Source organism: Peribacillus sp. NPDC056705 (genome assembly GCF_043656335.1).
The window spans coordinates 1-45,316 of sequence record NZ_JBHTYI010000035.1; the positions used below are offsets into that span (position 1 = coordinate 1).

General features: G+C 38.6%; 30 protein-coding genes and 4 pseudogenes. 28 read left to right on the forward strand and 6 right to left on the reverse strand.

Annotated elements, in window-relative coordinates:
• Positions 1 to 152: 152 nt before the first annotated feature.
• From ACFRAK_RS24040 to ACFRAK_RS24080, 9 genes are all read left to right on the forward strand, one after another.
• Complete coding sequence (locus ACFRAK_RS24040) at positions 153 to 839, forward strand: FadR/GntR family transcriptional regulator (RefSeq protein ID WP_387594957.1); 687 nt, start codon at positions 153 to 155, stop codon at positions 837 to 839.
• 73 nt (positions 840 to 912) lie between these two features.
• A complete protein-coding gene (locus ACFRAK_RS24045; protein ID WP_387594960.1) occupies positions 913 to 2,241 on the forward strand; it encodes an FAD-binding oxidoreductase in 1,329 nt (442 codons plus the stop codon).
• A gap of 2 nt (positions 2,242 to 2,243) precedes the next feature.
• Positions 2,244 to 3,602 (forward strand): (Fe-S)-binding protein, encoded by a 1,359-nt coding sequence (locus ACFRAK_RS24050; RefSeq protein WP_387594963.1) that lies wholly within the window; start codon positions 2,244 to 2,246, stop codon positions 3,600 to 3,602.
• Positions 3,603 to 5,069 (forward strand): FAD-linked oxidase C-terminal domain-containing protein, encoded by a 1,467-nt coding sequence (locus ACFRAK_RS24055; RefSeq protein ID WP_387594966.1) that lies wholly within the window; start codon positions 3,603 to 3,605, stop codon positions 5,067 to 5,069.
• A 290-nt stretch (positions 5,070 to 5,359) separates the two neighbouring features.
• The gene (locus tag ACFRAK_RS24060) at positions 5,360 to 7,540 is read left to right on the forward strand and encodes a malate synthase G (RefSeq protein ID WP_387594969.1); all 2,181 of its coding nucleotides are present in this window, start codon (positions 5,360 to 5,362) and stop codon (positions 7,538 to 7,540) included.
• A gap of 186 nt (positions 7,541 to 7,726) precedes the next feature.
• Positions 7,727 to 8,923, forward strand: a complete 1,197-nt coding sequence (locus ACFRAK_RS24065; protein ID WP_387594971.1) for an NAD(P)-dependent malic enzyme — start codon at positions 7,727 to 7,729, stop codon at positions 8,921 to 8,923.
• A 16-nt stretch (positions 8,924 to 8,939) separates the two neighbouring features.
• Positions 8,940 to 9,719, forward strand: coding sequence for a fumarylacetoacetate hydrolase family protein (locus tag ACFRAK_RS24070; protein WP_387594974.1), 780 nt, complete (start codon positions 8,940 to 8,942; stop codon positions 9,717 to 9,719).
• 72 nt (positions 9,720 to 9,791) lie between these two features.
• Entirely contained in the window at positions 9,792 to 10,568 is a 777-nt protein-coding gene (locus tag ACFRAK_RS24075) for an IclR family transcriptional regulator (RefSeq protein ID WP_387594977.1), read from the forward strand.
• A 595-nt stretch (positions 10,569 to 11,163) separates the two neighbouring features.
• A complete protein-coding gene (locus ACFRAK_RS24080) occupies positions 11,164 to 12,855 on the forward strand; it encodes an L-lactate permease (protein ID WP_387594980.1) in 1,692 nt (563 codons plus the stop codon).
• A gap of 930 nt (positions 12,856 to 13,785) precedes the next feature.
• On the opposite strand, the gene ACFRAK_RS24085 is transcribed toward ACFRAK_RS24080, so the two are convergent.
• The 3 genes from ACFRAK_RS24085 to ACFRAK_RS24095 form a co-directional block, all read right to left on the reverse strand.
• Positions 13,786 to 15,102 carry an MFS transporter gene (locus ACFRAK_RS24085; RefSeq protein WP_387594983.1) on the reverse strand — a complete coding sequence of 439 codons (1,317 nt, stop codon included), beginning with the start codon at positions 15,100 to 15,102 and terminating at the stop codon, positions 13,786 to 13,788.
• A 129-nt stretch (positions 15,103 to 15,231) separates the two neighbouring features.
• A complete protein-coding gene (locus tag ACFRAK_RS24090; RefSeq protein ID WP_387594986.1) occupies positions 15,232 to 16,536 on the reverse strand; it encodes an ArgE/DapE family deacylase in 1,305 nt (434 codons plus the stop codon).
• Between the two features lie 14 nt (positions 16,537 to 16,550).
• Complete coding sequence (locus ACFRAK_RS24095) at positions 16,551 to 17,846, reverse strand: M20 family metallo-hydrolase (RefSeq protein WP_387594989.1); 1,296 nt, start codon at positions 17,844 to 17,846, stop codon at positions 16,551 to 16,553.
• Between the two features lie 234 nt (positions 17,847 to 18,080).
• On the opposite strand from ACFRAK_RS24095, the gene ACFRAK_RS24100 reads away from it, so the two are divergent.
• Positions 18,081 to 19,523: a sigma-54 interaction domain-containing protein gene (locus tag ACFRAK_RS24100; protein WP_387594992.1), complete on the forward strand. Its 1,443-nt coding sequence runs from the start codon at positions 18,081 to 18,083 to the stop codon at positions 19,521 to 19,523.
• Positions 19,524 to 19,739: 216 nt separating this feature from the next.
• Here the strand turns inward: ACFRAK_RS24100 and ACFRAK_RS24105 are convergent, their stop codons facing one another.
• On the reverse strand, positions 19,740 to 20,639 hold the full coding sequence (locus tag ACFRAK_RS24105; protein ID WP_387594994.1) for a LysR family transcriptional regulator: 900 nt from the start codon (positions 20,637 to 20,639) through the stop codon (positions 19,740 to 19,742).
• A 652-nt stretch (positions 20,640 to 21,291) separates the two neighbouring features.
• On the opposite strand from ACFRAK_RS24105, the gene ACFRAK_RS24110 reads away from it, so the two are divergent.
• The 14 genes and pseudogenes from ACFRAK_RS24110 (at position 21,292) to ftsZ (ending at position 38,314) form a co-directional block, all read left to right on the forward strand.
• Positions 21,292 to 22,332, forward strand: coding sequence for a phosphotriesterase family protein (locus tag ACFRAK_RS24110; RefSeq protein ID WP_387594997.1), 1,041 nt, complete (start codon positions 21,292 to 21,294; stop codon positions 22,330 to 22,332).
• Positions 22,333 to 22,352: 20 nt separating this feature from the next.
• On the forward strand, positions 22,353 to 23,348 hold the full coding sequence (locus ACFRAK_RS24115) for a phosphotriesterase family protein (protein ID WP_387595000.1): 996 nt from the start codon (positions 22,353 to 22,355) through the stop codon (positions 23,346 to 23,348).
• Positions 23,349 to 23,475: 127 nt separating this feature from the next.
• Positions 23,476 to 24,639 carry a thiolase domain-containing protein gene (locus ACFRAK_RS24120; protein WP_387595002.1) on the forward strand — a complete coding sequence of 388 codons (1,164 nt, stop codon included), beginning with the start codon at positions 23,476 to 23,478 and terminating at the stop codon, positions 24,637 to 24,639.
• Positions 24,640 to 24,643: 4 nt separating this feature from the next.
• The gene (locus ACFRAK_RS24125) at positions 24,644 to 25,060 is read left to right on the forward strand and encodes a Zn-ribbon domain-containing OB-fold protein (RefSeq protein ID WP_387595005.1); all 417 of its coding nucleotides are present in this window, start codon (positions 24,644 to 24,646) and stop codon (positions 25,058 to 25,060) included.
• 130 nt (positions 25,061 to 25,190) lie between these two features.
• The gene (locus tag ACFRAK_RS24130; protein ID WP_394572667.1) at positions 25,191 to 26,897 is read left to right on the forward strand and encodes a CocE/NonD family hydrolase; all 1,707 of its coding nucleotides are present in this window, start codon (positions 25,191 to 25,193) and stop codon (positions 26,895 to 26,897) included.
• Between the two features lie 103 nt (positions 26,898 to 27,000).
• Positions 27,001 to 27,951 carry an MBL fold metallo-hydrolase gene (locus ACFRAK_RS24135; protein WP_387595010.1) on the forward strand — a complete coding sequence of 317 codons (951 nt, stop codon included), beginning with the start codon at positions 27,001 to 27,003 and terminating at the stop codon, positions 27,949 to 27,951.
• Positions 27,952 to 27,967: 16 nt separating this feature from the next.
• Positions 27,968 to 28,663, forward strand: coding sequence for a 3-oxoacid CoA-transferase subunit A (locus tag ACFRAK_RS24140; RefSeq protein WP_387595013.1), 696 nt, complete (start codon positions 27,968 to 27,970; stop codon positions 28,661 to 28,663).
• Positions 28,656 to 29,354 carry a 3-oxoacid CoA-transferase subunit B gene (locus ACFRAK_RS24145; protein ID WP_387595016.1) on the forward strand — a complete coding sequence of 233 codons (699 nt, stop codon included), beginning with the start codon at positions 28,656 to 28,658 and terminating at the stop codon, positions 29,352 to 29,354. Before ACFRAK_RS24140 ends, ACFRAK_RS24145 begins: the two co-directional genes overlap by 8 nt.
• Positions 29,355 to 29,550: 196 nt before the next feature.
• Positions 29,551 to 30,888 (forward strand): MFS transporter, encoded by a 1,338-nt coding sequence (locus ACFRAK_RS24150; RefSeq protein ID WP_387595017.1) that lies wholly within the window; start codon positions 29,551 to 29,553, stop codon positions 30,886 to 30,888.
• Between the two features lie 13 nt (positions 30,889 to 30,901).
• Positions 30,902 to 32,011: an FAD-dependent oxidoreductase gene (locus ACFRAK_RS24155; protein ID WP_387595020.1), complete on the forward strand. Its 1,110-nt coding sequence runs from the start codon at positions 30,902 to 30,904 to the stop codon at positions 32,009 to 32,011.
• Positions 32,012 to 32,190: 179 nt separating this feature from the next.
• Positions 32,191 to 33,120, forward strand: a complete 930-nt coding sequence (locus ACFRAK_RS24160) for an alpha/beta hydrolase (RefSeq protein WP_387595023.1) — start codon at positions 32,191 to 32,193, stop codon at positions 33,118 to 33,120.
• 671 nt (positions 33,121 to 33,791) lie between these two features.
• Positions 33,792 to 35,054 (forward strand): MFS transporter, encoded by a 1,263-nt coding sequence (locus ACFRAK_RS24165; protein WP_387595026.1) that lies wholly within the window; start codon positions 33,792 to 33,794, stop codon positions 35,052 to 35,054.
• Between the two features lie 94 nt (positions 35,055 to 35,148).
• Complete coding sequence (locus tag ACFRAK_RS24170) at positions 35,149 to 36,114, forward strand: MBL fold metallo-hydrolase (RefSeq protein ID WP_387595029.1); 966 nt, start codon at positions 35,149 to 35,151, stop codon at positions 36,112 to 36,114.
• A 1,181-nt stretch (positions 36,115 to 37,295) separates the two neighbouring features.
• Positions 37,296 to 38,314 (forward strand): annotated as a pseudogene (gene ftsZ / locus ACFRAK_RS24175) (cell division protein FtsZ).
• Positions 38,315 to 38,526: 212 nt separating this feature from the next.
• Here the strand turns inward: ftsZ and ACFRAK_RS24180 are convergent.
• Both ACFRAK_RS24180 and ACFRAK_RS24185 read right to left on the reverse strand, forming a co-directional pair.
• Positions 38,527 to 38,769: pseudogene (locus ACFRAK_RS24180) on the reverse strand (integrase core domain-containing protein); the annotation flags it as partial.
• A gap of 89 nt (positions 38,770 to 38,858) precedes the next feature.
• Positions 38,859 to 39,023 (reverse strand): annotated as a pseudogene (locus tag ACFRAK_RS24185) (DsbA family protein); the annotation flags it as partial.
• Between ACFRAK_RS24185 and ACFRAK_RS24190 the strand changes: the two are divergent.
• From ACFRAK_RS24190 to ACFRAK_RS24205, 4 genes and pseudogenes are all read left to right on the forward strand, one after another.
• Positions 38,973 to 39,341, forward strand: a pseudogene (locus ACFRAK_RS24190) (Tn3 family transposase); the annotation flags it as partial. The pseudogenes ACFRAK_RS24185 and ACFRAK_RS24190 overlap by 51 nt on opposite strands.
• Before the next feature lie 237 nt (positions 39,342 to 39,578).
• Positions 39,579 to 40,907: an FAD-containing oxidoreductase gene (locus tag ACFRAK_RS24195; RefSeq protein WP_394572668.1), complete on the forward strand. Its 1,329-nt coding sequence runs from the start codon at positions 39,579 to 39,581 to the stop codon at positions 40,905 to 40,907.
• Between the two features lie 219 nt (positions 40,908 to 41,126).
• On the forward strand, positions 41,127 to 42,044 hold the full coding sequence (locus ACFRAK_RS24200) for a DUF7916 family protein (RefSeq protein ID WP_387595035.1): 918 nt from the start codon (positions 41,127 to 41,129) through the stop codon (positions 42,042 to 42,044).
• A 1,155-nt stretch (positions 42,045 to 43,199) separates the two neighbouring features.
• A complete protein-coding gene (locus ACFRAK_RS24205) occupies positions 43,200 to 45,047 on the forward strand; it encodes a sigma-54-dependent Fis family transcriptional regulator (protein ID WP_394572669.1) in 1,848 nt (615 codons plus the stop codon).
• The last annotated feature ends 269 nt before the right edge of the window (positions 45,048 to 45,316 follow it).

Below are 45,316 nucleotides of genomic sequence, written 5' to 3' on the forward strand. Positions count from 1 at the left end.
GTCTACAATAATCTATAATAAATAATTTTTTGATTATTTATTAAATTCTAAATTATTCGTTGAAATATATATTGGAAAGTGTTTTAATATATGTAAGAATATAACTTGTCAGATATGTGATGTCTGAAAGGGTAGAGGGTGGGTGTGTAAATGTGGGGAAAATATTCACCAAGAAAGTGTCGGAAACAGTCGAAGAAGAAATAGAGAAGATGATTGAGTCTGGAAAATTCCAGTCAGGTGAAAAGCTACCTTCCGTTAGGGAATTATGTGATTTATTCGGTGTTGGACGTTCCGCTGTCCGAGATGCAATCACTACACTTAAAGGAAGAGGTACTGTTTACGTAAAACAAGGGGAAGGTACATACATTTGCGAATTTGATTCCACAAAATTGTTTACCAACCATATGTTAATCCCCAGCTGTGAAGATATAAGTGAATTGTTTCAAGTCAGGAAAATATTGGAGACCGGTATTGCGGAAATGGCTGCTTCCAATCGGTCGGTACAAGATTTGGTACGTATGGAAGAAATCCTTTCAAACCTTTGCATCAATGGCTGGGAAGCGGACTACCACTTTCATATGGCGATTGCTAATGCGACAGGAAACAAAAGCCTGATTCAATTAGTGCAAACCATTTCAACCACTATGAAGAAGGCAATGATTGATTTTCACAGGTATATTCAAGAGAATGAGAGCATCTTAAAAACGATTGATGAACAACATGATAAAATCTATGAATCAATAAAGATGGGGCACCCTATAAAAGCTAATCAGTCGATGATTAACCACTTACAGTATGTGGAAGAACTTTTGCAAAACAATATTTTACAAAAGGTATGAAGTTTAAAATGTTTTTTTTGCAACAATATAGAAACGATGTTTGTTATTACGAAACAAAAAGGAGGCGTGGGTATTGATTGTAACAGATCTTCTATCAGATTTAAAGTCATTTTTACCTGAAATGCAAATAGTTGATGGGGAAAACCAAAGCCATCCACTTGGGAATGGTGGTCAGGTATCGGTTTATCCGAAAACAGAGGGAGAAATAGCAAGTATTTTAAAGTATGCAAACGAAAAAGGGAAAAAAATAACGGTGGTAGGAGGCGGAACCAAGAGAGGTTTTGGAGGATTGATTGAAACAGCTGATATCTTACTCTCATTATCGAAATATAAAGGAATTGTCAAACATACTGTAGGAGATATGACATTAACGGTTAAAGCAGGTACTTCATTTAAAGAATTGCAAGAATATTTGGCACAACATAATCAGAAGGTTTCATTGGACCCTGTATGGCCTGAAGATGCGACAATTGGCGGAATCATCGCTTCAAATGAAAGCGGTCCCAAAAGATTGGGTTATGGTTCTTCCAGAGATGCGGTAATAGGACTTCGCTTGGTTTACCCGGATGGCAGTATCATAAGAGCTGGGGGAAATGTAGTAAAGAATGTGGCTGGGTACGATATGAACAAACTTTTTATAGGATCGATGGGTACACTTGGTATTTTATCTGAAGTGACTTTGAAGCTTAGACCAATGCCAAAGTACGAAAGCCTTGGACTGTTAGTGTTTCCCGATGGAAATCTCGAAGAAGTTCGGTCACTAGTAGTTAAGTTGTTGGATTCAGTGATGGAACCAGTCGCGTTGGAATTGCTAAATCCAGCTTTATCGGAAAGGTTAACGGGTCAAAACGTTTATACCTTAGCAATTTCATTTGAAGATGTGGAGAGCTCTGTTCATTACCAGGAGGATTTTGTAAAGAACATCCAACCTTCCAACGCAAAAATGACAGTGCTTTCACAAAATGAGGCACAAGCTTTTTGGGACAAATTTTATTCGATTTCTCCAAATGGAGCAACACTTGCTAGAGGAAATCAGATAGAAGCGGCATTGAAAATAGGCGTTGTTAACCTGGATGTTTTGAAGGTCATTAAAGAAAGCCACATTTTACATCACTCTAGTACTCTTACAGTAGAAGCACATGGTGGACTAGGTCATGGAATATGCCAGGTTAATTTAAAGGGAACTGACGACGAAGACCTAACACAGGTAATATTAAAGCTCAGAAAATCCGTCGAAGCATTGGGTGGTTATGTGATTGTGAAACATCTGCCTTTAACGCTTCGTCAGCAAATTGATGTATGGGGTGAAAAACCATCACATTTCTTCTTGTTAGAAGGTATTAAAACAAAGATCGATCCGAATAGAGTACTTAATAATAAAAGATTCGTGGGGGGGATTTAATAGTGAGTCTGAAAGAAGTGGATATAAAGCAAGATCCATCTTGTACATCTAATAGCTTAAGCAACTATCTATGGAGCGATAAGCCTGATGAAAACAAATGGGCAGATTGCGTACATTGTGGTATGTGTTTGGAATCGTGCCCAACATATGAGCTGACAGGCCAGGAACAGCATTCTCCCCGTGGGCGTGTTCATCTTATCAAATCAGTAGCAGAAGGAAAGCTTGAGGTGAACGAGCAATTCATGGATCCTGTTTTTGCTTGTCTTGACTGTCGTGCATGTACCACTGCTTGTCCGGCGAATGTAGATGTCGGAGGATTAATTGAAGAGGCTCGCGGACAAATTCGACAGGCGATTCCATTGACAGGAGTGAAAGGGAAAGTAAGTAGAATAGTACTTGAAGGAATGTTCCCACATCAAAACCGAATGAATACAGTGGGGAGTTTATTAAAGTTCTATCAAAAGAGCGGATTGCAGAAAGTGGTGCGCAAAACAGGGTTAATGAATATCATGCCACAGCATTTAATTGAGATGGAAGCAATTATGCCTGAAATTAAAGAGCCTGTACGCAAAAAATACAAAAATCAAAAAGTGATCAAAGCAATAGGAGAAACGAAAGCAGAAGTGGCGTTTATGACAGGTTGCGTGATGGACGTCATGTTCAGTGATATTAACCAGTCCACGATTAATGTTTTAACACGAAACGGAAATGATGTGACAATTCCGCAAAACCAAACTTGCTGTGGAGCCTTACATGTTCATGCCGGTGACCGTGAAACTGGAAGAAAGCTGGCGAAACAGAATATCGAAGCGTTTAAGGATGCTGATAAAGTCATCGTTAACGCAGCAGGATGCGGCTGTATGCTTCAGGAATATGCAGAATTGTTTCGTGAAGAGCCTGAATGGCATGATAAAGCTGAAGAATTTTCCGCGAAGGTCGAGGACATCTCTAAATACATTCATGAAACAGGCTATGAAATACCAAAAGCTGAATTGAACACTCGTATCACATATCATGACGCATGCCATTTAGCACATGGTCAAGGAATTCGCCAGGAACCGAGAGACCTCCTTGTCAGTATTCCAGGAGTTGAAATGGTACATATGCCAAACGCAGATCGCTGCTGTGGGAGTGCAGGTATATATAACATCACTAATCCAGAAATGGCCGGTGCCGTGCTAGAAAGCAAAATGCAGAATGTGCCAGGCGATGTTGAGATGATTTCAATGGGTAACCCAGGATGTATGCTTCAGATGGCAATGGGGGTACAGAAGTATGGTAGAAATCAAAAAGTCGTCCATACAATTCAGCTTCTGGATTGGGCTTATCAAAAAGAGGATGATCTAAAGGGGGGACAGTAAATGGCAAGGAAAAAAATAAAATCGAATGATCGGCATATAAAGAATTTAGAGGCTATTGTTGGCGATGCCAATTCAATTCTATTTCACAAAGAGGATCTGCTTGCCTATGATAGCGATGGATTTACGCTTCATAGACACTTACCTAAAGCGGTTGTGTTTCCAAAAGATACTCAGGAAGTAGCCAAACTAGTTAAATACTGTTCCGAAAATAAACTGCCGTTCCTAGCCCGTGGCGCTGGAACCGGATTAAGCGGCGGTGCTATACCTTTAAATGAAGAAGTCATTATTAGTCTGGTCAGGATGAAGAAGCTATTAAGCCTTGATCTCGAAAATAGGCGTGCTGTTGTACAGCCTGGTTTTATCAACCTTAAACTCACGAACTCTATCTCTGATAAAGGGTATTACTATGCTCCGGATCCTTCTAGCCAATATTGTTGTACAATTGGCGGAAATGTCGCAGAGAATGCTGGAGGGGCTCACTGTCTTAAATATGGGGTAACCACGAATCACATTCTAGGGCTGGAAGTAGTACTGCCTAACGGCGAAATTATAGAAATCGGTGAAAATGGAATTCCTGATTCTCCTGGATATGATTTGCTCGGTCTGTTGACAGGTTCTGAAGGAACATTAGGCATTGTAACGAAAATCACTGTTCGTATATTGAAAAACCCCGAAGCGAAACAAACTGTTCTTGCTTACTTTGATAAAGTGGAGGACGGAAGTCAGGCCGTGTCTGATATAATTTCAGCAGGAATCGTACCGGCAGCCCTTGAAATGATGGATAAAACAGCGATTGAGGGAGTGGAGGCGGCTGCTTTTCCAGTAGGTCATCCAAGTGATATTGAGGCTGTCCTACTCATTGAAGTGGATGGAATCTCAGCAGGTATTGAAGAGCAAATTAATCACATTTTGGAAGTGTGTAAGTACAGAAATGTACTTGAAGTGAAGGTAGCACAGGATGAACTCGAAAGAGGTAGATGGTGGGCCAATCGTAAAACAGGATTTGGTGCCATGGGAGCCATTTCACCGGACTATTTAGTACAGGACGGTGTCATTCCACGAAGCAAATTGCCCGAGGTATTAAACAAAATCAATCGAATCAGCGAAGAATTTGGTTTGCGAATCGCTAATATTTTCCATGCGGGTGATGGGAATTTACATCCACTTGTTCTTTTCGATGCCAGAATCCCAGGGGAAAGCGAAAAGGCCCTGGCAGCTGGTAGTGCCTGCTTAAAAGCATGTGCTGATGTTGGGGGGACAATTACAGGTGAACACGGAGTGGGGATTGAAAAAATAGAGGAAATGCGTTTCGTCTTTTCTGATGAAGAGATTATTGCACAAACAGATATTCGAGAAGTATTCAATCCTCATAATCTTTTAAACGCAGGGAAATTATTCCCAATGCCGGGACGCTGTGTTGAGATAAAAAGAGATTTAAAAGAAAAAGAAGCAGCTGCTATATCTTAAATATGTTTGTCCGGTAAGGCGCAGTCCATACAACGGATGAAGCCAATTCATTTCGTGGTGTAGTCCTTTTGCTAAAGTTTAGAAGCAAATATAAATTGTTAAAATATTATGAAAATAATTGAATCAACATCAGGTATCGTGCTATCATTTTTTACACAGATAAAGAAACAACGTTTTGTAATAGCGAACAAAAAAGAGTGATTAAGAAAATTACATCCTAGAGAGAACAAATTACTTTTTTCCAGAGAATTATCTAAAATAAAATGTTGATTTTCAAGGAGGAACTCATAATGACAAAATATATTAAATCAGGGAATCTTCAAGTTGCAACGGAATTATATGAATTTATTAATTCAGAAGCTCTACCAGGTAGTGAAGTGGATCGTGACCAGTTTTGGTCTGGTTTAGAAAATTTGATCAATGATTTAACCCCTAAAAATAAGGAATTATTGGCACATCGTGAAAAGATTCAAAATCAAATAAATGCTTGGTATCGAAAGAATAATAATGATTTTGATTTTGAAGAGTATAAATCATTTTTAAAAGAAATTGGATATCTTGAACCAGAGGTTGAAGACTTCAAGATCACCACTGAAGGTGTGGATGCCGAAGTCGCTATCCAAGCTGGACCGCAACTGGTTGTTCCGGTTAATAATGCTCGTTATGCAATCAATGCCGCCAACGCACGCTGGGGAAGCCTTTATGACGCACTTTATGGTACAGATGCAATCAGTGAAGAAGATGGTGCACATCGAGAAGGTGGATACAATCCAGTTCGTGGTGCTAAGGTTATTGAGTTTGGAAGGGAGTTTCTTGACCAAGCAGCTCCATTAAGGGAAGCTTCTCATAAAGATGCTGTGAAATACACAATTGAGTCTGGAAAGCTGAATGTTGCACTCCGGAATGGAGAAACGACAGGACTTGAGGACGAATCGAAATTAACTGGCTATCAAGGACAACCACAAGATCCAAGTGCTGTACTTTTGAAAAATAATGGCCTTCACTTTGAAATTCAAATCAATTTCAGTCATCCAATCGGAAAAACTGACGAGGCTGGCGTTAAAGATATTCTTTTAGAAGCAGCAGTAACGACGATTATGGACTGTGAAGATTCAGTAACGGCGGTAGATGCCGAGGATAAAGTTCTGGTATACCGTAACTGGTTAGGATTAATGAAAGGAGATTTATCTGCTACCTTCATAAAAGGCAATAAATCAACGACAAGAACTCTTAATCCCAATCGCATTTATTTGTCCCCGACGGGAGAAGAATTGTCTTTGTCAGGTCGTTCACTTTTGTTTGTTCGTAATGTAGGACATTTAATGACGAATAATGCAATCTTAGATCAAAATGGGGAGGAAATCCAAGAGGGAATTTTAGATGCAATCATCACTAGTCTTCTTGGAAAACATACTCTTTTAGGAAACGGCCCTTACCAAAACTCATCCGAAGGATCTATTTACATCGTTAAACCTAAAATGCATGGTTCAGAAGAGGTCGCTTTTGCCAACCATCTATTTGATCAAGTGGAGGAATTGCTCGGTCTAAAACGGAATACTCTAAAAATTGGTGTTATGGATGAGGAGCGCCGCACATCTTTAAACTTAAAAGCTTGCATAAGCGAAGTTAAGGAACGGGTAGTATTCATAAATACCGGATTTTTAGACCGTACTGGTGATGAAATCCATACCTCTATGGAAGCGGGAGCAATGATTCGAAAAAGTGAACTGAAATCATCTACTTGGTTGCAAGCCTATGAACAATCGAATGTTAATACAGGACTTGTAAGCGGCTTCCAGGGGCGTGCCCAGATTGGAAAAGGTATGTGGGCTATGCCGGACTTGATGGATGAGATGTTAAAACAAAAGATTGGTCATGTAAAAACAGGTGCAACTACGGCGTGGGTTCCATCACCTACTGCAGCTACATTGCATGCACTGCACTACCATCAAGTTGATGTAACGAAGATCCAAAATGAAAAGATTAGTGAATCCAGAGACTTGAGGGATGACATTTTACAATTCCCAGTTGCGAAACATTCTGATTGGAGCCCGGAGGAAATACAGGAAGAGATTGATAACAATGCTCAAACTATGCTAGGTTATGTTGTTCGCTGGGTGGACCAGGGAGTTGGTTGCTCGAAAGTACCTGATATCAACGACGTGGGACTAATGGAAGATCGTGCAACCTTACGTATATCCAGCCAACACATGGCGAACTGGCTACACCACGGTATCATAACAAAGGAACAAGTGCTAGAGACGCTTCAGCGTATGGCTAAAGTAGTAGACGAACAAAATGCTGGAGACGCTGCATATCGCTCAATGTCTGCGAATTTTGACGATTCGGTGGCATTTCAAGCAGCCTGTGACCTGATTTTTGAAGGTTATAATCAGCCAAGTGGCTACACTGAACCAATCTTGCATCGTCGCCGCATTGAAGCAAAAGCAAAGTTTGCTATAAAACAATAAACACCTAGGGGACATTCTATTTTTTTAGGATGTCCCGATCTACAATGTAAAGAGTATATGGCTAATTTAATTGAAGAACTTATTTTCTGTTGAAATGGAGAGATTACAGAATTCCTGAAAGTACTGCAGTTTCAACAACTAACTTTCATTAATAAATAGTGAAAACAGATTGGGGGAGTTGAAGCTATGAAAGACCTTCGGGAAAAAGCGCTAGACCTTCATATGAGGTCTAAAGGGAAAATAAATGTAAATGTAAAAGTAGCTGTAGAAAACGCAAATGATTTAAGTTTAGTATATTCACCGGGAGTAGCTGAGCCTTGTAAAGAAATCTTCCAAAATCCCGAAAAGATTTATCATTACACACTTAAAGGGAACCTTGTAGGAGTTGTTTCAGATGGATCAGCTGTATTAGGGCTAGGCAATATCGGAGCAGCAGCATCGATGCCAGTAATGGAAGGAAAGGCAGCATTATTTAAGGCATTTGCGGATATTGATGCATTTCCCATTTGTCTAAATACAAACGACGCAGAAGAAATTATTTCAATTATCAAAGCCTTGGAACCTACCTTTGGAGGAATAAATTTAGAAGACATTTCAGCTCCGAATTGTTTCATTATTGAGGAAAGACTGAAAAAGGAAATGAACATTCCTGTTTTTCATGATGATCAGCATGGAACTGCGATTGTTACAGCAGCAGGGTTAATTAACGGATTAAAAGTCGTGAATAAACGGATTGAAGAAATTAAGGTGATTGTAAATGGTGCAGGTGCTGCAGGAATCGCAATTTCAAAATTGCTGCTCAACATGGGTGTTCAGGATATCATTTTGTGCGATACAAAAGGAGCGATCTATAAAGGTCGCGAAAATGGAATGAATTCGATGAAGGAAGAAATAGCTCAAATCACTAATAAAAACAGGCTGGCCGGTGCATTGGAGGATGTTATAAAAGGTACTGACGTTTTTGTTGGCGTATCAGCTGCTGATGCAGTTAATACCGCCATGGTACAGTCTATGAACAAAGACAGCATTATTTTTGCCATGGCAAACCCGGTACCCGAAATAATGCCGGATAAAGCAAGGGCAGCTGGTGCAGCTGTTGTTGGTACAGGGCGTTCCGATTTACCTAACCAAGTAAATAATGTACTAGCGTTTCCAGGGATTTTTAAAGGGGCCCTTCAGGTGTTCGCTTCTGAAATTAATGAAGAAATGAAAGTGGCAGCGGTTTATGCAATTGCAAACTTAATTCAGCCGCAAGAACTGACGCATGATTATGTAATACCAAATGCTTTCGACAACCGAGTAGTGGAAGCCGTCGCCAATGCTGTAGCAGAGGCAGCGATACAGTCTGGTGTTGCGAGAAAAAAAACCGAAATAGAAGTCTGAGAGGAGCAATAAAACAATGAAGTTTACTAGGTTTATAGCTAATTCTTCCATTCATACAGGTGTTAAAGAAGAAGGAATAATAAGGGTAATTAAGGGCGATATTTTTGGTGCTTGGGAGTATACAGGCCAAACATTTTCTCAGGGTGAAGTTAAGTCTATTGCACCCTTAGAACCAAATCAAATCATTGGAATCGGTGCAAACTTTGTTTCAAATGTGGAGGATCTTCCGGAACAGCTCCCGGAAATTCCGGTATTCTTCTTTAAGCCAACTTCATCAGTGATTGGACCTGAAGAAGAAATTATCATCCCAGAGGGTATCAAGGAAGTAAAGTTTGAATCCGAACTAGCGATTGTCGTTGGGAAAGAGGCAAAAAATGTGCCTGAATCCGACGTACTGGATTATGTTTTTGGATACACAGTTGGAAATGACGTAACGGCACCTCAGTTTTTCCACCAGGATGGCCACTGGACAATTGGTAAATCATTTGACACGTTCACTCCATTAGGTCCTGTTATTGAAACCGTACTTGATCCTTTTAATGTAAAGGTCAAAGCAAAACTGAACGATGTTGAAAAACAAAACAGTGCAACTGAACTGATGATTATTCCAATTCGTAGAATGATTTCCTATCTGACAAAAGTTATGACACTTAAACCGGGAGATGTAATTTTAACAGGTAGTCCTGTTGGAGCAGAGTTGGTCGGCGCTGGCGACGTTATAGAATGTGAAATAAAGGAAATTGGAAATCTTCGAAATACATTTGTTACTGTTAAAGAAGGTGCAAGAGCGTATTAGGTACGGTTAAAACGCCTGGTGAAAACTATGTGCTATAATGAGTCTATTATGGTTGCACAGAGGTGAGTAATTTTGGACAGAGAGAATATGGTGAAATCTGTGAGCAGGGCGTTAGACATTATTACTATTGTGAGTTTAAAAAAAGGTGGCTTAGGTGTAACAGAGATTTCCAAACAAATAGATATAAATAAAAGCTCAGTTTATCGGATACTATCAACATTAGTGCAGTATGGGTATATTGAGCAAGATAGTGAAACGGAACGTTATAAGCTGGGATATAAGTTTTTAGAGATTAGTTCCAAATTGCTGGAATCAATTGATTTGAGATCGGAAGCAAGGCAATACTTGCAAGAACTGGAGAATACCACAAATGAGGTTATCCATCTAGTTGTTTATGACCAAGGTGAAGTGGTGTATATAGAAAAGCTAGAAGGAAACGAAACGCTGCGAATGCACTCTAAAGTTGGAAAACGAGCACCCATGCATTGCACCTCAGTCGGCAAAGCAATTCTTGCTTATTTGCCATCTAATGTCGTGCTTAACATTCTTGAGCAAAAGGGAATGCCAAGGCATACTGACAAAACGATTACGAATAAAGATGATTTCCTTCAAGAACTCATTCAGGTTAGAATTAAAGGCTATGCATTGGATCTAGAAGAAAATGAATACGGAATTACTTGTATTGCCGTTCCTATTTTCGATCATTCGGGGAAAGTCATTGCTGCTGTCAGCATATCTGGTCCAACAATGCGTATGACTGATCAGCGGATCGATCTCCTACAGTTACAAATGATTCAAATTGGAAAAAAAATTTCGACAAGGCTTGGATTTGAAAGTAGAACTACTTGAAAACGACTATAAAAATTTGCCCGATTCTTTTGAAAAAAAGATATATCGGGCAAATTTTTTTTGTGAACTTTATTTTTAAAATATTCTAAAAATATTGAAATTTCACCAATAATTTGTATAATTGAAATAGGATTAGTGTTTGTTATAGAACAACTACTTATATAGTTACATAACAATAGTGTTTTATTGCAAACTTACAGAAACGCTGTTTCTTAATACGAAACAGAAAGGGGGGACTTATAGAGTGTTATCATGCCGATAGAAAGTGTTAAATGAAATATTATGTAGAAAAGACACCAGATTTGCTAGCGTAATTCTTTTTGTATATCTCACCTTAGTCGCAATGTCCTTTAGTAACTAAAGGTTTAAAGCAATTTATAGGCCCTTTACCGGACAAGCACCATAGTGATTTTATCATTACGCAACCAAGATAAAATCACAAACATCCGGACTTTACAACACGGAATTTTGAGTATTTTCAGTGAATTTGAATTTTTTCACTTTCTTGTAAATTAGAGCAAAAGAAATGGTAGCATATTTTAATGAAAAATATGTAAGCGGTTACTTTTAGGGACTATAAATTGGAGGGTACAATATGACATATACACAAAACTTTACAGTGGTAGGAGATAGCCTCGCTCTATCCGCTATCGTGGCAGTAATTCCAATACTTTATTTCTTCTGGGCATTGGCAGTGAAGAGAATGAAAGGGTATCTGGCAGGGCTCACGACGCTAATGATTGCTTTGATATTGGCGGTTATTGCATTTGGAATGCCAACACAAATGGCGATTATGTCTGCTACACACGGGGCAGTATACGGGGTCTTGCCTATTGGTTGGATCATTATCAGTTCAGTTTTCCTTTATAAATTAACCGTAAAAACAGGACAATTTGATATTATTCGTAATTCAGTTGTTTCACTTACGGAAGACCGCCGTCTTCAGGCACTATTGGTAGCGTTCTCATTTGGGGCATTTCTTGAAGGAGCCGCTGGTTTTGGTGCACCTGTTGCCATTTCTGCTGCACTTCTTGTTGGTCTTGGATTCAATCCTTTATATGCAGCTGGCTTGTGTTTAATTGCCAATACAGCACCGGTTGCATTCGGTGCAATAGGAGCACCCATTATCGCGCTTGAGGGACCTACCGGAATTTCTGCGATGGAGATTTCAAAAATGGTTGGACGCCAATTACCGTTTTTATCTGTAGTCATACCATTTTATTTAATCGTGATTATGGCAGGCTTTAAAAAAGCCTTCGAAGTCATGCCTGCAATTTTAGTAACTGGTATTACTTTTGCAGTAACACAATACTTAAGCTCTAACTTCCTTGGACCAGAACTTCCGGATATTTTATCGGCTCTTGTTTCATTACTTGCTTTAGCAGTTTTCCTTAAATTTTGGAAACCGAAAACTATCTTCCGTTTTTCAGCCGAACAAGAAATGGCTGCAACACTTGCTGTAAATGAACCTTCTGGCCACAAGCCAACTTATACAGGCGGACAAATTTTTAAAGCGTGGTCACCATTCCTAGTTTTAACGGGAGTAATCTCCCTTTGGGGAATTCCAACCATAAAGCAGGCTCTAACAGGACACTATGAAGGAACAAATGTTGTTTTATCAACTATTAATTCTATAGGGCATGCATTATCGTTTATACCAAATGTTCCTTTATTAAATAATAAGATTATAAACGCTGCGGGAGAAACGATACCTGCCTTTTACAAGCTGGAATTGCTAGGTGCTGCTGGTACAGCGGTTCTGATTGCAGCAATCATTACGAAATATATTGTAAAAATTTCTTGGAAGGATTGGATAGTTACATTCGGTGAAACACTAAACGAACTTAAATTTCCCATTATCACAATAGCGTCTGTTGTAGGATACGCTTATGTAACAAACTCTTCAGGAATGAGCACATCTATGGGTATGGTATTGGCGAAAACAGGATTTTTATTCCCTTTCTTCTCTCCTATACTAGGCTGGCTAGGAGTGTTCATTACTGGTTCTGATACTTCAGCCAACTTACTATTCGGTAACATGCAAAAAGTTACAGCTACTTCAATAGGCATGGATCCGGTGCTCGCAGTGGCAGCGAACTCTTCAGGCGGAGTTACCGGAAAGATGATTTCACCTCAATCAATTGCAGTAGCTTGCGCCGCAGTAGGCCTAGCAGGGAAAGAATCTGATTTGTTTCGCTTCACAATAAAGCATAGTATTATACTGGTGATTATTGTTGGAATCATGACATATTTGCAGAATGGGGTGTTATCCTGGATGATTCCTTAAGTAAGATTGCAAAGCAAATATCTTTATTTAGTGTCAATATGAGTTGATAAAAATAAGAAAAACACCATTTAAAAGTCGCAAGTATGTCAACGTATATTAGTATTGGTACCTTTCTAAATGCCTTGTTAATAGGCCCAATCATGGATTTTTTCTTACATCTCAACATTCTTCCATATGAAATGCTGGGCTTTGGAATACAATAAGTGATTATTCAAAAAAAGGGGAGAACATGTCATCCAGATGACTTGTTCTCCCCTTTTTTCTTTTTCTTTATAAAGAGAAGGAGTTAAGTAAAAATACATGAATTAGATGTAACAGCATTAGACATTACCTTTTTTAGGTTCGCAGACCTAATCGGGAATGCTGTTCTCTTATAACCTTTTTAACCGTTTGTCCGCCATTCGCCCCGATGCACAACCTGCTCTAGAGTACCCGCTTTTGCATATGTACTAACCACCGAGTTAGATAGCTTCTTGAGAGTGATGGGAATAATTATACTGATGGTCCTAAATACAGGAAAAATTCCTCGAATATGACGAGTTTCTTCTATTAGACGTATCAAATCGCGAACAGGAAAACCAAGAACTCACGAAGGAAATTCATCTCATTTAACTGGAAAGCAAGGGACATTATCTTCGATAATAAAATAAATATGGGTGAAATCGAAGAAATAAAGAATTTGTATTATAACGGAATTAATGTAATCCCGCTTCCCGTTTTTTTGAAAGTTTTCTAATACAAATAAGGAATGCTTAGCTTAATGGGTTTTTATGTAAAATCAAAAAGGAAAAAGGGGCTTTTAAGCAGCCCCATGGATTGAAAAAGGTAATTAATTTTGATATTTACCTGGTTGGAATTTTAAACGTCTCAAATATAGAACCCTATGTTAGAAGTGAACTCAAGGGAGTTTTTGTTTTTGCTCTGTTTTAATTAACTAGCTTTATCCATATCTATTTGGTTTGAATTCTTCCCTAACATGGAAACGGCCACGATAGAAATTAGACAAGCGACAATAAGATAAATACTGATTGGAACAGAACTACTAAAGGTATTTAATAAATACACACATAGTAATGGAGATACACCTTGGATTGCAGCTGAAAGCTGATAGCCTAATGACGTTCCGCTATACCTTAGATTGGCCGGAAAACACTCTGCAATCATTGCTGCTAAAGGTCCATAGACTGCTCCAGCACCAAGAATAGATAAACACATTGCTACAATAACCAATACTGTTATCTTTGTATCCATAAGCCAGAAGAATGGGAATGCAACTAAAATGGTTAATAAACTGCCAATATAAAATACGACTTTCCTATTATATTTGTCTGATAAATGTGCCGCATAGAGGATCACAATGATTTCGACTATTGCTACTAATAAGATGGTATTAGTTAGAAACTGTTTATCTAATTGTAGATATTCCGTCCCATAGCTTATAGCAAAAGTGGTAAAAACATAGAAAGGAATACCTTGTGCTAAACTGGATAAAATAACTAGAAATAATGCTTTAGGATATTTCTTAATAACTTCTATAACTGGTTTATTTGCTAGTCGATTTTCTTTCTTCATTTTTGTAAATTGAGGTGAATCTGCTACCCCACGTCGTATAATAAAACCGATCACAACAAGCACAATACTAATCAAAAATGGAATTCTCCATCCCCAACTATAAAAATTATCTCCTGTTAAAAAGATCGTGAGGGAGACAACTCCTGAAGATAGGAGCAATGCAATTGGGGATGCTATTTGTGTCATACTTCCCATTAACCCCCTACTTTTCTTAGAACTCCATTCTACAGATAGTACAACTGAACCTCCCCATTCACCACCGGCCCCAAAACCTTGGCAAAAACGCAAGAATACTAACAGAATAGATACAATAATACCTGCATTTTCGTATGTCGGTAATAATCCAATGAGTGTACTACTTATCCCCATTAACAAAAGAGTAGTTACTAACGTTGCTTTTCGTCCAATGCGATCCCCATAACTACCGAAAAAAGCAGCTCCAAGAGGACGTGCAAGGAATCCTATAAACAGTGTAGCGAATGATTGTATTAACCCTATGTATGGATCTGATTCCGGAAAAAACAATTTTGGAAATACTAAAGCAGCCATCGTTCCGTATAGAAAGAAATCATACCATTCTATTGATGTTCCAACTATGCTGGCAAGGGCAGCTTTTTTAGCTTGCTTCTTTCGCTGTTCTTCAGTCATATTGTCGTAATTCAATTCATTTGCCATTTTTCTCACCATCACTTTATTTAAAATTTTAATACAAAAAATTTCATTATACCATTGCTCGTATACAATAAAGTATCATGCTATATATTAAAAACTATAAGACCTAACTCATCGACTTTCCGATGCTACTCACTTCGTAAGAATACCATTACTATAACCGCACCATTTCAACAGAAATGCAGCATATGTTTTTGTCACCCTTTTGACACTGTCAAGGTCAACCCACTCATTCGGTGCGTGAAGACCCTCTCCTGTCGGGCCGTAGCAAGTGGCAGAAATGTCATAGTATAGGTTATAAAATCTTGCATCAGTGGTGGCTGTGAAGGATCCAACTTCCAGCGGTTTTTCTTCAACGGCCATATGCGCCAAGTTTAAAACATCAAATAACTCTTGATTTGGATCAATTGAAAATCCTTCCGCATGAAAGCCGTAAAATGTAATTTCCGGAGGATTTTCACTTAACCACTCATCCTTTTCCGCAGCAGCTAACAAATATGACTTTATATCGTCCTTTACATCCTGCGGGTTAACCCCCGGCGGAAATCCAACTCTTGCTTCAATAGTACATTCGGAAGGAACAGTTGAAGGCCAATCACCAGAATGGATTTTCCCGATATTTATATTATATGGATGAGGGTGCTCATCAAAATCCTTGTGTCTTTTTTGGCTGTTCAATGTTTTTTCATAATCCAGAAGAGCATTGATCATTTTATAACTTTCAATAATTGAGTTTACAGCTTTGTCTGCCTTTTCAGTATGTGCACCTAAACCTTTGACCTTAACCCTGACCCATATTACACCAACCTGAGCAATCAGCCCTTTTTGTCCAAGTACGGGTTCGGGAATAAGGGCGGCATCTGCTTTAAATCCTTCTTCTATCGCAGCAAGAGCACCATTTCCCGTACACTCTTCTTCTGTTACTGTTTTGATAATGACATTGGATGAAAGCTTGATTCCTGCATCGCGCACCGCTTTTAACGCAAAGATCATAGCAGCCACACCTGATTTCATATCAGCTGTTCCACGGCCGTACATTTTATTTCCGACGATTTCTGCACCCCATGGATCATGTTCCCAAAAAGAAACAGGTTCTGGGCTGACAACGTCTATATGCCCTTGAAAGATAACACTTTTACCTTTCTTGTCGCCTTCTGCACGATATTCACCAATAACAACAGGCCTTTCATCATATGTCCATTCAGGTTCCGAGTAACCAGGATGTGAGGATAGCTTTTCGGGATCGGGAATCACTTTTGATACAGATAAATCTAGCTCTTTTTCCAAAAAATCAGCGATGAAGTGTTGGATAGGTGCTTCGTTGCCAAGCGTTGAGGGGAATTGACAAAGCTTTTGCAAAAAGCGGATTTCTTCCTCCCATGACTTGTCTACCTGATCGAATACGTTTTCAAATATCATATTGATTTCTGTTTTCATAACGTTCTTTCTCCTTACCTTTGAAGTCTGTCTTTCCGGTTTGCAAATCGAAGTACTAGTTCAAGCAATACCTGTACTCCTTTTTCTATATCGTCATCTGAGCTGAACTCCTCTTCACAATGGCTGACCCCGCCAATACTTGGGATGAATATCATTCCCGTAGGGGCCATTTGGTTCATAAATTTGGCATCATGGCCTGCTCCGCTGATTAACTTCATTGAACTATAGCCGAGCTTATCCGCTGCCAATTGGATTTCGCTTACAATTTCTGTGGAAAATTTTTCGGCTTTTATTTCCATAAGATCTTTGATAAGGAGATCCATGCTATCAATGAGTGCCATTGTACTTAGCTTTTCTTTCAGTTCCTTTGTAATCAGCATCCTGATTGCATCTTCCGGGTGACGAATGTCAATTGAGAAAACCACTTGACCCGCAACCGAATTCGTGACGTTTGGAAGAGACCGAATCTGACCAATAGTAATCAACGAGCCGGGAAAGCTTTCATATGACTTGTAAACATCTTGGATCATCTTTGCCGCACTCAACATGGCATCGTTCCTATTTTCCATCGGGGTCGTGCCCGCATGACTTGTCCGTCCGGTAATGACGACTTCAAGGGTACTGATCCCTTGAATACCTGTGACGGCACCAATACTTTGACGGTTTGCTTCAAGAACAGTACCTTGCTCAATGTGCAGTTCAAAATAACAATACATTTCTTTTAGCCTATTTTCAGAAGAACCTTTATACCCGATTGTTTTTAATTCATCTACAAATTTCAAATGATCTTTATCTACAATCTTTAATACTTCACCTTGTGTAATGGCATTGGCTACAATACCTGATCCGAGCATGGATGGTATAAATCTTGCTCCTTCTTCATTTGTAAAGTTTACAATTTCAATAGGTCTATCAGTCTCAATTCCATAATCATTCAGTGTCCTAACTACTTCGAGTGCTCCCATTACCCCTAGAATTCCGTCGTATCTCCCGCCAATTCGCTGAGTATCAAGATGTGATCCCATTACAACAGGATTTGCATCGGGATTTTTACCCGGTCGGCGTCCGTACATATTTCCTGCATCATCAATGCGGATGTCAAGCCGGCATTCCTTCATCCATTCCATAAATATATCTCTTATTTTTCGATCATCTTCACTAAGAGCCAATCTGCAAAGACCCCCGTTAGGTAGAGCCCCATAGTTAGCACTCGTATTTATCGTGGAAAGGAGCCGTTCTTTATTAATTTTGTAAAAATCTTCACTTATGTGAGGTCTTATTGAGCGATTTGGAAATTTCTCAGTTTTCATCACATATCACCTCCTGTCATTTAAAAATGCAAAAATCATGCCAAAAATAAAGAAGATATAAGTCTGTTTTCATGTGTTTTTTTGAAAAATTAATAGAAAATTTCGAAAAAAAGGGGTAAAATTTTTACAAATCAACTCGACTGATTCGTTATCAACTCGATTTTTTTTATATTTTTGCCATTTAAATATAGCTGAATCGAAATAGACTCAATAAATAGGAATGGAGGAATAGATTTGGAGAGGTTGTTTGACTTATTTCATCAAAATCCAGAATTATTTATTGGCATTTTGGAATCTATTAATGATGCAATCTATATTACAGATCAGGAAGGAACAACATTGTGGATTAATACCGTGAGTGAAACGATGTTCTGTCTTCCGAGGAGTGTAATTATTGGAAGGAATGTTAGGGATCTAGAAAGGGAAGGCGTATATAAACCATCTGTAATCCGTAAGGCTCTGGAAGAAGGTAAAAATGTTAGTGTTGTACAAGAAGTTGCCGAAGGAAGACGATATATTGCAACAGGTCATTTGGTTAAAAATAAAGAAGGGAGAGTTATTGCCGCTGTCGCTCATAGCAGAGATATTACAGAAGTAGTAAAAAACGCAACGAAACTTCAGGAAATTGAAGAGTTATTGGATAAATACAGTACTTATATTAGAAAGCTTGCACATGTGAGAGAAAATAGGAATGGAGTTGAATATATCAATTTTGGTTGGAAAAGCAATAGCCGCGTTACGGCTAATAAAATTATTGAAAAGATTGCCGCAGTAGACACAATGTCCTTAATCGTGGGTGAGACAGGTTCGGGTAAAAGCCTGACGGCGGAAAGGATTCATTCACTAAGCAAAAGAAGAACCGGACCTTTCGTAGAGATTAATTCTGCATCTATACCCGAATCCTTGCTAGAGTCTGAATTATTCGGCTATGAAAAAGGGTCATTCACCGGGGCAACTTCGAAGGGGAAACCGGGTTTAATTAAAGCCGCGGAAGGCGGAACTTTATTTTTGGATGAAATAGGCGAAATACCGTTACACTTGCAAGCAAAAATATTACATTTTCTTCAATCGAAAACATATTTGCCGATTGGTGCCAGGGAGCCTCAACAAGCGGATGTACGTATTATTGCAGCAACTAATAGGGATTTGGAAAGTATGGTAACTGAAGGTACTTTCCGTTCGGATTTATTTTATCGAATGAATGTATTAACCGTGAAAATGCCTGCTTTACGTGAAAGCCGTAACGATATTGAGGATCTGGCCATTTATTATTTAAATCTGTTTAATGATAAATATAATAAAAAAAAACACTTCTCAGATGGGGTTGTCAAAACATTTTTGCAATATGACTGGCCTGGGAATGTGCGTGAGCTGGAAAATTTAATCGAACGTCTTGTGATTTTGTCAGAGGACGAGTTAATTGAAGATAAAGACCTACCCCAGAAAATGATGAAACAAAACATCACTTCCAGTGTACCATATCATTCAAATAAAGCGACTATGCCAGAGATACTGGAAGAAATGGAAAAGAAGATGATCATAGATGCCATAGAAAAAGGAAACTCGACAAGAAAAGCCGCAAAATTTTTAGGTGTTACGCAATCATTACTCATGAGGAGAATAAGAAAGTATAATATCCAGCTGGTGGTTGAAGAGAGTAAAACCTTTGTGAAATAGGGTAGTGGTAGACTTTTTTGTATTCCGGAAAAGGGCGCGTTTGTGTAATAAGCTCAATGCTTTTTAATAACGAGCCATGCATCGGAGAAATAGTTAAGACTAATTCTCCCCGATTTTTCACTCATTTTGTGAAGTTGTCATGTTAATACTTTATATCAATAGAAAAAACCACTTCCTATCATTTTCATTAGGGAGTGGTTTTTTTGTAGGGATCAACTATTTGTTTAATTGTGAGTGCAGCAACTCTAGTTCTTCAATAAATAAAGATAAGGTAGGATTCTTATTTATTTTCTTCCAAGAAGCCAAAACATCAAATTTAAGATTGTCTCCTTCAATGTCAATAAAACGAAGTGTAGGAGGAGCGTATAGCTGTAGATATTTCGGAAGAATGGTAATGCCGATATCTGAATCCACCATCATGTACACTGCTTCAATCCGTGAAGCTGTACTAACCAAGTTTGGAGAGAAACCATGATTGGCACATGCAGCCAGCAATAAATCAAAACCTGGAGGAGCTTCATGCCTGTCTAGCATGACAAAAGGTTCATGGGCTAATTCCGAAATGTTGATACTTGTTCTATTCGCAAGGGGGTGGTCTTGATTTAAGATAATACAATGGGATTGTGTCCATAAAGTTTTGTATTCCAGTCCACCAATACTTTGTAACCCAAGTGAAAGTGTGAAAGCTATGTCTAGTTCATCGGATTTTAATTTCTCAATCATTTGCCCAACTTGATAATAGCTCAACCTTATTTTTACATTTGGGTGCTTGCGTCTGAATTTTCGAATCAAAAGGGGCAAAAATTCTCTCACGGGTACGCTCAATAAGCCTATATTAAGTATCCCAATTAACCCTTCCTCAGCTTGCTGGACATTTTCAATCGACTCTTCAAGCTTCTTTATGATCTCCTTTGCATCTTTCAAAAAAACAGCTCCAGCGTTGGTCAATTGAACGGAATGTTTATCTCGTAGGAAAAGCTTTACACCTAATTTTTTTTCTAAAAGGGCGATCTGTTGACTCACAGCAGGTTGTGCTACAAACAATTCCTTTGATGCTACCGTGAAATTTAAGTGTTCAGCAACTGCAATAAAATAACGCAATGGACGAATGTCCATCCCCAATCTCCTCCTGAACAGCTTGAAAATTTAAAAGATTATGAATTTATTATAAAAGGAATCTGAAAAATAAACAAACGTTATAAGGAAAAGGTTATTACCATGATTATTTTTTGGTATTTCCAAAAATAAGAGGTTTTATATATATTTTAGTTATGGAAGAACAAGACGAAGGCTCGATACCTGAGAATGAAGTGGCAGTAAGCAAGAAACGAGCAATAAGGCATACATGGATGCTAGCTTATTTTCCTGAAGGTACCCAGAGTGATGTATGGGAGAAAAATCTTGATGCCACGATCGCTTCTTCTTTTGCTCTGTTTCCAAATTCAAAAAACATGGAAAACCGTTGTGCAAAGGGGAACCGAAACATTTTCCCTTAAAAATGTATACGTTTCCAAACATTGAACAGTTGATATGGCTGCTCGAGTTGCAGAAGTTTCGGCTTTATTATCATTAGTTGAAGCTGTTTTATCGAAAAAGAAAACGTTTACACTGAAAAGTGGCATTCTGGGGAAGGAAAGGCAGTTCGCTCCCTCACTTTTTTAAGCGAGGGGTTTTTAATTTTAGTAGAGGGATTCTAAAGGGAATTTGTTGTGTATAGGGGGTGAGTAGTGTACCCGATTGGAACTATTAAATGATAGGAGGTATTACAATGCTAGATAATTTACAAGAAAAAAAATCAGGCGTTGTTCGTACTGTTCTTGGACTAGTGCCTGCTCAAGAACTAGGTGTTGTGCTCATTCATGAATCACTTCTTTCTGTGATGCCTGGTGCGGAGTATGCACCAGAGATCGATATGGATAGAAGTAAGATATTTGAGGAATTAAAGCGTCAGCTTACGGAATTTCGTAGACTTGGTGGAAAATCAATTGTAGATCGTAGCGGTATGTTCCACGGTCGTGACGTAAAGCTTTATGAAACTCTTTCTAGAACAACAGGTATACATATCGTAGCGTCAACAGGTTTAGGACCTGAGTCGATGTTAAGTGGATACTTTGTTACACCACAAAAGAATCCGCCTACACCATGGTCAGCAGAACAATTTGCTGATTTGTTCGCAAAAGAGGTGACAGAAGGAATCGTTGTACCACGTATTGAACGTTCAAGTTCAGCAGGATTAGTGACGTCAATCGCAAGTCAAAGTGGTATTACAGAAAAAGAAATTAATCTTTTCCGTGGATCTGCACAAGCAGCTCTCGCAACAGGAGTACCTGTATCAGTTCAATACGGTACGGATGCTGTAAATGATCTGGAAATTTTATTAGGTGAAGGCATTGCACCAAACCGTGTCATCATCGGAGGGCTTGACCGTCTAGATGCTGTCCGCCGTAAAGAAGCATTCGCTGTTGCGCGTCACGGTGCCAGGGTGGCATTAGACCATGTTGGTTGGGCTACAAACGATGGCTACGTGAACGATGAAGAACGTGCAAAGTTAATTTTAGCATTATTTAAAGAAGGTTTTGGTGATTGTGTCCTAATTTCAACAAATGCAATTGGCGTTGCAAAAGGTCATGATTCAAAAGAGCTTGGTTTCGATTACTTACTAACAAAATTTGTTCCAACCTTACGTAGAGTAGGTGTAACTGATAAACAAATTCGCATTTTATTAGAAGAAAACCCACAACGTGTATTTACTGTTAATGCTTCAGCAGCTACAGAAAAAGAATCTGTTTTGGTAACAGAGCAAAACTAAACGTGAGGAGTGAATAAAGGATGGGTAAGGTAAATACGGTTATAGGGCCAATCGCGACGGAAGACTTAGGGATTACGGCAATGCACGAGCATGTTGGGTTCGGTCTACCTGGATGTGACTTAGATACACAATGGTGGAAAAAACCTGAAGAAGCGTTTGATGTTACAGTACAAAAGTTACGTCGCTTCCGTGAACACGACGGTAAAACATTCGTAGACTGTACAGGGATTGGAAACGGACGCGATATCGAATATTTCCAAGTGCTTTCACGAAAAACAGGGGTCAATATTATTGCTGTTACAGGCTTTGTAGCAGGTGACTCAGCTCTACCATATTTCCGTAACAAACCAGTCGAATATCTTACGGATTTATTCATCCATGAAATTACAGTTGGTATTGACGGTACGAGCGCAAAAGCTGGTGCTATTAAAGTAGGGGTAAGTCGCGGTGGTAAACTAAGCGAACTTGATAAACGCATTTACCGTGCAGCTGCACGTGCAGCATTACAAACGGGTGTCCCGATTATTACACATTTATGCGTAGATGCTGAATCTGCAATTGCAATCTTCGATGAAGAAGGCTTACCACTTGATCGCGTACTTATGGGGCATGCTGATGATGGCGGATATCTCGATGAAGACCGTGATACGATGATTGCAGAATTAGGTGGATGGGTAGGCTTCGATACAATTGGCTATGACAGTGAGATGGAAGGTTCACCATATTGGTCACGTCCTCGTCAAGATCGTGTTGAACATTTCCTTCGTTTCCTTGATAAAGGTTTTGTTGACCGTGCACTTATTTCAGCTGATGCCAACTGCTGTGCTCTTGGCTGGCCAGGATTAAAAGGACATTCAGTAAACTACCTGTTTGAAGAATTCTTACCAGATCTTCGTAAAGCGGGTGTTGGTGAAGAAGTATTTGAACAACTTTTAGTACACAATCCTGCGAAAATTCTAACTATGCAAAAACCTCGTTCATTCATGAAAACGGTAGTGTTAACACAAAAGGTCTAAGAAGGGCAGTGTCTACTTCTGATTCTAGAAGCCTACACTCCACTTTCATTACTCGCTTTGATCTGTGAAAAGTGACGAGATATGATTTCGTAAAATAGTTGAACAACATCGCGGGAGGATAACGAATATGAGTATTAAAGGATTGGCCTATATTGCAGGGGCGTTCGAGCACTCACTGCGTAAGGCTCCGAATAAATCCGTTGCTGCTTTACATGCAGAATGTGCGAAAGGTGCATTAGAAGATGCTGGACTAGCATTTGCAGATGTAGACGGATATTTTTGTGCTGGTGACGCTCCGGGTGGTGTGCTGTCTATGGTCGATTATTTAGGTCTCAATGTACGTCATGTAGATGGTACAGACACTGGCGGGTCATCGTACATTGCCCATGTATCCCATGCTGCACAAGCAATCGCAGCTGGCAAATGTAATGTTGCATTAATTACAATGGCGGGTCGTCCACGTTCAGAGGGCAGAAGTGGTGTCAAACAGAAGATCGTTGGTGCAAATGTTCCAGATACACCGTTTGAACTTCCTTTTGGACCGACTGCTGTCAATGAGTACGCGATGGCTACAATGCGTCATATGCATGAATATGGCACGACAAGTGAACAATTAGCATGGGTCAAAGTCGCAGCTTCACATCATGCCAGGCATAATTCAAACGCAATGCTGCGTGATTTAGTGACGGTTCATGACGTACTTGAGTCCCCTATAATTGCTGATCCATTACATAAACTGGATTGCTGTGTAGTAAGTGACGGTGGTGGTGCTTTAGTTGTCGTAAAACCCGAGATTGCCCAAAGTCTGAAGCGTCCACTTGTCCGAGTGATGGGTTGTGGCGAAGCACCTAAAGGATTACTTGGCGGCAAAACGGATCTTACGTTTACAGGCGCTATTTGGACAGGGCCTAGAGCCTTTGAGGAGGCTGGGGTCTCACCTCAAGATATTAAGTATGCGTCCATTTATGATAGCTTCACAATTACGGTGTTAATGCAGCTTGAAGATTTAGGTTTTTGTGAAAAAGGCGAGGGTGGAAAATTCGTCGCTGATGGGAACCTGATTTCAGGAGTAGGTAAGCTCCCAATCAATACGGATGGTGGCGGGTTAAATAACAATCACCCAGCAAGCCGAGGTGGCATCATTAAAGTGATAGAGGCTGTCCGGCAGCTACGTGGTGAAGCACACCCGCAAGTGCAGGTGGAAGATTGTGACATCGCGTTAGCTCATGGTACTGGTGGCGGATTAGCAAGCCGTCACGGTAGTGCAACACTGATCATGGAGAGGGTGTAGTAGAATGGGAACTCAATATCAAGATAGAACGATGGCGGTCCCTGAGATTCATCCAGAACACAAGGAATATTGGGATGCTGCTGCAGAAGGAAAGCTTCTGATAAAGCAGTGCGATTCTTGTGGTGAGTATCATTATTATCCACGTGTGTTATGCCCGTATTGTATGAGCGAGAAAACGAAATGGAAAGAAGCAAATGGCACTGGTAGTATCTACACTTTTAGTGTGATGCGACGAGGAGTGTCATATGCCATCGCCTTAGTTGAGCTCGATGAAGGTCCAAAAATGATGACAAATATCGTCGATTGTGATCTAGATACGTTGCATATCAATCAAAAGGTAAAAGTGGTATTCAAGCAAAGTGGCGATGAAGATAATCCAGGTTCTTTTGTACCGTGCTTCACACCTGCCTTAGGATTTTAATGAATAGGCTTGCTACTTCGCATAATAAAAAATCAGATTATTGTGAAGATTGTTGATTTTCTATTAATTGAACTGTCACTTTACAGATTCAAAACATACTTAGAAAGGCTAAGAAGAGGAGCGAATTTAAATGATTATCACTAAGGACGTACGCATTATAATGCGTGACGGCGTGCATATCGCTGCAGATATTTACCGTCCTGAAGGCACAGAAAAAGTACCAGCATTACTTGCTCTTAGCCCATACGGTAAAGAACTACAAGCGCAAGCGCTAACATTACCTCCACAAGCACGTCCAAGTCATCTATGGAACGGAGCGATTGAAGCAGGTGACATTCGTGAAGTAGTATCACGAGGTTATGCTCATATTATCGCAGACATACGTGGTACAGGCGGTTCCGAAGGTCAGATGTGCGGTAACTATAATTCTGGTGGTCATGGAGATGGAAAAGATATCTATGACATCGTGGAATGGATGGCTGAGCAAGATTGGTGTGACGGAAATATCGGGATGATCGGTATTTCATACTTTGCATCTGTTCAAATTTTAGGTGCAGCGGAGCAACCACCACACTTAAAAGCAATCTTTGCTAACGGTGGTCACTACGATCTGTATGAGCTTTGTTATCACGGCGGTATCATGTGGTTAATGCCACGTGCTTCTCGTGAAGGACGCGGCGGCGATAGTGGTAATGCATTCAATAACGTTTCAAGTAAGAGCTCGAAAGTATTCACTCCAGGAGAGCTTAAAGAAAAAACGCAAGAGCGCTTAAACGATCCAGATATCTCACATTGGTCAGATTTCGTTCACCTTTTACATTATCAAGATCGGCACGAATTGTGGATAGATTACTTATTAAATCCACTTGATGGCCCATTCTGGCAAAAAGATAGCGCATTAGAAGTAGCCCATAAAGTAGAAATCCCAACTTACTTCCAAGCAAAATGGGGGCGCGGTTGGAACGTTGAAGGCACAATCGAATGCTTCCATAAAGTATCAGGTATTAAAAAGCTTGATGTCCAAGCGCTTCCACCAATGTTAGAGCGTCCATTCCATGAAAGCCATGATGAAATGTTCCGCTGGTATGATTACTGGTTAAAAGGCATTGACAATGGCATTATGGACGAACCAACAGTGCAGTTCTCTGTAGAAGGTTCTTACAAATGGCGTAATGAAGATAACTGGCCATTGCCATATGAAGAAAAGAAAGAGTTCTACTTACGTCCTCGCCATAAAATTAGCGAGAAACCGGAGCCATTAACATCTGAATATGCACATCCAGATGGCTTCTACCAAGCGCCATTAACAGTAACAACAACATCCGAAACGATTAAATGGACGAGTGATAAATTCCTAGAGACTGCAGAAATGACAGGTACAGGGGCATTATATATCCATGTAGAAATCGATACAGATGATACAAACTTCATTGCGAAGCTTTATGAGGTAGATCCAGGTGGCAAACGTACGTTAATGACATCAGGTTATTTAAAAGCATCTCATCGGGAACTAAATGAAGAAAAATCAACATACGGTGAGCCTTGGCATCCACACAACCGTGTGGTACCAGTACCGCCTGGTGAAATTATCGAGTATGCGATTCGGTTATATCCATTCTCATTCTTAATTAAACCAGGACATCGTATTGAACTAGAGCTTGCATGTAACGAACCACTTGATGGAGAAGATGCAAAATTATTACCACCAGATAGCTATCACCTACCGTGTGGACGTGCGACTGCGCACAAAATCTATCGAGATGCAGAGCACCCATCACGTTTAGTATTACCGGTAATTCCTAAAGAATTCGACGTTACAAACAAATTAACCAAATAATGGTGCGCTGAATTGGCTGCATCTCCTGCTAAAGAACATCCACAGCACCTCTTCTTAAATAGAAGGCGTTGAGGTCATAAACTAGATTATAGGGGTGAAAAACATGACAAATTCAGTACGTGTTATACCGATCGAATGTAAATTTGGTCGAACATCTGCGTATGCCTACTATATCGACGCACCGGAGCCTGCACTTATTGATACAGGAATTGCCTCCTCAGCTTCACAGGAAATTGAGAAAGTTCTTGCCGAGCATGGCCTACGAATTGAGGATATACGCTGGATTCTTCTGACTCACGGGCACGTTGACCATCTTGGTGGTGCCCGAGCGATTTGGGAGAAAACAAGGGGGGGCGCAGAAGTTGTGATTCCTCAAAAGGAAGCATATTTACTACGTAATCGTAGTGCACACATTACAGATTACAAACAGCTTCAAGGTCAATACTTGGATGTGGAAACGCAGGAAAAGCATACCGCCATCCTGCTCAACGATATCGGAGAAGATCTGGAGCCAACAGTAGAAGTTGTTGGTGGCGATCGCTTATTACTTGGTGGTGATGTGTCGATTACGGTAGTGGAAACGCCAGGACACTCTATCGGATCGGTGACATTTGTCCTTGATGGCGTGAACTGGGCTTTTGCAGCCGACGCTGTGCAAATGTATGGTGGGGCGCAAAGTAGGATTCCTACAATTGAACACCCTGCTTACTATCGCCAAAGCTTACAGCGTCTTCTCGAAGAAGTGCGTCCGAAGCGCTTGTACTTAGGACATCATTTTAGGAACGCAAACGGAGAGATTGTCAATCCACAGGTAGATGGAGATGAGGTTGCTGCTGTGCTTCGAGCAAGTCTAGAAATGGATGCGAAGCTGGCTGACGTTCTTCAGCGACACTTATCGATAGATGCACAGTTCACTGAAAATGATGGACTATATGGACCGTTTGGATCTATTGCTGATGAGATTGGCTATACAGGGGATCCACGGAACTTACCTTGCGCGTACTTTGTGACGATGCATGGTTATAAAGAAGAACTTATTATTGCATATAAATGAGAGGGGGAAAATCTAAATGATCCAGAAGAAGTTTGAAAATGCAGCAAAAGCTGTTGCAGATATGCATGATGGGGCAACGTTGCTCGTTGGTGGATTTGGGGGAAGCGGATTACCGTCATATCTTGTTGCCGCCCTTGTGGAGCAGGGAGCTAAGGATCTGACGGTTGTATCAAATAATATTGGCGCAGTTAGCGACGGTGTGGCAGCGCTTATTAGCAACAATCAAGTACGAAAAATTATCTGCTCTTTCCCTGTTGGTCCACACGCTGATGATCTGATTGAGCGTCTCAAAAAAGGAACTATAGAATTAGAGATTGCCCCTCAAGGAACATTAGCGGAGCGAATCCGTGCAGGTGGAGCAGGAGTCCCAGCCTTTTACACTCCAACAGGGGCCCACACCGAACTTGGAGAAGGTAAGGAAACGCGTACATTCGATGGGCAAATGCACCTCTTAGAGCATGCAATCAAAGGCGATTACGCTTTTATTAAAGCACATCGGGCTGACCGTTGGGGCAATCTTGTTTACCGGAAAACACAGCGCAACTTTAACCCGGTGATGGCAACAGCGGCAAAAACAACAATTGCTGAAGTAAACGAAATTGTAGAGGTCGGAGAAATCGATCCAGAAACAATCGTAACATCCAGTGTCTTCGTACATCGTTTAGTGCAAGCTGAAGCGCAACATGAAGGGAAGGTGTTAGTGAATGAGTAAAGACCAACAACAAGTAATTGGATGGACAATGCCTGAATTGGCTTCTCGAGTAGCGATGGATCTAGAAGATGGATGGTTCGTGAATTTAGGGATTGGTTTACCGACGCTTGTAGCCGATTTCATTCCTGAAGGTCGAGAAATCATTTTCCATAGTGAGAATGGTCTTCTTGGGTTAGGTCCAAAACCTGAACCTGGTGAAGAAGATATGGACCTTGTGAATGCCGGAAAAGAACCAATAACATTAAGACCGGGTGGTTCCTATTTCTCGCAGTCAGAATCATTTGCAATGATCCGTGGCGGTCACCTTGATGCAGCAGTACTTGGGGCATTCCAGGTCTCTAAGTACGGTGATCTTGCGAGTTGGAAACTTCCTAACGCGACTCTTGGACGTGTAGGAGGAGCCATGGACCTGACTGTTGGCAGCAAGCGTGTTTTTCTCTTTATGCAACATACTACAAATAAAGGAGAGGCGAAAATCGTTGAGGAATGTTCGTTTCCACTGACTGCGCCTCACTGTGTAAATCGTATCTATACAAACCTTGCGGTAATCGATGTGACAGATTATGGCCTTGTCGTACGGGAACTCGCTCCTGGCGTTACATTCGAATACGTGCAGGAATATACTGCAGCTCCTCTTAAGCTACATGCGTCCAGCGACATGCAATCAGAGGCTCTCGAAGTGAAACAATGACTAGGTACACCATAAAACATACAATTGACCGTAGCTAAAAGTAAATAATCCAGGAATGTCAGGTAGCGGATAACCTCTTTGGTTCGGGATGGAATTTTGGAGTTTGTCTTGCTTTAGGAAATTCTAAGCAATTGGGGAGTAGGCCGGTTATTTAAGATTCAAGCGTGTATCTACTATATACGACTGGGGGTTTGGGATGGCTAAAATAAATATTACCGACGTCGTTAATGAAGGTAAATTTAATCGCTTTCATTTGAGGTTATTGATTTGTTGTTGCATCATTATTGTTTTTGATATGTTCGACCTTGTTATATATGGTTCTGTAATACCTATCCTTATGAAGGAATGGTCCATATCACCTGTTCAAGCAGGAGCCATTGGTAGCTACGGATTTTTCGGAATGATGCTAGGGGCCATATTCTTTGGAGTTTTGGCTGATAAATTTGGAAGAAAAAATATCCTTATTTTAAGTGTGGTCCTATTTAGTATCTTTACGTTTTTATGTGCATTCGCACCTGGTCCATTAATGTTTTCTATTTTCCGATTTATTGCTGGAATCGGGATTGGCGGTGTCCTACCAAATGTGATTGCCATCATGACCGATTACGCACCGAAACACTTGCATAACACCATGGTATCAATCGTGATGTGTGCCTTTTCTGTTGGTGGTATTTTGGCAGGTCTTGTAGGTATTTACTTTATACCTCTTATGGGGTGGAAAAGTGTTTACTGGGTATCAGCGATTCCACTTTTGCTCATTCCTTTTGTGGTCAAGTATTTTCATGATTCACCTGCTATTCTTTTGGTGAAAGGCCGAATAGACGAGCTTAGTTTGGTTCTTTCAAAAGTTAATGACAAGGTATCCTTAACATCGGATATGGAGTTTGTAATAAGTACAGAAACAGATAAAAATCCTAGTTCTCCTGTGATTGCATTATTTAAAAATAATCGTGCACTTGGTACGGTAATGATTTGGGTTGCCTTTTTCATGTGTTTGTTAATGATTAATGGGATCAGTACTTGGCTTCCTAATTTGATGTTTAGTGCTGGCTATGCTCTTAGTTCAAGTTTATCCTTTATGATTGTTTTAAATATCGGTGCTATTGTCGGAACGTTAATCCTTGGAGGTCTTGCAGATAGATATGGAGTTAAGAAGGTGCTCGTTCCGATGTTTATAATGGCAGCGGTTTCCTTGACGCTTCTTGGTTTTAAAACTAACATGATTATTCTCTATTTAATAGTTTTTATTGCTGGCGCATGTACAATGGGGGCTCAAAATATTTCATACGCTTTTGTATCACAATACTATCCTTCATTAATTCGCTCAACTGCCATAGGTTTAGCTTCGGGAATTGGAAGAATTGGTGGGATTATAGGGCCGACATTTGGAGGCTTCCTAGTTTCACTTAATTTATCTGCGCAAATGAATTTTCTTTCGTTTGCAATTCCAGGTATTATAGCGGCTATTGCTTTTTCATTGGTTCCTTTAAGGCACGCTTATGACAAAAAAACAAAAGAAATCGATATTGCATAGGAGGGGAATATTTATGAAATCAAAATCTGAATTAAGAATTGCAATTATTGGCGGGGGTATTGGTGGTGCATCAGCTGCGAATGCATTAATAGCGAAAGGAATCCGTGCAGACGTGTATGAGCAAGCACCTATTTTAAAAGAGGTTGGTGCTGGTATCGGTGTCCGTCCGCCAAGTGTAAACTGCTTTAAAAAATGGGGCTTATATGAAGAGTTAGAAAAAGTAACTGCACGAAGTAACCTCATGGAAATTATCCAGGGAGATGACCAAGTATTAATTAGAGAAACGTGGCCAGTATTAACGGGTGACGAAGCAGATGCTTATGCTCGTTTAATTCACCGTGCAGATTTATTAGATTTATTAGTAGCTCATATTCCAGAAGACCAGCTTCACTTAAACCACTGTTTAACGGAAATAATCGACCACGGTAATTATGTAGAAGTGAAATTTGAAAACGGTAAAACAATCGAAGCTGATATCGTAATTGCAGCTGACGGCATTCGCTCACTAGTTCGCAACCAAGTATTAAGCCATGTTGAGCCAGTCTATTCCGGTTACTTAGCACACCGTGTTTTAATTCCTTTCGAAGAGGCTCTTGGTATGGCTTCAGAAGAAAACGTTTTACGTATATACGTAAACGGTGATGATTCATTTTATTTATTACCATTAGAAAGTCGACGACAAGTATCTGTAGATATCACAGTACCTGGCGAGTTCGCATTGCGTCCTGTTTTAACAAAAGAACAAATTATGGATAGCTTTAGAGGTTTTGGACCTACACTTCAAAAAATTGTTGAGAATATCAAGCTAGAAGATATCGTAACGCGTCCATTAAGTGACCTTGAACCACTCTCTAAATGGAGTACAAACACTGTAACATTAGTTGGTGACGCTGCTCACGCAATGCTTCACAACCAAGGCCAAGGTGCAAACATGGCGATCCAGGATGCTGAAGTATTAGCAGAAGCAATTGCTGAAGCAGTTGCTGGAACTATAACACCTGCGGAAAGCTTGCAAAACTATGAAGAGCAGCGTAAACCAATTACAAAGCTTTACCAAGAATTATCTCGTCTATTCCCAACAGACCAAGCAAAGACTGCATTCCCTGAAAAAACTCACTTGTAAAAAAGTGGAGGCTGGTTATTTGCTGCAACATCTAATCAGGCTTCTTGTATAATCCACTTACATCATTAGAAAATATATAGTTTTTTTAGAACGAGGCATGAACTAATATCCAAGTAGGTAATACTCTGCTATTTAATTATAAAATAAAACGGAATAAATGAAAGAAGGAGGTTCTCTAGATGCCTGTACATCCCGAGATAAAAAAAGTGTTAGATTCTATTCCAGTATCTGATGAGAAACAGAAAATCATTCCAGAAGAACATAGAAAAGTGTTCAATGCACCCGTTCTACCTGTTGAAAAACGTGTACCAGTTTATTCTGTTGAAGAAAAAACAATTCCGACTTCTGAAGCGGATATACCAGTAAGAATTTATACGCCGAAGGAAGGAGATTCTTATCCACTTCTAATTTATTTCCACGGTGGAGCATTTTTTTCTGGAAATTTAGAAAGTCATGATGAAATCGTACGCCAGGTTTGCATGGAATCCGGATATAAAGTCATTTCTGTTGATTACCGTCTTGCTCCTGAACACCCATATCCTGCTGCATTAGAAGATTGCTATAACGTCACAAAATGGGCAACAGAACATAAGGATGAATTAAAATGGGATGGGAAGAACCTCGCAGTTGCAGGGGATAGTTCTGGTGGTAACTTAGTTGCTGCCGTTTCTTTAATGGCCCGTGACAAACAGGAATTTATCATTACGAGGCAAGTATTGTATTATCCATCACTAGACCTTGACTTCAGGGAATTTCGTTATCCATCATTAGTGGAAAATGGAAAGGGCTATTTTGTAGAAAGTGATCAATTAGCTGAACATAATTCCTTCTATTTATTAGGAAATGTAGATACTGATAATCCGCTTGTTTCACCAATCCGAGAAGAAAATTTAGAAAATCTTCCAACAGCACTTGTCATCACAGCAGAATATGATCCAATGCGAGATGAAGGGGAACTATTTGCTGAGAATTTTAAAAAATCTGGTGTACATGTTGAAACAAAAAGATACGAAGGTGCAACTCACGGTTTCTTAGGTAAATTCACGCATCTTGATGAATATAAAGACGTTTACAAACGTACAGGTGATTTTTTAAATAAAGAGAACTAAGGTGTTAAAGTATTTTGATAAATAAATAGACTGTCGAGGTTTTCTTGACAGTCTGATGCTACTAACTTATAGTCGCTTTCCTTTTACAAAATCGTAGAAGGTGAATTGTAAACTTCCATTGCCGCCACATATCCGTACGTATTTATCCCAATTGAATTTGAAATAGTTCAAGTCATACTCTTTCAGAGAAATTAATTGGATTGACCCATAATAGAACGTTTTATAAATCTATACTGATACTACGTAAAATAGATAGATAAATTGATTTCTATAACTGCAATATTTTTGAAAGCACTTACAAGTGATTGAACACCCAATGAAAACAATGGTTATCTTTATTAACTCTATTTGACTATGATACCTATAAATAAAATTGAAAATACTGATAGGAACTGGATGATATACGAAGCCGGTCATGGCTCGTAAAATATATTCGTAATGTTTCGAACTTTGTTTTTTGAAGAAACACCCATCATTGATTATTTCCTATTTCTTGGATTATTAATGGGGAATCAATATCCATCGCTTTCTTTACAGAAGGTTAGGCAGCCTCATTAGGCCTTGAAATCCAGATGATTGTAATTTTTACTAATCAACTCGGTATCACCGTATTTTATGATTTATTTTATTAGCTATAACAATACGTGATTTTAAGGAAGGGTGTTTTAATAATGGGAAAACCAAAGTTTTGGACTTATGAGAACAAATTGACCGTAATCTTTTTCTTTCTAATTGGATTCGTATTCTTTGACCGTTTAGCGATTAACTACTTATTCCCAATGATCTCTGTAGATTTAGGACTAAACTACACGCAATTAGGCTTGCTTGGAGCAGCTCTTGCGTTAACTTGGTCAGTCGCTGGTCCACTAGGTGGATTTATTTCAGATAAAGTGAATAATAAGAGAGCAATGTTAACAATTTTAGTATTCGCATTCTCAGTGATTTCATTATTACATGGTTTAGCACAATCATTTGCTATGTTATTCGTGCTACGTCTATTAATGGGTATTGTAGAAGGTCCACTGATTCCGCAAACACAATCGATTTTAGCAATGGAATCTTCGGAGCGTCGTCGCGGATTTAACTTAGGTTTCACAATGAACACAAGTAACGCATTATTCGGTAGCATTTTAGCGCCTGTAGCAATCGTTGCGTTAGCAACTAATTTTAACTGGCATATGGCGTTCTATTTAACGATTATACCAGGGATTATTTTAAGCTTAGTCATCTTAAAAACAGTTAAAAATCCAGATCCAGCGAAATACCATACCATGCATGCTACAAAATCGACTGAAAAAATAAAAGTAAAAGATATTCTTAAGCTCCGTAATATTTGGTTATCCATTATTGTTTTCAGCTTAGTGATGACAGTACTTATGGCATTCCAAATTTTCGGACCAACATATTTAGTCCAAGCAAAAGGTTTATCAGATACGACAATGAGTTTCGTAATGGCTGCATTCGGTGTCGGTTATGCACTTTTCGGTTTCTTAATCCCAATGCTTTCAGAGCGTACTGGTCGTAAATCGGCTTCTTTAGTATCTGGTTTGTTGTTAATTCTCGTACCATTGACAATAGTATTCGTTGATTCAGTTCCATTAATGATGGTTCTTTTATTCATCGGTGCAGCAGGTTCAGGTGTAATTGGTATGTCGATGTCAGTTATTCCTGTTGAGTCCGTTCCATTACAGTACTCAGGTCTTGCAGTAGGATTAACAATCGGTATTGGTGAATTCTTCGGTGGATTCTTAAATCCAATGGTGAATGGAGCTTTAGCAGACATGTATGGTATTCACACACCATTATTGGTAGCTACTGGTGCGGGTGTGCTGGCATTATTATTCTCATTATTCTTCAAAGAAACAGCACCAGCTAAAGTTGACTCAAAGGAAGTGCCATCAACTCCAGAGCAAGAAGTCACATCTAGTATCTAATTTTCTAAAGAACAAATTAGTCCACCTCATCTTTGAAAGATGTGGACTAATCTTGTTCTTATTCTAACTTCATAACAGATTAGGGGGGAATGTGTTGTATAAACAGAATAATATGGAGGTATTTCCCATCATTGTCCCTGCTTCCAATAAACTGAAAAGTTATAACTTTTTCTTAGTGAAACATGGGAATTCCTTAACGTTAATTGATACTGGATTGAACACAGATGATTGCTGGAATTCCTTACAAAAGACTTTAAAGAATCATGATTTCACACTTACTGATATCACGAGGATTCTGCTAACACACCATCATCTGGACCATATTGGTTTAGTCAACCGAATTGTATCTACGCATCCCATTTCTGTATACGCTCATCCTTATGCCATACTTGTACTGAAAAGAGATAAAGAATATACGAAAATGAGAATAGAGTTTTTCAGAAATCTATACAAGGAGATGGGATGTGGGGAAATCGGGGATAAACAAGTGGCTAATTTACGCAATCCTATTATTCTAGGTGAGGATAAAAAAATCCATTGCGAAATCCAAGAAATTACCAATAAACAAATTTTTGGCTTTGAGATTTTGGAAATCCCAGGGCACGCTCCAGACCAGGTTGCCTTTTATGACAAAGAGTGTAAGTGGCTATTTGCTGGAGATTTATTAATTGAAAATATTCCTAGCAATGCCTTCATTGAACCAGATTATGATGGGATCCGTACAAAATCCTTGGTCCATCAAAAGCAGTCATTAGAGAAATGTTCGTCATTGAATGTTGAACTCGTTTTTTCAGGTCACGGTATGATCATAGAAAATCCTGTTGATTTATTAAAAGAAAGAATAAAAGAGATTGATGAAAAAGCCAACAAATACATAAGCATTATTAAATCCGGAATTTCAACCGCAAGTGGAATTGCCCAATTACGATATAAAGAAAAGTATGAAAAGCAGTTTTTCAATATTATGTCTGAAATTATTGGTTATCTAGATTATCTTGAATTACAAGGGGAAATTAATAAGGAAATGGAGAAAGGAATTTGGCATTATTATTGCAACTAAATCATTGAAGGGCCTTATTTATTTTCAATTTTAAAATATGGGGATGGCTTTAGGATTTATGAACTATTAATCATTTAAACTATGTGTGAAGTATAATGGGGGATATGATTAGTTCTCCAATTAACGAGTATTCGGTAGGTAAAGTAACTGCGTTTGGGGTAATGGCCATCCTTTTGAAAAGATTGATACAGACATCGAGGCAAACCTTGCAGATGTCGATTCTGTAGGAGCATGGGCATTAAATAATCCAGATTTTGTTGAACGATTAAAAACGGATGCACAATTAATTGAACCAGGTCGCACAACATTTTACGATAAAGATAGCAAAGGCTACACTGATTACCCACTATTAAATTCTAAGTAAGATGACCAACCGCAGCCAAAAGATTATTTTAGTTTTTAAAAAGTTCAGCTGGAGAACAAACAATATTGCCTATTTAAAGTACGCAAAAGGAAAACCAATTTAACAAGCATTAAAAAACCTTTAAGAAGTTTTTAAAAAGCGAAGAAGACAACAAAATGTGTAGAAGTCCATATCTTGTAAGCACTCCCAATCGATATAAAAAAGGGATTTTTCCTTAACCCGGTGGAAAAGCAGGATGTAAGATTATTTTACGCCTAGTTTGTGATGTCCAAAAATAGTGTAAAGTTACTTACTATTTTACTGTCGATTAAAGGAAAAGGATGGATTAAAAGTTATGCTGTGTTGATCGGGATTTCGCTTGGCTGACTACGATATTCTTTGTTTGAGAAATATTCAATCATCTAGTTCCCAGAATTCTTCACGGGGCTACAAGACTCAATGCTGGTATCGTTATAACGTCTATCCTATTAACATTTCTTTTAGTTTCGAATTCCATCGCTGCGATTGCGGCTATAAAATAAGTGGCACCAGAAAATGTATATATTGATTTAAAAATGGAACTACCTTAAAATGAAAATCAAAGATTACCTTTTCAGGATATCGAATCTTTCTCACTTTATTAAAGAGTGGAAGGATTCCATGAAAGGCATTGTCGTTAGCAGCTCCTTTACGGGACTGCTAACGACAATGCCTTTTTCTTTAACTAAGTCTAATTATAAGAAAGACAAACATTTCGAATAAAATGAATGAATGTTTCCAATGTTTATTTGAATAGTTTGGAACAAGGTAATTTCAATGAACTAGGAGGTCCTATAAAATGGAGTTTGTTACAAGTGTAAACTCATCAGTCAATATTAAAGTAATTGGTATTGGCGGCGGAGGAAATAACGCCGTTAACCGTATGATCGAGCATGGAGTTTAAGGTGTTGAATTTATTGCTGTTAATACAGATGCACAAGCTCTTAATTTATCAAAAGCTGAAGTCAAGATACAAATTGGTGCAGCTTTAACAAGAGGTTTAGGATCAGGAGCAAATCCAGAAGTAGGCAAAAAGGCAGTTATAGAAAGCAAAGAGCAGATCCAAGAAGCATTAAAAGGTACAGACATGGTATTCGTTACAGCCGGAATGGGCGGCGGTATAGGAACGGGTGCTGCTCCTGCCATTGCTCAAATTGCCCGTGAGCTTGATATACTAACCATTGGCGTTGTAACACTAACGTTTGTGTTTGAGGGCCATAAGCGTGCAACACAAGCAGCAGGCGGAATCGTCTCAATGAAGAAAGCAGTGGACACATTAATAGTTATTCCAAACGATCGTTTTTATTGGAGACTTCACATAAAAATACACCCATGCTTGAAGCATTTCGTGAAGCGGATAATGTTCTTCGCCAAAGTATCCAAGGTATATCGGATTTAATTGCTGTACCAGGTTTAATCAACCTTGATTTTGCTGACGTAAAAACAATCATGTCCAATAAAGGATCTGCCTTAATAGGCATTGGCAGGGCAACAGGCAAGCATCGCGCTGTGGAAGCTGCAAAGAAAGCCATTTCCAGTCCGTTACTTAACACTTCGATTAACGGAGCCCAAGGTGTACTAATGAAACTCACAGACGCCAATATAAGTTTTTATGAAGTACAAGAGGCAGCAAATTTTGTTACTTCTGCGGCAGACTCCGAGTTAAATATGATTTTCGGTTCTGTTATTGATGAAAACTTAAAAGATGAAATTATAGTAATTATCACTGGCTTGAATGATCAGGAGATTCTATCATTAAAAATGTCTGCCCGTCCTTCAAAAGCAGAAATGGAAAAAACACTTTCAACAGAGTTCTGAAACAAAAATTTCACGAAGGGAGCCGTATAGGCTTCCTTTTGTCCGTTCTGTTTTTAGCTCCTTAATTAATCGTATGCTGTTAAGGATGACAAGAATCGTACTTCCTTTTTTACTGTTCACTCATTGAAAATGGTACTAAATTAATGATGTGGTAGAAAAAAGTTTAGAAAGGGGGATTTGAGTCAATATTTTGGACACTAAAAAGTTAAATCTTAAGCTGTATTCCTAATTCGATCTTCAATGGCTTGTGGCGTTTGATAGCCCAAGCTGCTGTGAATTCTTTTTCTTTTATACCAACCCTCAATAAATTGAAACATCGCTACTTTAGCTGTTTGATAGTCTAGATATTGTACGTGGTTGACTTCTTCCTTTTTTAATAGGGCATGAAAGGATTCAATACAAGCATTATCGTACGGACAACCTTTCTGACTAAAGGATTGCTTAATTTGATGGTTTTGGATATATGTTGAGTAACGAGAAAATGAATACCCTACTATAAAGTCCCATCGATTGGCATTCTTGAATATTCTCCAACTTCTCTTCAGTGACCAGCAACATCAGCTGGTTTATAAATTCCGTTTGCAGGATCGATTGGTCCGTCATGCCATTTTTCCAGTAAGCCTCCCATAACCGTATGGAAGTTAAAATAATCACCATACTGCTCGACAAAACGACGAAGAACCGGTTCAATTGCCCTGAAATGAGAACAGAAAATAAAGATGAAGCCATGAACGCTTTAGCACGTGCCATATTCTTCGGAAAACCAGGAGAACTTAGAGAACGTGCATTACAAGATCAATTGCAGCGCGCCAGTTCATTAAATCTTATTATTAATGCGATCAGCATTTGGAATACTGTTTATCTATCGCATGCAATTGAACATTCGAAATCTAAAGGAAAATATAAAGAGGATTTGCTTCCTCATATATCCCCGTTGGGGTGGGAACACATTAACTTTCTTGGAGGATATTCCTTTAATTCAAGTAATTCGGGTTCAATTCATACCCTTCGACCACTCAGGACATGAAAACAACCCTGATTTTTCTGCTTAACGTAGAAAAATCAGGGTTTTTATTATTTCTAAAAAATGTATTATTTTATAATGTCCGCGTTTTGTCGGCATGACCCCTAACTGAAGTTGGTATATCAGATTTAGTTTTAATTTATTTGAATGGGTATAATAAATATTTAAGAATGAAGATTTTGATTAGGGATTCTTGTTTGTTTGAACAGATTACTTAATTTTATAGATAGGAGAATGTATATGTTTACTTATGACGCAATAATCATTGGATTTGGTAAAGCAGGAAAAACTTTAGCTGGGAGGCTTGCCAACAAAAATTGGAACGTAGCGATGATTGAAAAAGATCCAAACATGTATGGCGGAACTTGTATTAACATCGCATGCATCCCTACAAAGGTACTTGTCCAAGATGGATTGAAAAATATCCCCTATAGAGACGCCATTGAAAGAAAAGATAAGGTTGTGGAAAAGCTACGAGAAAAAAATTACAAAAGTTTAGCTGATAATAACAAAGTTACCATTTACGATTCAGAAGCAAGATTCCGGTCAGATAAAGAAGTGGAAATAGAATTAAATGGAAAAGGAGAAGTTTTAACTGCCGAACACATTTTTATCAATACTGGTGCAATCAGCAATATTCCACCGTTGAAAGGTGACCTGACTTCAGATAAGGTCCATACAAGTACGTCTCTGATAGATCGTAAACAGCTGCCGCAACAATTGGCAATTATAGGGGGAGGATATATAGGTATGGAATATGCCTCTATGTATCAAACCTTTGGAGCAGAAGTCACCTTGATTACACCAGAAGAGGAACTATTAACTCGTGAAGATCGTGAAATCGCTGCAGAAGTTCAGAAGGTAATGGAAGAAAAAGGAATACGTTTTATATTTGGGTCCAAAGCACAGGAAGTTACAGAGGAAAGTGAAGATAAGGTATCGTTGTCTTTATCCAATGGTCAAAATGTAAGTGCAAATGCAGTACTACTTGCTACTGGTAGAAAACCGAATGTGGAACATCTCGGTCTTGAAAATACGTCAATTGAACTTACAGAAAATGGCGCAATTAAGGTCAATGACCATCTTGAAACAACGGTGAATAATGTATGGGCTCTCGGTGATGTGAAAGGCGGTATGCAATTTACGTATATTTCCTTGGATGACTACCGTATTGTTGAGAACTATTTATTTGGTGAGAAAAAATATTCTCTCAAGAGTCGTAAAAATATTCCCTATTCCATGTTTATTGATCCGCCTTTATCCAGGGTGGGGCTAACAGCCAAAGAAGCAGAAGAAAAGGGTTATGAAATCGCTGAAGGAAAATTGTCTGTTGCATCACATCCGCGAGCACATGTAATTAATGATCTTAGGGGATTATTTAAAGTTGTCATCGATAAAAAAATGGATAAAATTCTAGGTGCCAGCCTGTTTGGACCTGATTCACCAGAATTGATTAATCTTGTCAAACTAGCAATGGATTTGGATGCCCCTTATACGTATTTAAGAGATCAAATATATAATCATCCGGTAATGAGTGAATCATTCAATACTCTATTTGCGGTAGATTGATAAAGCAGTTATTTTCAAATATAAAGGAGAACTGACTAACAACGAGAAACGTGTGAGGATGAAGCTCTTTATATTAAAATAGGTGACTCTGTACTCTATATTTCCCAAGTAGGTTGGTTTTACTGAAGATGAAATGCAATATTTTATGTACTGATCGCTATAAAATCAAAGTGGAATTTATAAATAAATTGTATGCATGATGAAAGGGAGGAATTTCTATTGAAAAGAATATTAGATTGTACAGCATCAGATTTTCAAAAAATGAATGGTCAAGATTTAAAGCAATCGATCAAAGCATCTGAAGGAAGAGTGATGCTATCAGAGACGATGACTTCTGTAGCACCGTTATATCCGAGTGTTACTAATGCTGAACTCGCTGCTGCATTCGGTGCCGATTTATTATTATTGAACTTATTTGACGTCTTTAACCCATCGATTGGAGGATACGAAAGTAATGAGAATGAATTAATCGTTCAGAAAGTAAAGGAATTAACGGGACGCCCTCTAGGACTGAATTTGGAACCAGTTGACTTTAATGCTGAACAAATTGAAAAGCTTGATGCCGTCTCAAAAGGTAGAATAGCTACGGAGGAATCTTTAAGAGAAGCAAAAAAATTAGGTTTTGATTTTATATGCTTAACTGGGAATCCAAAAACCGGTGTAACAAACGATGAAACGATTGTAGCAATTAAGAAGGCACGTGAAGTTTTTGGTAATGAAGGCTTAATCATTGCAGGGAAAATGCATGGTGCTGGAGTCGCAAATGAAACAGGTAACAGCATTGTTTCAGAAGAAGCAATCACAAGCTTTATCGAAGCGGGTGCTGATATCATCTTGATGCCAGCTCCAGGAACCGTACCAGGAATCACTTTAGAGACTATTGAAAAATATGTTCGTTTCGTTCATTCAAAAGGTGCATTAGCCATGCTTACGATCGGCACAAGTCAAGAGGGGGCAGATGAAGCAACAATCCGCCAAATTGCCCTAAATAGTAAAATGGCTGGTGCAGACATTTGTCATATTGGTGATACTGGTTTTTACGGGATCGCAGTCCCCGAAAACATCATGACATATTCAATCGCCATTAGAGGAAGACGACATACTTATGTAAGAATGGCTTCCTCAGTAATGCGTTAAAAGCAGTCTAAAAAAAGTAGATCTTATCTCATTCAAAGAGGCTATCTAAAAGTTTATGCTTTTTTGGATAGCCTCTTAACGTAGTTGAAACGAGGGTTTTCACTCACATTCTGCATATAAGACCAAAATGGCGATTTCTCGCCACTATTACTTACAATACTAGTACTTCTAAGCTATGTTGGAGTTCATTAGTGATTTGCCGTATTCCTTCTGTCAATTGCTGTTTCAATGGTGAAAAATCGCAATTAGTATCGTCCACATGTCAACAGCCCCAATCAATAATTTTTTAAAAAAACATGAACATCTTCGAATAGCATCTTTTAGGATAGTAACGTCTAATTCTCTTCTTTACAAAGCAGGTATTTTTATCAAAAATTCACCCGATTTTTAAATGGCATTAGTAAAAAAATCTTTAAATACCTAAAGCCTTATTTATTTTAGAGTGTTTCACTTATTAAGAAGGAGAGAGGGATTGTAAAATAAAATTTGTTGACGCATCGAGTTACTGGCGGGACGAAACGGGTAAGAGACACATTGTATGGTTTGAAGACGCTATGGCTCGTGTTAGGGGTTAAAACAGATTTTCATAAATAAAAAGGAAGCTATATTGTTAAGTAAAGAAAAACACGCTTTTGATTCCGAATTATTATACGAACTAAAGTCTTATGTCTTTTTACATAAAGTAGAAGGGGAATGGAAAGTATTCAAGAAAGAACCAATCAAAAAAATAGGGAAAAATAATCATGGATCTCCATATCACTATGGACAGAACTAGTAAGACAAATAGCCGTATTGAACAGAAATATCATATTAATCTTGAAAATAACTGAACGGGCATATCGAACTAATGTGTGCATTTTAAAGATCGGTCAATATTCCATAACTCCACAGTTTTTCTTTTTATAGTTTAGTAGAACAAACGAATCATTAGTGTAAGAAACGACATATTTCGAAAATATTTTATGCAATCATGCAACTGTTTTTGTCAAAGAAGATCGAGAATTGGCATTCAGTTGCAATTGATAATCATCTGAATATGTCTTACGATATTATTAATGATTTTTATAATCTAATATTCTTGGATTGACATGATTATCTTCGATCTTAGTAATAAAGTTTAATAAATGGACTTTTATAAAGGAGATGAGTAGATAATTGGATAACTTCATTATTACAAAAAATACATGGAAGCGTTTTGTGGAGGAGGGGATTGTAGATACTTCTAGGCTTTCGAAAAGAATAATAGAGTCATGGTACAGGTCTAAAAAGAATAATGTTAATCCTTATCTTGAAAAAGTGGCTCATATTTTAAGCAATGAAGATCTTTTGAAAAAAAGAGAAGAAAACAATCGCTTATTACAGTTAGCAAGTCCCTATATTAATTCGTTGGACGGTTTTTTAAAAGGAACAGGAACGATCCTAATTTTAACAGATTCTGAAGGATATGTATTAAAAGGACATGGAGAAGATAAAACCATCCAATTTGCAACAGACTTCAATATAATCAATGGAGTTCAATGGAATGAAAAAATGTCTGGAACAAGTGCAATTGCTACTGCATTGGAAATTAATGAACCCATCCATGTTACTGGTGTTGAGCATTTTTCTAAAGCTTTTCATAACTGGACATGCTCTGCTGCACCGATAAAAAATAACCAGGGTAAATTAGTAGGAGTTTTAGCTATTTCTACTATAAGAAAGCAGCTCGATTTAAAGTTGCTTAGTCTTGCTGTATCAACAGCATATGCCATTGAACTACAATGGAAATTGCATCAAGAGAATGAAATGTTGGAACTGCTTAAAGTATTTTATAACAAAATAGAGAATAATCGGGAACAATCCATCGTTATTTGTGACCGTGATGATTATTTTGTAACAGCCAGTTCATCTATCATGGATATGATTAAGGATGAAATTAAAGAGTATAAAACCCAAATTTCAAAATTGGAGAAGATTGGACTTAAGGAAAAGAAAAGAATCCCTATTCACATGAATGGGAAATTATATGGTTATGAAATATATGTGTGCCTAAAACAAGAAAATGAAAATAAGGGAAAAACATTAGAAAATAATGAAAGCGTTTTCAAATTTGCTGGTGAAGGTGGAAGAAGCGAGAAGTTCAGGAACGTTATTAATAATTTGAAAAGAGCATCAAAAACCGACATAACTGTATACATTCATGGTGAGAGTGGAACAGGGAAAGAAATTGCTGCGAAAACGATTCACTTAAATAGTAATAGAAAAAATAAACCTTTTATCGTTCTTAACTGTGGTAGTATTCCTGAACATCTATTGGAAAGCGAATTATTTGGATACGAGGAAGGAGCATTTACTGGAGCAAGAAAAAAAGGACATAAAGGAAAGTTTGAACAAGCTGATGGAGGAACTATTTTCCTAGATGAAATAGGTGATATGCCTTTATCGATGCAGGTTGCTCTATTACGTGTTTTGCAGGAAAAGGAAGTTGTTCCAATCGGGGGAACTCATGCAAGGGTTGTTGATGTCCGAATCATAACTGCAACAAATAAAAGACTAGAAATGCTGGTTGAAGAGGGGAAATTTAGAAGGGATCTATTTTATCGTTTAAATGTTTTTAACATAAATCTCCCTTCACTTAGAGAGAGAAAGGATGACATTCCAAGTCTGGTAAATCACTTTATTAAAACAAAAGACTGGAATGTTAAATTTTCAGATCATATAATGGATTACCTTGCAAATTATCATTGGCCTGGTAATATACGCGAACTTTTCAATGTTCTTGAAAAAATGAAAGTATTAGCCGATGATGGCGAACCACAACTTCATCAATTCTCTCCTTATTTTCTTCAAGGAAATCTGCTAGATCATTCTATTTCATTAAAATACAATAAAAATAAAGAAAAAGATAAAATGATTATAGCATTGGCACAAGCAGAGGGAAATGTAACAAAAGCTGCGGAATTTATAAGTATGCCAATAAGTACATTTTATCGCAAATTAATTAAATATAAAATATCAAGGTGATAGTGAATAATTTATCACCTTTTTTTGTTTCCCTGCAGTATCAATTTCTAGATTAAATTGGACCAGGTTTCTAATACATTAAGGTACAGTTGAAAAAAGAAATCAGCCTGAAACAAGTAAGACTAACAGGGTATCTCCTATGGCTGTGATTGGGATTATCAGAAAGTGTTTAACGCTTAAGGTCTAAAATTCCTTCTTTTTTCTCGCAAATTCTCACCTATTCTCATAAGTTCGCGCTTTTTCTTATATAACATCCGCTTTCCCAATAA

What these genes read in the sequence shown, in the direction of transcription:
- ACFRAK_RS24095 (WP_387594989.1), bottom strand. Translation starts at nt 17,846, where the DNA reads ATGAAAACTGAGAAATTTCCAAATCGCTCAATAAGACCTCACATAAGT.
- ACFRAK_RS24140 (WP_387595013.1), top strand. Translation starts at nt 27,968, where the DNA reads ATGATCCAGAAGAAGTTTGAAAATGCAGCAAAAGCTGTTGCAGATATG.
- ACFRAK_RS24195 (WP_394572668.1), top strand. Translation starts at nt 39,579, where the DNA reads ATGTTTACTTATGACGCAATAATCATTGGATTTGGTAAAGCAGGAAAA.
- ACFRAK_RS24110 (WP_387594997.1), top strand. Translation starts at nt 21,292, where the DNA reads ATGCTAGATAATTTACAAGAAAAAAAATCAGGCGTTGTTCGTACTGTT.
- ACFRAK_RS24055 (WP_387594966.1), top strand. Translation starts at nt 3,603, where the DNA reads ATGGCAAGGAAAAAAATAAAATCGAATGATCGGCATATAAAGAATTTA.
- ACFRAK_RS24080 (WP_387594980.1), top strand. Translation starts at nt 11,164, where the DNA reads ATGACATATACACAAAACTTTACAGTGGTAGGAGATAGCCTCGCTCTA.
- ACFRAK_RS24135 (WP_387595010.1), top strand. Translation starts at nt 27,001, where the DNA reads ATGACAAATTCAGTACGTGTTATACCGATCGAATGTAAATTTGGTCGA.
- ACFRAK_RS24090 (WP_387594986.1), bottom strand. Translation starts at nt 16,536, where the DNA reads ATGAAAACAGAAATCAATATGATATTTGAAAACGTATTCGATCAGGTA.
- ACFRAK_RS24115 (WP_387595000.1), top strand. Translation starts at nt 22,353, where the DNA reads ATGGGTAAGGTAAATACGGTTATAGGGCCAATCGCGACGGAAGACTTA.
- ACFRAK_RS24085 (WP_387594983.1), bottom strand. Translation starts at nt 15,102, where the DNA reads ATGGCAAATGAATTGAATTACGACAATATGACTGAAGAACAGCGAAAG.
- ACFRAK_RS24120 (WP_387595002.1), top strand. Translation starts at nt 23,476, where the DNA reads ATGAGTATTAAAGGATTGGCCTATATTGCAGGGGCGTTCGAGCACTCA.
- ACFRAK_RS24160 (WP_387595023.1), top strand. Translation starts at nt 32,191, where the DNA reads ATGCCTGTACATCCCGAGATAAAAAAAGTGTTAGATTCTATTCCAGTA.
- ACFRAK_RS24105 (WP_387594994.1), bottom strand. Translation starts at nt 20,639, where the DNA reads ATGGACATTCGTCCATTGCGTTATTTTATTGCAGTTGCTGAACACTTA.
- ACFRAK_RS24165 (WP_387595026.1), top strand. Translation starts at nt 33,792, where the DNA reads ATGGGAAAACCAAAGTTTTGGACTTATGAGAACAAATTGACCGTAATC.
- ACFRAK_RS24130 (WP_394572667.1), top strand. Translation starts at nt 25,191, where the DNA reads ATGATTATCACTAAGGACGTACGCATTATAATGCGTGACGGCGTGCAT.
- ACFRAK_RS24060 (WP_387594969.1), top strand. Translation starts at nt 5,360, where the DNA reads ATGACAAAATATATTAAATCAGGGAATCTTCAAGTTGCAACGGAATTA.
- ACFRAK_RS24125 (WP_387595005.1), top strand. Translation starts at nt 24,644, where the DNA reads ATGGGAACTCAATATCAAGATAGAACGATGGCGGTCCCTGAGATTCAT.
- ACFRAK_RS24150 (WP_387595017.1), top strand. Translation starts at nt 29,551, where the DNA reads ATGGCTAAAATAAATATTACCGACGTCGTTAATGAAGGTAAATTTAAT.
- ACFRAK_RS24070 (WP_387594974.1), top strand. Translation starts at nt 8,940, where the DNA reads ATGAAGTTTACTAGGTTTATAGCTAATTCTTCCATTCATACAGGTGTT.
- ACFRAK_RS24145 (WP_387595016.1), top strand. Translation starts at nt 28,656, where the DNA reads ATGAGTAAAGACCAACAACAAGTAATTGGATGGACAATGCCTGAATTG.
- ACFRAK_RS24155 (WP_387595020.1), top strand. Translation starts at nt 30,902, where the DNA reads ATGAAATCAAAATCTGAATTAAGAATTGCAATTATTGGCGGGGGTATT.
- ACFRAK_RS24065 (WP_387594971.1), top strand. Translation starts at nt 7,727, where the DNA reads ATGAAAGACCTTCGGGAAAAAGCGCTAGACCTTCATATGAGGTCTAAA.